The organism is Asticcacaulis sp. P2_B1 (assembly GCF_056404915.1).
The window spans coordinates 112,703-170,373 of sequence record NZ_JBFUDD010000004.1; the positions used below are offsets into that span (position 1 = coordinate 112,703).

Genomic DNA, 57,671 nt, shown 5'->3' on the forward strand with positions numbered 1-57,671 from the left:
ATAATTCCCCCAAATCTCAGACAAGGCTACAGCCGGAGGGCGGGCGAGGCAAGGAGTTCAGTCCTGAAGACATCATGAACACTTGCAGGCTAGTCACCTTGATTCACATGGCGCGCAACGTGACTGGCTTTGTCGATGCCAGGATCAGGGGATTCAGTAAGGCGTCCCTTACTCTCCCGCTTCTTTACGCATATTGGCTGGCAGCATGGCGCGAAATTTTCGCCGTGCGATATCGGCCGGCTCAAATGCCAGGACTCGGCCGGACGGCAGGGCGACGGTAGCGACATAGAACGCGGCCTCGTCTTCACAATATTGCCCCGGCAGGGATTGGACCAAGACGTAGAGCTTGGTCACGCCCTTCGACCAGCCAATGCCCCAGGTGGTCGGAATCTTGCTCTCAACCTTGCAATGAAGCTTGGTCGCGAAGATGCGATAGAGATCGCGGCGGATAGTGAGGTTGTCGATAATGCCGCCCCCCGTCAGGTCGTAGAGATTGAGCGCACTGTCGAGGCCGGAGCCTTGGCCGTCGTTGATGTAGAAATATTGGCCGTTGGGCGCCCATGCGATCTGCGACGGCGCACCGAACGGGGCCAAGGTTATTTCGATTCCATGGTCGTACAGGGCAAATCTGCCCTCCTGGTCGAATTCGACCACGCGGCCGGGTATGGGGGCCGGAAACTGGTAGCGACAATCGTAGGCAACACTGAAATTGTTCGGCCAGTCATCGGACTTTTCCGCTTTGCATAATGGCGGTTGCTCTGCACGAGCCATCGCCGGAAGCAGCATGGTGGCCGCCACAAGCGCTAAAAGCTTGATACTCATGAATGGCCCTCCCCGCTCAGCCTTTGTCGCGCAACGCGGATTGCGCGTCAACGACGCCTTGCCGATATACAATTGTCTCAAAGTTTATTGTGCAGATGGTTAGGCGTTAGCGAATCGCGGCCGGGTATTTACCGGCCAAGCGTTGATGGAGATGCCAGCCTTAGGATCGGGGATTCAGTAAGGCGTCCCCGAAATCGGTCCCCGAAATCGCGGCGGCGCCCCTGACGAAGGCGGAGGACAGCTGGGCGAAATTTGCTTCCGATTCCTGCGATTACACGGCCGCCACGTCTTATGACGAGATACCCGAAGCGGCGCGGGTCAATTGCTACGCCACCTTTGTCGATGCCAGGATCAGGGTGCTCCCAGCCTATCGCCGCAAGATGTCAGGCGGTTGAACGGGGTTGACTGTTAGGTCGGTCGTCGCGCGCTCACGAAAAGCCGGTCATGTCTTTGTGAAAGTGGGGATTCAGTAAGGCGTCCCCGAAATCCCAAAAAATGACTCTGACACCTTTTTCTCACTGCTGACACCTTTTTCTCACCGACACCTTTTTCTCAAAATTCCTATTTATCTACGGGCTCAAAAGGCTGTTAGAAGAGCCTAAGAGGTACTGGCCAATTAAACCATACCCCTGAACATGGCATCTGGCCTAAGCCAAGGCGCAATGTCGCGCTGAAAAGGGAGTTTCCGTTGGACGAGGATGATTACCGCGACCTTATTCGCCGGACGGAGGCCCAACTTATCAGCGTGGGCGCACGCGAAGTGGCTGACGAGCGCCATTATGTTCAGGACGATGGCGAAGGTGGCGTTCGCCTCTTGCCGCCGGAAAAACATCTGATCTTCATGCTCATCGCTTTTGAACGTTTTCTTGCCGTCCGGGACGGTAGCGTCCTTAAGAGTGCGCTCGATCGAATCGAGGTCGTGGTTGGCAGACGTATCGAAAATGTTGTGATCGAACGCCTTACCGACGATCTGATTCGCGACGACGTCGACCTAATGATGGCACCAAACTTTTCCGTACTCCGTCGGTCTTTACGAGCACTAGTGCTGAATCTCCAACTACGTGGAGGGACGCCCGTTGGATAAGCAGGCTGCGATAACAGAGATCGAGGCAATATTTGATCAATACCGGACATCAACTCCCGCCGACCAAGGGCTATTGAATGGCTTGTCCGATGGTAAATTGTATGAAGTTTTCGTTTTGGCGAATGTAATTGAACAAATGCAAGCCGCAGGGTTTCACCTAAATTTTCAAGGAAACAGCTTGAAATTTAAAGGCGCCCCAGGAATGATCAAAACGACAGATCCCCACTTTGAAGTGCGCGCTTTCCCAAGCGACGATCCGTTGTATTGGATATTTGTCGATATTGAATTCGACACGCTAGGTCACTACCAAACCGCCGCCTGCGATAACAGCCAGCGGCACGAGATAGATATTGTCGTGGTAACGACCGACAACGGTTATCCCGGCTATTACGAAATTGCGTTAGGCGTTGAGTGCAAGACGGCCGCCAATTTTGAAAAATACCTCCTGAAGGAGGCGCTCGGCGTACGTCGAGAAATGGGCGTTCTAACCTCCCAATCTTTTACCACTCTATTAAAAGGGCTAGGTGGAGTCGGATTTGAATCCGTACATTTTAATCCCCCATCTGAATTCTGGGTGGCTTTCACCGACCCCAAAGGCACAAGTTACGGCGCAAGTCCCGCGGCTTACGGTATTACTTTTTGGCATTTAGAACCGTAGCAGTTCCAAGTAAGATCTTGGCCGTTTGAAAGATGTAAAGCTATACATTTAATATAGTTCCGCCAAGCACACATATTAGACAAAAAAAATATTAGTAATTGAAGCCTCAGAACATTGCCCACCGTATAAAAACTATGGTTTTTCGTGAAAGTTAACTATTTTACAACCCTAAAATAGCATCTAGGGATTTTTCACGTTTATTGTTTTTGTCTATTTCTCTAGCGCACCATTTTCTGAGTTTTTCCATTTCATCACTCATTCTTTTTTCTATTATGGCTAAATCCTCCTGCTTTCTCTGCAGAGCCAGTATCATGCTTTCCTCCACTGCGTGTTCATCTAATTTGTCGTCTTCATCTTCTTTGGCTCCCGTTACATCGACTAATACTTCGTCTGGATCAAATTTTAAAACGCAGCGAAAACCACAATTACTTTTAACCGTTTTCACTACTTCATCAAAAAGAGAAAATATGTCATTGTGAAACATCACCGTACCAGAGTAGCTCAATCGATCGTTTTTATACCCCATTAACCTGCTAACATTATTCAAGAACTCTTCCACAGGTTCGTTGATTGAAAAACCCATAGAGCCTAATGATTGATACGATCCGGCCAAGCGGCTACTGGTTCGCAAATTATATTTAACATCCATGTGATTTAGTAAATAAAATTTGTCGCCGGAAGATAATTTGAAAATATTGTCATCTGTTAATTGCTGATATAATGGCCTCACATAACTTTCTATAACAATGCTTTTATTCATTTCGAAGCACATAATCAAAACGTTGTCATTATACCTCTTTCTAATAGCAGAAAATATTTCGGCAAATTTCGATGGATTTATTCTTATCATCGCATATGAACAAAAATACTCTTGGAATGACCTATGTATAAAAACGTACTTTAGACCATCCTGTCTCAATAGATTTACAGTCTGTTCATAATCCACCAAAACAAGTTCCGCATCTTTATTTATACCACAAATTTTGTTACTCTTGGTTATGAAATCGATTACCTCAGATTTGGTAAATTCGAACTTCTCTTGATGATAACTTAAGAGGCAGAACATGCCAAAAGAGCGCTGAAACTCGTCAATATCCAACGTCTTCTCTCTATTGAAAGCTTTTGTGGCATCATGCCACTGAAATAACGTAGTGAAAGCTTGATCATAAAAAATATTCATCCGCCGAGGAATGTCCATATTTTCCTTGAACGTCATTAGCATCATTATTGCCAATAAAGGATTAGATAAAAAACTTTTATTTTGTTCATAAAAATCTTTATCTAGTTGCTTTTGAAATAATCTTTTTGCAGATTGGTCAAATGGAACTAATTCTATCAGTTTTTTAACCTTGACTAGGGTAAATGGCTGAGATTCGTACAAGTCAAAATTCTGCCAGCCTGCAAATCTGCTCTCATAGCGACTAGAAACAACGAAGCGGCAATTTCTATAGTCGCTGCTTAACTGCAGAATTTGACGCTGAACAAAGTCTCTTTGAGACTGAACAATTTCGTCAAACCCGTCCAATATAAAACAAAATCTTCCTGATTCACAAAAATAAGAAAACAAACTATCGTCAAGCTCCTTTTTCCTAGATATAGACAGCCTAATAAAAGACTTCAAATCAGTACTTGTAAGATCATTTAATTTCCTCAGTTCTATAAATATAGGTGTAAATTCCTCACCTTCCTTGAATAAACTTAACCACAAATGCCTCATAAAGAAAGTTTTTCCGGCACCGCCGTTTCCATTTATAACTAAATTTCTACCTTCTCTAATACTATAAATTAATTCATCATCGTTAAATGACTTATTTTCACACATAAATGAAGAATTCACGTAAACAGAATATAGTTCAACATCTCTGTCTTTTTGTGATAGCAGTCTCACAAACGCATTCTTTTGGTACGCATCTTTCATAAATGGCGAAAAGTCTTCAAATATTTTTGACCATGAATTTTTGGCAGCTGTGGTGGCTTTGAGGCTGACACTATTGAATGCCCTGCTTATGAGGTTCGAGAGCGCTGTTGCGGCCACTTCATTTGGATCAAGTAATTCGTTCACATCGCGCTCCAACAGCAGTGTTAGGTTGTCTCAAAATGCAACTTGGCTTAAATCGCCCAGCAAATCAACAGCTGTAAGTTGCTGCCCCTCCTTAATGCAAGCGATAGACCAAAAGATGGACGTCTAATAAGCGCGTTGAAAACCGAGCATAAATGCGGGATCGAGGGCACTGAGATCAAAGTCGCTTATTAATTTGCGTAAGAACTCCGTGTGCAAATAAATTGATCCCGTCCCAACTTTTTCTCGATGGGCGCTCGATCCAAAGCCCAACCTGCACCATTGCCTAAGTCCCTTCAGCTTACCGAAATCAGGTATAATTTCTAAGAGCGAGTTTGTGGCAAACTGATACTGTCTAGATGGCGTCGTCGCTGCCCACATAGGCAATCAAGAGATACTATCAGCATTGTCGCAGGAGGCGAACATCAAGGTGCTAGCACCCGAGCGAGTCGCCGCCATGGCGGCATCGTAGGCCGACTGCATTTTGCCGAGGACCGGTTCTTCGGGTTGGGGGGCGCCGAGGTGGAGATGGCGGAGCTCGGCCATGAAGTCGGACCAGAGCTCAGGGCCGCCGTCTTCGAGGATTTGGGCTCGGATGGAGAGCTCGGTTGATGGGAGGGTGTGACGCACGCCCCAACTGCCCATGACGACCATCAGGGGGACAAGGTCGATCGCCTTGTCTAATATGTCAGAGCGCATTGCCTTTGAATTTGAAATTCACCATGCGATTCCTTAACCGGCCGTTTTCTACCTTGATGCGATTGTGCGTGGCGGGTGGGAGCGGAAGATGCACAACGACAAATCCTGGAAAGGCATTAAGCTACCATCGAGGCGGTTGTTGTTGTTTGCCGGTACCGCCGGCCTCGCCGTATGCCTGCTTTGGTCGTTCCGCAGTGACATCACGTCCTATCTGGTCCTGGCCACACGGCCTGCCCCGCCTCTCGCGGGCGAGCCCGTCCTGACAACCGGCGACATCTACATGACCACGAAGGCCGTCGACTATGTCGCCGACATGGAGGTGAATCAGAACGGCGGGGGGCCGGTCCAGCACGTTACCGTCTATCGTTCCGGCAACAGGCAGCGGCAAGAAAGCGACGGTCAGAGCCCGACCTCGTCCCTGGCCGATCTCGATGCCGGTTATTGGTGGAAGGTCACCCGCGACGCCTCGGGAAAGCCGGTCGGCCTCAATATGGAAGCGATCACGGTTGTTTACGGCCGGCAGCGGGTCGACAGCGGCCGCTTCGACCGCTGGCACGGCGAATGGTGCGCCATCAAGGTGTTTACCAATGAGATGCCGGTCCTCAAAGGTTTCCGCGAAGCCGAATGCATCACGGGCGACGGCATATTGTTATGGCATGGCGCATTGACGGCCGATGGCAAGCCTCAGCGCACGACGCGCGTGACGCGGCTTGTGCGCCGGCGCGTCACGCCGTCCGAGGTCAGCCTGGGGGGCGGCGCGCTCGATCTGGCATCCTATGGCGATTGGTCGGGCCGCGGCACCGGCGCCAACTATGCCGTTATGCTGAAAGACGATAACCCGGGGGCCTATAATGCCTTTATCGAAAACCGGCGTTTCGGCGATCTGAGCCTGGAGCATAGCCCCTACGGGCGACGCTATAGCAATGGCAGCCATGTCAATGGCAGCCATGTCATAGTGGTGGGCGTCGCTGCCAATGGCCGCGTCGCCGGTCTGAGGGTGACGGAAATGACGCCGGAAGGATCCCCTCCCCCAGGCAAATTGGTCGGCATTGCGACCATTGCCGGCGAAAAGTGCCGGATATACGGACACCCGCGCAGCGACCCCAGCAATGTGGAGTCCTTCCCGTGGAGCGAATGCGTGACCCGCGACGGCATCGTCCTTCGCAAATCGGGACTGGTGCTGACCACCTTCGCGACGTTTTCGGCCGTGGATTTCCATCGCGGCATGATGACGGCTGCCGATGTGGCGCCGCCGCCAGAGCTTCTAACGGGCAGGTGGCAAGATATGCAGGCGCGTACGGGATCTTCACGGCCGAGCTACATATCGGCAAGGTGGGCGCTCATGCCATCCGTTGAAGACGCGGCTCGGCTTTATCCACGGCGGGCCATCGATGACGAGGTTGAAGGATCGGTGACTGTCGAATGCGTCGCGACGAAGTCGGGCATCCCGAACAGATGCACGACTATACAAGAGGTGCCACGCGGATATGGCTTTGGCGACGCGACCGTCAAATTATTCCAGACCGGAGCACGGCTGGAGACGGGTACATATCGGCCTGGCGACAAGGTCCGCGTCACTTGGAAATGGACGCTTCCTTAAAGCGCGATGGCGGCTTCATAGGCTGCCTGCATTTTGGCGAGAACCGGCTGGGCGCGCCCGCCGATGGCCTGGCTCGGCATAGCACATGGCGCTTGGTATTATTCCCATCTGTAGCGCTTGCGCGATTCCAGCATGTGGTCGACCCACTGCGAACTTTCCTCGTAGAGGCGGTCGAGTTCGGCGATCTCATCGGGTCTGACATAACTGGCGAGGTCCGATCCCTTCAGGTCCAGGATCAACGTCATGGTGTCGCGATAATTGCTGACGGCCGCATCGATAAGTCGCACGACCTCCTTGCGTTCGCTGTCCGGGTTGCTGGTGCCGCGCTCCAACTGCTGTTCCACATAACGGACATGATCGTTCTTGGCCCAGTCGGCGCCGGTATAGCTTTCCTGTATCGCCTGCAATTTGACGATCGCCGCCTTGCGGCCGGCCTCCGCGGCATTTTTGCCTCGCAAGGTCGCAGCTTCGGCCAGCATTACGGGGGTGGCGCGCTTGGCCAGGTAGGCATTGCCTTGCGCCCCGGGCTCATCGTCGACCAGGAAGTCACGGTGCCGGGCATTGGCCTCGGACGTATTGCCTTCCAAGTCCAGCATCCGGATGATGTCAGCGCGCACGCCGTCGTTGTCTGGCGCGAGCGCATAGATATTTTCAAGTTCGCCGCGCGCCGCCGCCCAATTCTTTTGCTGGTAATAGAGCTTGGCGCGCATGGTCAGCGCGGCCGTGTTCTTCGGTTGGAAACGCACGACGAAATCGAAATCCGCGATGGCCTTGTCCGGTGCTCCGAGGGCCACCAGAACGATACCGCGCATGAGATAAAAGCGCATGTCGGCGGGCGAAATCGCGATCGCGGCATTCAATTCGGCCAGGGCCTCTACATTCAGCCCGGCCCGGTGATACAGGACGCCGCGGGCATTGTGGATCGTGGCGCGGTCAATACTGAGCGGGCCCGAGGTGACGTCCGCCTTCGTCAGGGCGGCCCACGCCATCGCATTGAGCCGGTCGTCGCCAAGATTGACCAGGGCGCGCGCCATGTAGAGATTAGCCTCCCAGTTGTCGGGCTCAAGCCGCAGGGCCTGGCTCGCCAGATAGGCGACCCAGGCGACATTGCGGTTCGATACCGTCATGTCCAACTTGCTTGCCTCTGTAATCAGCTGAGTGGCCGTGCGCGGTTTCAAGTCCGCGGTGTCGCGGGCATTGGTCTGACCGCCGTCGCGGATATTGTCGAGCAACTTGCGGTGAGCGTGGGCGTGAGCGCTTAGATTGGGGTCGGCCTCCTCGATCTTCAGGCGCAAGTCCAGGGCGGGGATATAGCCGGGGTCGCAGACCAGGGCGGCGTGGACGTCGCGATAAGCTTCATAGGCCTTGCCGCCGGCGAAGAATTTGGTGGCTGAGGCGGTCTTTGTGGCGGCCGAGCCCTTACAGCCGCCGAACACCTTGTCTTCGACCATGCGCGCGCCAAAGGTCCCGGCGATCGATGCGTCGCGGCTGATGGCCGCCTTGAAATTGCTGATGGCCTGCTCGTTGTTGCCAGCGAACGCGTTACATTCGCCGAGCTTGGCATACTCATCGGCGCCGAACGCGTAAGGGTGGTCGATCCGGCGGCTGCGGTCGAAATAAAAGATGCACGCTGCCCAATCGCCGGCGAAGTAGGCGTTCAGGCCGGCCTTGTTCTGCGTCGAATAGGCGGTCGGATAGGCGTCCGAAGCGATGCGGTGATAAGGCAGGGCCAGGGTATGGAAGCCTGCGTTGGTGAGCTTTTCCGCCATGGCCCAGGCCGCCATGCCATTCTTTGGATCGATGGACAGTATGCCGACCAGGAAGCTGTAGTCGCTGGCCGGGCCGGCATATGCCGACAGCGCGGTGACATAGCTGGGATTATCCGGATTAAGGGCGGTGACGATCATCAGGGTCGCCTCCGGGTCACTGACCTTTTTGGCGTTGAAAGCCGCGACCTTGTCTTCGATATAGGCGTTGCGGCCGGGGATGATCTTGTCGGCGCCGTAGAGATCGGGAGCGGTGACGGCCATGACGGTGACAGGCACCATGACAGCCGCGAGCGCCAACAGGCACGCTGCGAAAAGATTGCGCATCAATGGTGTCCCCTGGAAAACAGCGTTCAATGTATGCGCCTGGCCTTAGGTCAGCAAGCGCGGTTCCGTTACAAATGCTGTAGGGATGGACGTCATGGCGCTTCTTCGCTTTGTCGAGGATTACGATCCTGCCAAGCGGGCATTACAATACAGGCAAGACGACATCGGGTGAGCGGGTTTTGGCTGCAAGGGCGGATTCGTAGGCTGCTTGCATTTTGGCGAGGACCGGCGCGTCGGGTTGGGGCGCGCCCAGGTGGAGATGGCGGAGCTCGGCCATGAATTCGGACCATAGTTGCGGGCCGCCGTCTTCGAGGATTTGGGCGCGGATCGAGAGCTCGGTCGATGGCAGGGTGTGGCGCAGGCCCCAGCTGCCCATGACGGCCATCAGGGGGACAAGGTCGATCGCCTTTATGGTGAGGCTGTAGACGGCTTTTTGTTTGTGGTCGGGGTCGCCGCTGCGGGAGAGAAGGCCGTGGGCGGTCAGGCGTTTCAGTCGGTCGGCCAGGATGTTGGAGGCGATGCCTTCGATGCTGTGGGTGAGGAGCGCGCGGAAGGTACGGTTGGGGCTGAACATGATGTCGCGCAGGACGATCAGGCTCCAGCGGTCGCCGAAGGTTTCCAGGGTGAGGTTGACCGGGCATCCTGAGCGGCGGCGGTTCATTGGGGGGCGTCCGTGACGGGTTAGAGGGGAATGACTTAGTGGTTAGAAACGTCGGTCAGAAGGCGTCTATCAGATTCACACAGCTCATTAGTTGTGGAGTCTGGATAGCAAGAAACCCCACCACCAACGCGCAAGAGCGCGTCGGTCCCCCTCCCCGGCAAGCGGGGAGGATCAAGAAAAACGCTCCTCGTTGCGATATGTGCATCTGTAGCTCCGGATGGCTGCGCGTAAGGTAGCATTGCCCATTGGGTTCGTTCGGCAGACCGGTTGCAAAATCGTGGTGGTTTTGGGCTGAGGCTGCTGATAGCACAGGGCGGGGCGGAGGGGAACAAAGAGGAAAGCGCATGGCCAGGTTGGTGTTCGGAATGATGCAGTCGCTGGATGGTTATATCGCCGGCCATGGCTCCGGGGATGAGGGCGTACCCGGGATGCCGGTGCCGAGCGAGGTGCTGCATCGTCATTTCAACGACCACGTGCGCGGCTTGGCCGGCTGCCTTTACGGGCGGCGGATCTATGAAATGATGCGTTATTGGGACGAGGATCGGCCGGGACAGGACGAGGTCGGGCGCGATTTCGCGGATGCCTGGCGGGGGCAGCCCAAATGGGTTGTGTCGCGGACTTTGAAGTCCGTTGGGCCGAATGCGACTTTGGTGGATGGGGATGTTGAGGGGTTTGTTCGCCGGTTGAAGGCTGAGCGGGAGGGCGAGATCGATGTGGCTGGGGCGGAATTGGCCGGGAGTTTGACCGAGATGGGGCTGATCGATGAGTATCGGTTGTATTTTCTGCCGGTGGTGTTGGGTGGGGGGAAGGCTTTCTTTCATGGGGCTCGGCCGGGGTTAAGGTTGGTGGGCAGTGAGCCGGTCGGGGAAGCGATGATGTTGCGGTATGTGCCGGCGTGAGGAGCGGCTTCAAGAAAGGACCCCTCACCCGGCCTTCGGCCACCCTCTCCCCTTGAAAGGGGCGAGGGGAAATTAGCATTGCTGGATTTGGAGAGGAGGTCGGAATGATCACGGTTTTTGGCGAAGGCAGGGGCTTTCGGGTGGTGTGGCTGCTGGAAGAGATGGGGCTGCCGTACAGGCTGAGGAGCGTCGATCTGCTGGCGGGCGTCGAGAACGATCCGGAGTTTCTGGCCATCAATCCGGCGGGCTTTATTCCGGCCTTGCAGGACGGCGACGTGATCATGGTCGAGTCGATCGCCATCATGCAATATCTGATGGCGCGTTACGGGCCGACGGCTTTGGCGCCTGGGGCGGGTGATGCGGCGTTTCCGTTATATCAGCAGTTCCTGCATTTGGGGGAAGCCGGGCTGGCTGGGTCGATGTATTTCGTGTCAGGGGCGCGGAATATCGCGCCTGAAAGCGAGCGGGATAATTGGAGCGCCCGTCAGGCTTTGGATGTGTTCGAGACGCGGTTGAGCCTGGTGCGCCGGCAATTGGCGCGGACGCCTTATCTGGCCGGGGAGGATTTCACCGCGGCCGATATTTCGGTGGGCTATGCGTTGCAGATGGCCAAGCGGAATGTCGGCTATGTGTTGGGGGATGTGGAAGAGAGCTATCTGGCTCGGATCAAGGATCGCGATGGTTACAGGCGGGCGTTGGAGACTTGTCAGGCCACCAAGGGATGGTGGGAATCTGGGCCGGCGGGTGGGTAAGACATCACGGTATGTCAGAGCGACATAAGGAAGCAGGAAGTAAGACACCCCACCACCAACGCGCAAGGGCGCGTCGGTCCCCCTCCCCGCGCAAACGCAGGGAGGCATAAGAAAAACGGCACTCCGTCACGATTTCGGCCATTGAACAGGAAGTTATCCGTGTGCCGCGCAGCGGCATCCGTGCCTTATCCGTGGCCAAAACCTTCCTTGAGCCCGATCCACAAACAAATTATGGCCCAATCATGCCGAATAGCTATACAATCGGTTTAGATTAAATACCATTGACCTAGTGGTGTATAAAACATATTAAATCGGTGTAGTTTACAGACACCGCTTCGGGAAAGGCAACACATGCTATCCATGAAAGCCAAATATGCGTTGAAGGCGCTTATACATATGGCTCAGAGCGAGTCACCCACGCTACCCAGCAAGGCGATCGCAGAGGCCCAGGAAATTCCGCAGAAGTTCTTGGATAACATCCTGCAGGAGCTCCGCCAGAACGGAATCGTCGATTCCAAGCGCGGCATTTTCGGCGGTTACTTTCTTGCCAAGCCGGCCAGCGAGATCCGTCTGGGCGATATCATCCGCATTATCGACGGGCCTTTGGCGCCGATCCGCTGCGCGTCGCTGACTGCCTATCAAAAGTGCGACGATTGCCGCGACGAAGCGGCGTGTCAGTTGCGCAAGCTGATGCTGGAGGTGCGTAACGCCCTCTCCGCCGTGCTCGACGGCCGATGTTTGCAGGATCTCGTTCTGCAACCTGCCGAGCTGAGATCCTTAACAGCGTAACCGACCACCAAAATTCAACTCCAAATCAAGACGAGGTTCACATGAGTGTATCGTCCGACGCATCCCTGCGCCCAAATTCCACCCCCGTTTTTACCCATCACGACACGTTGAGCGAGGTCGAACGCCATGTTCTGGCGGCCTTGCGCAATATCCGCTTCGGCACGCTGGAAATCGTCGTTCACGACTCCCGCATCGTCCAGATCGAGCGCGCTGAAAAGACGCGCTTCGATGTGAGGGGCAAGCCCCTCAGTGAGAGTATTTCCTAAAACCAAAAAAGGGCGGCCGGCAAACCGGCTGCCGTGCACCAACACATCTCAGACACAAAGGAACATATCCGTGCGAACCTCCAAAACCATCATCAGCCTGGCTGCCTTGGCCGCCGCGCTCACCTTCGCGCCCGCCGCCTTCGCCCAAGATCCGGGCGCGGCGCCGGCGCCGTTCACCCATGCCGACGGCACGCCTTTCACCACCGATGAAAAGATCGAATTCCTGCAACAGGAACTCGATACGCTGAAGCGCCAGCACGATCTCGATACCGAGCTGGCCACCAATGCCGCGGCCAAGACGCCCGTCGCCACCCTCGACAAGAAGGGCCTCACCTTCACCTCGGCCGACGGCAAGTACCAGTTCGGCATCAATGCCCAGGTCAATGTCGACGCCCACAGCTTCGGCAATGACGGCGGCGCCTTGCGCGATGAAGTCGTCGACCGCCTGATCCGCCCGACCTTCTCGGGCCGTGCCGGCAATGCTTCGTTCAAGGTGACGCCGGAACTGGGTGGGTCGTCGTCGGCGTCGAACTCGATCGTCGACGCCTATGTCGAATACAAGTTCAGCGACGCCATTCAGTTGCGCGCCGGTAAGTTCAAGTCGCCGCTGGGCCTGGAACGCCTGCAGGCCGATGCCGACGTCATCTGGACCGAGCGCGGGTTGTCGACCAACCTGGTCCCCAACCGCGACGTCGGTTACCAGGTGTTCGGGACCCTGGTTCCCAACGTGTTGGAGTACCAGGTCGGGCTGTTCAACGGTTCGCAAGACGGCGTCAATCTGAACAACGATTTGGATAACCACAAGGATATTGCCTATCGCATCTTCGCCACGCCGTTCGCCAATTCGGACATCGTCTGGCTGCAGGGCTTCGGCATCGGTTATGCCGGTTCCGACGGCAAGCATGTCGGCAGCCTGACCGCCACGCAATTGCCGAGCTACAAGTCGATCGGCCAGCAGACCTTCTTTAGCTATGCCACCGGCGCGTTTTCGAGCGGCAAGGAAACCCGTTCCAACCCGCAGGCCTGGTTCTATCTCAACAATTTCGGTCTGTTGGCCGACTATGTCGAGGTCAAGCAGGACGTCAAGCTGGGCACCACTACGGCGCGTCTGACCAATACCGGGTTGGATGTTTCGGGTTCGTGGATCATCACAGGCGAGAACGCCTCGTTCAAGGGCGGGGTCAAGCCGACGCACGATTTCAGCCTGAAGGACGGGGGTTGGGGTGCGTTCGAGTTGACGGCGCGTTACGGTTATAACGACATCGACAACGCGGCCTTTACCGGTGGTTTCGCTTCGGCGGCGACGGCGGCCAGCAAGGCGACTTCGACCGGCGTCGGCGTGGCCTGGTATCTTAGCGAAAACCTCAAGCTGATCGCCGATTGGGATCAGACGAAGTATCAGGGCGGCGCCGTTACCGGCAACCGCAAGACCGAGGACTTCGCCTCCGGCCGCGTGCAGTTCCGCTACTGATTCAGCTCAATCGCCGCATGGCTCCTCGCATCAGCTCGGGCGGCCGGTCGGCCTTGCCAGGCTGCCTACGGGCAGCCTGGAATGTTCCAGCCCTTATAGCATTTTTATCTGAAACGACGCATGATGGCCCGCAGTGCCCGGCGTCTCCTCGACAAGGAACCACGACATGAACCTCAACCGCAGACACTTTTTGGGCTCGTCCCTGTTGGCCGGCGCCGCCGTAGCCGGCACGGGCCTGGCCTTCGCCGGTGGCGCGTCCGCCAAGACGCGCACCCTGCTCAACGTCTCCTACGATCCGACACGCGAGCTCTACGCCGCCTATAATGTCGCCTTCGCCAAACATTGGAAGGCGACGACCGGCGAAGACATCACCATCAACCAATCGCACGGCGGCTCCGGCGCCCAGGCGCGCTCGGTCATCGACGGCGTCAATGCCGATGTCGTCACGCTGGCCCTGGCTGCCGACATCGACAATATCTCGGCCAAGTCGGGCCTGCTGCCGCCGACCTGGCAAGGCCGCTTCCCCAACTATTCGACGCCCTATACCTCGACCATCGTCTTCCTGGTCCGCAAGGGCAATCCGAAGAAGATCAAGGATTGGGACGATCTGATCCGCCTCGATGTCTCGGTCATTACGCCCAATCCGAAGACCTCGGGCGGGGCGCGCTGGAACTATCTGGCGGCCTATGCCTACGCCAAGAAGCGTTGGGGCACCGACGCCCTGGCCAAGGAATTCTTGAAGAACCTGTTCAACCGTGTGCCGGTGCTGGATACCGGCGCCCGCGGTTCGACGGTGACCTTCGTCGAACGCGGCGTCGGCGACGTGCTGATCGCCTGGGAAAACGAAGCCTATCTGGCCGTCAATGCCCTGGGCAAGGGCCAGTTCGATATCGTCGTGCCGCCGACCTCGATCCTGGCCGAACCGCCGGTCGCCGTGGTCGACAAGGTGGCTCTGAAAGATGGCAACCTGGCGGCCGCCAAGGAATATCTCAACTATCTCTATAGCGACGAAGGCCAGACGATTATCGGGCAGAATTACTACCGCCCGACCAATCCGGCGATCGCCGCCAAGTTCGCCGACAAGTTCCCGAAGATCAGCCTGGTCACTATTCGTGATTTCGGCGGTTGGAAGAAGGTTCAAGCGGAACAGTTCGACAATGGCGGTGTCTTCGATCAGATCACGAAGAAATAAGGCCGGTGCGCCGCCATTGTTTTTAAGTTGGGCTAACGCTTCGCTTTTTCAGCCCGTGGCGGCGTCTTCGATCAGATCACGAAGAAGTAGCAGGGGCACAGCCCCTGCACCCGAAACTTAAGTAAGCGTATTTTCCTCCCCAAAAGCCAACTCAGGCGGGCCCGTCAAACGGCCCGCTTTTTTTTGTTTTGGCGAGCCCGCTTTACGAAACGGCGGCCTTGCGACAGTATGAAGAAAAGCGGGAGGCGTGAATGATGGGACGACGGCAGGTTCTGGCGGGCATGATAGCTACCGCCGCCACGGCAGGCGCGGCGAAGGCACAAACCATCGTGCCGCAGCGCGTCGCTGCCGCTGGTCGAAAATTCTCAAGCCCGGCCATCGAAGCGGTTATCGCCAAGACCACCGAGGCGTTGAAGGACAAGGATCTGGCTGTCCTGTTCGCCAACTGCTTTCCCAATACGCTCGACACCACGGTCACGGTCGATACGGTCGACGGCAAGCCCGACGCCTTCGTCATTACCGGCGACATTGACGCCATGTGGCTCAGGGACTCCTCGGCCCAGGTGTGGCCCTACCTGCCCTTTGCCAAGGGTGACGCGGCGCTCACCAACCTGTTCCGCGGGCTGATCGGGCGCCAGGCGCGCTGCATCCTGATCGACCCGTATGCCAATGCCTTTATGCGCGACCCGGCGGCCAAGACCAATCTGGAATGGGCATTGGCCGATCTGACCGACATGGCGCCGGGCGTCGCCGAGCGCAAATGGGAGATCGACAGCCTGTGCTACACGGTGCGCCTGGCCCACGGTTATTGGCAGGCGACCGGCGATGTCACGCCGTTCGACGCCACCTGGCAGCAGGCCGCGCGGACGATCGTCAAGACCTTCCGCGAGCAGCAGCGCAAGAGCGGCGACGGGCCGTATCATTTCCAGCGCGAGGCCAGCAATCCGGTCGACACCCTGGCGCTCAACGGTTTCGGCGCGCCGACCAAGAAGGTCGGCCTGATCCATGCCGGCTTCCGGCCGTCGGACGATAGTTGCATGTTCCCGCTGCAGATCCCGGGCAACCATTTCGCCGTGGTCACCTTGCGCAAACTGGCCGCCATGGGCCAGGCCCTGGGCATGGGTTCGGGCTTCAGCATCGATTGTAACGGCTTTGCCGATGAACTCAGCAAGGCGCTGGCGATCTGGGGCAAGACGCGCCTGCCCAATGGCGATATCGTCTGGGCCTATGAGGTCGACGGCTATGGCAATACCTTGTTCATGGACGACGCCAATACGCCGGGCCTGCTCAGCCTGCCCTATCTCCATGCCTGCGAGCGCGAGGACAAGCTTTATCGCACGACGCGCGCGGCGGTGTTATCGGACGCCAATCCCTATTTCTTCAAGGGCAAGGCGGCCGAGGGCGTCGGCGGGCCGCATATCGGCAAGGACATGGTGTGGCCGATGTCGTTGATGATGCGCGCCCTGACGTCGGACAGCGATGCCGAGATTATGATGTGTTTGACGACGTTGAAAAATACGACCGCCGGCACGGGTTTCATGCACGAGGCCTTCCACAAGGACGATCCGGCGAACTTCACGCGGCCGTGGTTCGCCTGGGCCAATACCCTGTTCGGGGAACTGATTTTGGATGTGGTGCAGCGCAAGCCGCACCTCGTTATTTAGCTTTTATACGGGGGCGTATATGTTATCGAGACGTAGTCTTTTGGCGTCGGCAGCGGCGACCGGTATTGCCATGATCTTACCCCTTGGCGCGAAAGCCGACCCCGAGGGCCGCGCGGCGCCCACGRCCTTTATCGACCCGATGATTGGCACCGGCGGCCACGGCCACGTCTATCCCGGCGCCAGCGTGCCGTTCGGCATGGTGCAGTTGAGCCCCGACACCGACAATGCCCGCTGGGACGCCTGTTCCGGCTATTATTATGACGACGCCACGCTGTTGGGTTTTTCGCATACCCATTTGTCAGGCACGGGCGCCAGCGATATGATGGACCTGTTGGTCGTGCCGTCGGTGACAGTGTCGCCGCTATCGCCCGGGACTTTGGCGGCGCCGCAAAACAGCTACCGCACGCGCATGTCGCATGAGCATGAAACCGCCATGCCCGGCTATTATTCGATCCACCTGCCCGACAGCGGCATCCATGCCGAGCTGACGGCTTCGACGCGCGCCGGCATGCATCGCTATACCTTCCCGGCGGGGGCGGAGGCGCATCTGTTGCTCGATTGGTCGCACGGCATTCGCGATACCGATGTGACGCCGACGCGGGTGATCCATGCGCATCTCGAGCTGATCGGCAATGACACGATTGTCGGGTCGCGCCAGGTGCAGGAATGGGCCAATGGGCGGGTGATCCACTTTGCGCTGAAACTGTCGCAACCCTTTGTCTCGGCGACGATCTACGACAACGATCAACCGGTCCAGGGCCCCAAGGCCGACGGCGCGCAAATGAAGGTGGCGCTTGGCTTTGGTGCGTTGACGGGGCCGTTGCTGGTCAAGGTCGGGCTGTCGGCGGTCGATATTGCCGGCGCCATGAACAACCTGATGACCGACATGCCGGGTTTTGACTTTGACGGCATTCGCGCCCAGGCCCGCGCCGCCTGGGACCAGCAATTGTCGGGCATCCGCATCGAGACGGCCAATGAGGCCGACCGGCGGATCTTCTATGCCGCGCTGTATCATGCCCATCTGGCGCCAACGATTTTCAGCGATGCGGACGGCCGGTATCGCGGGATGGATACCGCCATCCATACCCTGCCGTCCGGGCGTTTGAACTACAGCACCTACAGCCTGTGGGACACCTATCGCGCCCTGCATCCGCTGATGACCCTTATCGCGCCGGACCGCGCGGCCGGCTTTGCGCAGAACCTGATCGACCAGGCGGCGGAAAGCCCGTCGGGTCCGTGCATCTGGCCGTTGCAGGGGATCGAGACCCATTGCATGATCGGCTGGCATTCGGCCGCGGTCATCGCCGAAGCCGTCAACAAGGGCCTGCCGGGGATCGATGTGCAAAAGGCGTGGGGCATCTATCGCCAGCTGGCTTTCGACCGGCCGCTGCCGGGTCTGCAAAGCTATCGCGCCATGGGCTATATCCCGTGCGACCAGGAGGACCAGTCGGTCAGCAAGACGCTGGAATATGCTTATGACGATTGGGCGATGGCGCATTTGGCACAGGCCGCCGGAGCCCAAAACGACGCGGTGGCGCTGCGGCTGCGGTCGGGCAATTACCGCAATGTCTTCGACGCCAAGAGCCAGTTCGCCCGGCCGCGGCTGCATGACGGCACCTGGGCCGAGCCGTTCGATCCGCGCAGCATGGGCCACGATTCCAAGCGCTGGTGGGACTATACCGAAAGCAATTCGTGGCAGGCGACCTTCCTCAATCAGCACGACCTCTATGGCTTTATCGCGCTGTTCGGCGGCGACGCGGCGTTCGAGGCCAAGCTGGATGCGCTGTTCACCGCCGACTCCGCCCTGCCCGACGATGCGCCGCCCGACATGGACGGCATGATCGGGCAATATGTCCACGGCAATGAGCCCAGCCACCATATCGCCTATCTTTATGCCTATGCGGGTGCGGCGTGGAAGACGCAGGCGCGGGTGCGTTCGGTGCTGAAAAACCAGTATCGCGACGGGCCGGACGGCATGTCCGGCAATGAGGACTGCGGCCAGATGAGCGCCTGGTATATCTTAAGCTCGCTTGGGCTATATCCCGTCGATCCGGTCAGCGGCGTCTATGTCTTCGGCTCGCCGATCTTCCCCAAGGCCGAGCTGGCCCTGCCCGGCGGCATGACCTTTACCGTGGTGGCGGAGAACACCGGCGACGACCGGCCCTATATCGAGCGGGTCACCTGGCGCGGCAAGCCGTACAGCAAGTCGTTTATCCGTCATGGCGATGTGATGGCCGGCGGTGAATTGCGGTTTGTGATGTCGGATCAGCCGAACAAGAGCTTCGGTGCGGCGAAGGGTGACCGGCCACCTTCGTTTCAGGGGTTGTAGGCGTCGCCTTATGCAGTAGTCATGGCGCTGCATAAGACCAGCCTGACCTTTGATTCTATTGCGTTTTCCAGGATTAATGCGGAGGCGGTAAAAAGGTAATAGGACACCTTGGATTTGGGAGCATAGGCGGAGGTCAATAATGACTCCGACCTCCTAATTTCCGGACCCGCATTCATATTTTTATTTGGGCTTGCGCTGCCAGCCGTTCAGGTGATCGTAGCTGATGACGCGGGTCAGGCGCCAGGTGTCACCCGTCTTCTGCCACAGCATGAAGAACTTGCCGATACCGTTCGTTTCGTCCTTGCATACCGGCGTCTCGACCTTGTTGCAGAAGGTGTGTTGTCCGAGCTCGATCGCGCCATAGGTTTCCAGCGGATAGACTTCGAGGGTGCTCTCAACGAGCTGGCGCTCGACCTTGTGGCAGATATTGTTTTGAATGGCCTCCATGAAGGCGGTTTTGCCGGTCATCAGGCCGGTTTTGTCGTGATAAAATTCGAGATTGTCGTCGACCAGGGCGCCGAGCGTTTTCAGGTCACAGGTATTGTAGGCAAGGAAAAACTGTTGATCGAGCGCCTTAACCTGGGTGTACAGGTCGCTGTCGTTCGGGGCTGCGTCGGCGCGGGCGGTCTGGGCCATGCCGGCAAGCGAAAGCGTCAGGCAGAGGGTAATGAGCGGCTTGAAGGACATGGGCGTCTCCTGTTTTACACCGTGATAACCGGGGACGACAGGTTTACGTAGTTACAAATCGGTCATTCAGAGATTATTACGCTTTGCAATGCCGCCCACCGCTTCTTCAGATGGCCAGCACTAACGAAACGCGCAGGTCTCAATTACGCCAGTCCTCGAAATCTACGCCCGAAATCTACGCCCGCGTCGCCACCTATTCCGGGCCGAAAGCTTGGATAATTAATGCAAATCATAACCTGTCACCGTAATTCCATTTCTTTATTCCCTTTTGCGCTATCGAGGTTTGTATTCAGGTGCGACACAGCCTATATTCAGCATAGCGAGAATCGCGTGCAACGCGGCCGCAAGGATGATGTCGTATCGCAAGCAGATGCCTATAGGACAGTACATCGAGGAAGGGGAAAGGTTTCGCTCTGACAATGTAGTGATTGACCGTGGCCTATGGTTCTACAAAATTGACGGCAAAGTTAGCAATATTCGCTCTGCCCCGCCTTCTCGCATTGGAAGAAAACAATGACTGATGACGAAGACCGTCCGCAATTTGTAACGACGAAAGGCTGTGTGATGCGACTTTAACCTGCAATAAAGTCGGGGAAGACCGAACGGGGTGGGACTTCCACGTCGAATGGCCTTCGTCGAATGTAGCCAATGTCCCCTACGATCTTCAGCCAGTGCCGTTGTCTTGCAATGTTCAGGTGAAGGCGCGTTGGGTCGACTCAGAATATATCACCGTGACGGTATCGTCTATCGGCCGCCTGGCACACGACCCGAAGCCTGCATTCGTATACGTGATGTCTTTTAATCCCCAAAAACAAGCTGTCGGTGGACGAATTATTCCGATACGGGGCCAATTTCTAGCCGATATACTCAGGCATGAGCGGCTTGCCTACATCGAGAAAAAGAAGCTAAACAAAAAGATCTTTAGATTCAAGCCGGATAATTGGGGTTATCCAGTTGGATTAGAAATTGAAAATTTTAAAGATTTTGTTGAGACCTTTATAGGCGCCGACGTAACGCAATTTATGGCGGACAAGAAATCCGAATATGATAATTTGGGTTATGAAAAAGGGCGGCTGGTTGTCCGCGGAAAATTCAAGCCCATTAGCCGAAACAGTCTCCGCTCTGCTTTCCTCAACAAGTCCGAGGTTCAGGTGGAAATAATCTCTGTCCTCGACAATCGGTTTCCGGCGATGGCGTCAGGGCCACCCCGACGAACCAGTTGCGGTGCATGCGCTGCCTGGCGAAGTGGGCGTGGCGTAGTTTTACGGCGCCGCGAAGGTTTCACGGCGCCGTAAAAGGTTCGACAGATGGGCGATCCAGGTTAGTGGGTTGCGTCGCTGACCTTGTCGGCGGCGTGATCGGCGGCCTGACCGACAGCGGCCGGAGCCTCGGCCACCTTGGCCGTGACGTTCGACGATGAGTTGTTGCTCATATACAGAAAGGCTGCGACGGCAAGCGCGGCGATGATGATGAAGGCGATGATGATGACGCCTGTATTGTTACCGGACGAACCGGTGGTGTCGACATTCGTGGTAGCCATGATGTGTCTCCTTGGACATCGGTTTTCTTTACAAACCGCGACCTGTGCGCGATCGAGGCGGAGTATGGCCGAAGCCGGATTCGATTGTGATTATGCACTGACCGCATTCTGTAAAATCTTGGTCATCGTCGCTTTTTACCGTTTATTGTCATCTTGCCGCCGTTGTCATTGTCGCATTGCTGCATAGACGTGTCTTGACGGCATGGCCCCATTCGCGAAGCGCATGTGAAGGAGGAGCCCGTACTATTGATTATTATGCCTCCCTGCGCTTGCGCGGTCAGGGGGACCGCACGACGAAAGCATAGTTTTCTAGATGCGGGGCTGGGGTGCCTTACTTGCCGTTAGACCGGTAACGGCCTTGGGATACCTAAGAAGGAAGGAAGACACCCCACCACCACGCCCTTCGGGCGCGGTCCGTCTCTGCGAACGCTGTACGTTCGCGACGCTCCGCCCCGCAAAGCGGTGAGGCATAAGAAAAACTCTACTCAGCCACGATGTGTGAATAAGATAGCGGCTTCGCAGGGCGGGTAGAGGACGCTATTTGATGGACTTGAGGTCAAAGCGTGGGCCCGTATAGGTCCGGACCGGGTTGCCGCGTTCCAGGCTTTGATGGGCTGACCAGTGCTCATGGCGGACATTGTCACCCGCCGAAGTGCGGCGCTCTTCGAGCATGATGGCGAGTTTCAAGGTCGCCAGTTTGCGATTGGCATGCTGGGAGCGCTGCTCCTGGGCCGTCGCGACCAGGCCGGTCGGGCGGTGGGTGGCCCGCACGGCGCTGTCCGTCTTGTTGACATGTTGGCCGCCCGGGCCGCTGGCGCGCATGGTCTGGAAGTCGATGTCTTCGTCGCGCAAATCGGGCACGCTTTCCGGCGACGGCGCCTCAGCCACACCGACGAACCAGTTGCGGCGCTTGTACTTCGGGCGAAACGGGCTTTCGCCGGTCCACAGGATGGTGCCGGTCCTCGCTTGAGCAAAGGCCGGCGCCATATCGCCTGCGACGCGCAGCAGAAGAGACGCCGGAAGCGCCTCGTCTGCGTCCAGGACTTCGCAGGTCACGCCAAGGGGTGCGCCCTCCTTCGCGAAGGCCTTGACCAGTTGCGCCACCACCCAGCGGCATTCTTCGGGACCCTTGCCCGAGGTCAGGTGCAGGATGATCTCAGTCATGGGCCCTCGTCTTGTAGCTGAGCAGGGGGCGAAGGCGCGCGATGACGCGGACGAGGCCCGCGGCTTCGAGGTCGGCGATGACGCCGGCGATGTCCTTATAGGCTTCCGGCGCTTCTTCGAAGATCAGGCGGCGGTCTTCGCAGATGACATGGCTGGACAGCTTTGTGCGCTGCATGTCAGCCACCTTATAGCGCCGGGACAGGCGGGCGTGGGCGTCGTTGCGGCTCCATTTGCGCCCGGCGCCGTGGGCCAGGGAGCTGAGCGCCGTTTCTGCTTGTTCCGGCACGGGTTCGACGAGATAGCTGAAATCGCCGCGCGATCCGGGGATGACGACAAGGCCGCGATCCGCTGGCGCAGCACCCTTGCGGTGCAGCCAGCCGGCGCGATGGCCGCAGGCGCAGTTGTGCACGATATCGAGGCAGCAACGGCCGGTCAGGCCTGTGGCGTTGAGGAACCGTTCGGCGATGATCTGGCGGTTGACGACGGCCCAAGCCACGGCCTGATCGTGGCGGAGCAGGTAGGCGCGGGCTTCCGGGCTGTCGGCGAGGAGGCCCGATTTGCCGGTTTGAGCTGTTTGGTCGGCCAGGATCGCCTGGCCCAGGCCGCGCGAGCCTGAGTGGACCATCATCCAGACGCGATCTTCGGCGAGGTTGAGGGCGGCGAAGCGATTTTCGTCGACGATCTCCTCGATGCGCTGAAACTCGATGAAGTGGTTGCCGCCGCCGATGGTTCCGAGGCCTGGGCTGGCGAGTTCGGGCGGCAGGCCGGCCGCGGCCAGGGCCGCATCGACGTCGCCGTCCCACGGGTCGTCGAGGCCGTGGAGCTTGCGTTCGACAGCGCCGACGCGGAATTTGCGCACCGGAAGGCTGGTTTCCCACAGGGCCATGCCGCAGCCGATATCGCTGCCGACCAGGTGGGGCCAGATGCGGTCGGGCGACCAGAAGGCTGCGCCGACGGCAATGCCGTTGCCGGCGTGGAGGTCGGGCAGGCCGACGACCTTGCCCATGCCTTCGAGGCGCGCCGTGGCGTTGAGTTGATCGAGCGCGACCGGATCGAAGCGCGACGGGTCGCGGCCGATCAGGGTGAGTTCACAAGGCGTGGTCATGCGCGGCCTCCTTTGGTGAGGAAGCCGGTGGCAGGTTGAGGGTAGGATTTAACAGAGCGCCGTGCGCTGCTGATGAAGATCAGGCGTGCTTGTGCGCCCGATAGGAAATTGCCCATGCAATTGGTTCCTGAGTATTTTGGATAGGGGAAACGGTTGAGATACGAAGGAATGTGGCTCGCATGGTGTTCTCCTTTCCTGAATTCAGGGACATGCCGGGACTGGCTGGAGCGGCCTCATAGGCGGTTGAGGCGAATAAAGCAACAGGTTTTGTGGTGGTGGCGGCAGCCTTAAGAAAGAACCCCTCACCCGGCAGGCTGAAGCCTGCCACCGGCACCGGCCGCCCCCCTCTCCCCTCAGGTGGGGAGAGGGGAAGGAAAAAGCGATCGTAGCTAACGTCATCGGGCTTTAGCCCGGCTCCAGGGCCTTCAAACGGTCCCTGGCGTTGTCGTTGTTGGGATTGCGTTCCAGGGACAGGCGGTAATTGACGATGGCGGCGGTCTTGTCGCCGGCGACCTCGCAGGCCCAGGCCAGGGCATCATAGACATTGCCGGACTGCGGATAGACCTCGACATTGCGGCGATAGAGGCGGATCGCGTCGTCGGTGCGGCCGGTCGCCAGCACGATCTGGCCGGCCAGGTTCAGGTCGTTTTCATCGGCCGATGCCTGAACGGCGTCGAAATGGCTGAGCGCCGTGTCGACGCCGCGGGTCAGGGCCACCAGCCACACGGCGCGGGGCGGACCGCCGAAGTCGTAGCGCCAGCCGGCAAGGGTCGCCACGCGACGGACGAGCAGTTCGATCAGCCCCCACCCGCCGTCGGCATTGGTCATCACCGCTATGCCGTCGCCGGTTATGCCGTTCATGATCAGCAAAGAGCGGAAGCCGGCATTGCCGCCATTGTGCGTAAAGACGTCCGGATTGCGCGGATCGGCGAAAAATCCGAGCCATTCGCCGTTGGCGACCTTGCGGAACATCTCGTCCATCATCGGCTTGGGTAGGACGGGATTGCGCTGGCCCAGGCGCGATTTGGCCGTGGCGATGGCAAAGCGCATGAGGTCCCTGGGGGTCGTCCACAGGCCGGCCGCGGCCAGTTCGGGATAGACGTGCCAGCGGCCGGGGATCATCTTTCCGTCAAAACCCGTGCCCGCCACCGCCCGGCCTGCCCTTTGGGCCGTCAGGGGCTGATCGAAGGTGGAGTCCGTCATGTTCATCGGCCCAAGCACCGTGTCCTGCAGCAACTGGGCGAAGGGTTTTCCCGTGACATCGGTCAGCATTAGTTGCTCGATGGTGATGCCGCCACCGGAATATTGCTGCTGGCTGCCGGGTTCGTAGACGACGCGGATCGGCGCCGTATTGGCCGGCGGCAAGCCGTCGAGGATCTGCGGGACGGTCGGGAGCGGCGCGTCGGCGGCGTAGCCCGGAAAGCCATGGACGTTCAGCCCGGCCGTGTGCGACAGGATGCGGCGCAAGGTGACCTTCTGGGTGGCGGTAAAGGCGTTGTCGGGCACGCGCCAGCTTTTCAGGCAGGTGTTGACATCATCGTCGAGGCTGAGTTGGCCGCGGGCGACCAGGGCCAGGGCGCAGGTCGCCGCCACGGGCTTGGACACTGACGCCGCCTGGAACAGGCTGTGGGTGGAAACGGCGGCCGTTTCGCCGGCGCCGGTGACGCCATAGGCCTCGGTCTGGACGATGTCGAAGCGCGATGCGGCGGCGAAGCTGACGGCGGGAATGCCGGCCGCGGCCATGACCTCGGCTAGGTTGTAGCGCAGGAGGGTGCCGTCCTTGAGCGCAAGTTCCGCCAGTTGCATGTCCATGCCGAGGACAGCGCGGGCGTTGGCAAACATGGGCAAAGCGGCGGTTGCAAGGCTTGAGCTTATGAGGCTGCGCCGGGTCAGGGGTGTCATGTTGGCCTCCGTTGTTACGAAAGGCTTCGTATTTGGAGGGGTGGTCTGTCAACTTAACGATTTGTCATGGAAGGGAACGGAGTAAGCAAGAAACCCCACCACCACGAGCCTGAAGAAGGCTCGCGGTCCCCCTCCCCGGCAAGCGGGGAGGATCAGAAAAACGCTATCCAGCTAACATGTGTGAATATGATAGCCGTAAACGGGGAGGTAAGAATAGCTAGGATTCCAACGCGGTGCGGAAACGGCGGCTGCCGGCGACTTCGCGGCCGTCGCTGAGGGTGATCTTTAGATCGCCGGCCTGGGTGCCGGAGAAGGTGCGGATATGGCTGCGGTTGACCAGGCGCGAACGATGGACGCGGACGACGTCGTGGGCTTTCAGGCGTTCTTCGTAGTCGCCGAGGGTGGCGCGCAGGAGCAAGGGTTTGGCGGATGTGGTCAGGTAGAGTTCGACATAGTTGCCGGCGGCCTCGGCGGAGATGATGTCGGCGGGTTCGATATAGTGGGTGCGGCCGTCGCTCTTGATTTCGAGGCGTTCGGGGGCTTTGGGTTGGGCCTGCTGGCGCAGGCGTTCATTGGCCCAGATGATGCCGCTGATCAGTATAAAGGTCAGGGCGTCCTTGCGGCCTTCATAGATCAGTTCGATCGCCAAATTTCGCCGGGCGAAGTGGTAATGTTCATGGGCCAGGGCGTAACCGGCGTCGCGTATGGCCACCATCAGAGCAATATGGATGGCCGAAAAGACCAGGAAGCACAGGGTTTGGACCAGCAGAAATTTCGCCAGGCCCAGCCTGCGCCAGTGAAAGCGGTGGTAGCCGTAATAGATGGCCGGCACGAGGGCCAGGATGGCGAAATAGCTGGAGAACTCCCACAGGGCCGGTTCCCACAGGTCCATGTTCGGGTTTTCGATCAGGTGGGACGACACATTGACCAGGATGACCGCGAGCAGGAATCCGGCGATGATGCCGAACAAAGGCCAGGACGGGAATCGGTTCATCCCTGATCTCCCGCCGTTTATCCCTTTATCGCCGCCGCTCATCACCGTTTGTCCCATGGGTGCCGCCGTTGGTGGCACGGCTCTGGGCGGAAGTCCAGCCCCGTGGCACCAGGTCTCCATCGCTTCACGGAGATACGAGATGACACAAAGCTTAAGTCAAACAAGACGTTACGACCTCGACTGGTTAAGGATCATAGCCTTCGGACTGTTAATTTTCTATCACGTGGGGATGTTCTATGTGACGTGGGATTGGCATATCAAAAGCGATCATGCCTCGCATGCCATCGAGCCCCTCATGCTGCTGGTCAATCCGTGGCGGCTGGAGCTGTTGTTCTTTATTTCGGGTGTCGCCATGCGGTTCATGGCCGACAAGATGCCGCCACTGCGACTGGCCGGGTCGCGTTTCAATCGGCTGTTCTGGCCGCTGTTGTTCGGCATGGTGTTCATCGTGCCGCCGCAGAGCTTTTACCAGGTGGTCGAGCATTACGGCTTTACCGGCAACTATCTCGATTTCTGGCTCAAATATCTCAGCCACTATACCGGTTGGTGCAACGATGCCGACGGCTGCCTGATCGTGCCGACATGGAACCACCTGTGGTATGTCGCCTATCTCCTGCCCTATTGCCTGGCCTTCGCCCTCGCCTATCCGATCCTGAAACGCCTGCCGCTGGCGTGGTTGGAGCGGGTTCCGGCCTGGCTCTATTTCGTCGTGCCGTGGGTATTGTTCTTCGTCGCCAAGATCACCTTGATGACGAGGTTCGGCGAAAGCCACGCCTTCGTCGGCGATTGGTATGTGCACGCCAGCTCGCTCGGGTTTTTCCTGTTCGGCGCCATGGCGGCGAAGTCGGAACGTTTCTTTGAGATCGCCCGCAAGGCACGGTGGTTGAGCTTGGGCGTCGGCCTCTTCGCCTATGCCGTGCTGATGGCCGCCTTTTTCGGTCTGGTCGGCGGCGGGCTGGACAAGACCACGGGCATGGTTCTCGGCCTGATCCTCAAGAGCCAGCAGGCGATCTTTATGATCATGGCCTTGCTTGGTTTTGCCCGTCAGCATCTGTCCAACGCCGACGGCCCGATCCGGCGCACCCTGACGGACGCGATTTTTCCGTTCTATATCGTGCATCAGACGATCATTGTCGTGGCCGCCTATAATCTCAATCGGCTGCATATGCCGGTGGCAACCGAGGCAGTTATTCTGATCGCCCTGACGGCAGGTGGTTGCTGGCTGACCTATGTCGTCGTCAAGCGGATTGCGTTGCTGCGTCCGTTGTTCGGACTGAAGCTAAAAGCTTGAAAGGGCTTGTAAAAAAACCTAGTGTCGCGGTCTGTTTTCGAAAGGCCGCGACGTGCCCCCTTCCCCGCATCCGCTCGTTATCAAGGGGCGCCAGGCCTTTCAGGCCGGCAATTTGCCCGGCGCTTTGTCTCTAAGCGAAATGCGTTTGCAGGAGGCGGCGAACGACCTCGACGCGATCGAGCTCAAGGCCGTCATCCTGCAAAGGCGCGGCGATTTGCGCGGCGCCGAGGCCGTGTTGCGCCAGGCGGTGGCGATCGATCCGGCCTGCGAGTGGGCGGCCAACGACTTGACGCTTTTGCTGCATCGTCTGGGCGATCGGTTTGGCGCCGAAACCGCGGCGCGCGAGGCGCTGGTTGCACGACCCGACGACGCCCAGGCGCATCTGCAGCTGGGTGTTATTCTGGCCGAAAAGGACGATCTGCCGGCGGCCGAATTCCACAATCGCCGGGCGCTGGAGCTGGCCGGGCCGCACCCGCAGATCCTGCTCAATCTCGGCCTGTGCCTGTATAATCAGGGGCAGATCGACGCGGCCGAACCGGTGATGTTGCAAGCGCAGGAGATGGCGCCGGATTTCGCCCAGGTGGCGGCGCATCTGTCGCGGCTGTATGAGGCCAAGCGCGACATGAAGAGCGCCTTTGCCTGGCTGGAACGCGCCGAGGCCATCGGGCGCAAGACCGGCGAGGACTTTACCCTGCTGCGCGCCCGTTATCTGGCCGGCGACCAGCCGCAGGCCGCGCTCGATCTGATCGACAAGAGCGGCGACGCACTGGGCGGCCCGGCCATGTTGGAGCGCGGGCGGCTGCTCGATCGGTTGGGACGGCCGGACGAGGCCTGGCCGGCTTTGGTGGCCGCCAAGGCGCGTTTGGCTGGCGACAGCGGCGCCGTCTATGACGGCGAACGGGTGACCACGCAATATACGGCTCTGAAGGCCTTTTTCACGCGCGATACCCTGGCGCGGTTGCCGAAAGCGGGGAAGCGGAGCGATACGCCGCAGCCGATATTTATCCTCGGTTTGCCGCGATCGGGCACGACCATGCTGGAGCAGATGCTGAGCAGCCACCCGGAGGTGAGCGCCGGCGGCGAATTGCCGTTTGTCTATGAATGGCAGGCCCTGATCCGCAATGTCCTGCCCGGCGACCGGTCGTTCCCGGAGAAGCTGGCCTTCGCCGCGGCGGCCGATTACCACCATGTGATCGCCCTGCTGCGCGACTATTATCTCGGGCGTATCGAAGCCTATGGGGTGGCCAGTACGCGGCCTTTGTTCACCGACAAGATGCCGCTGAACGATGTTTACCTGCCCTTGATCCGGTTGGCCTTCCCCGAGGCGGCGGTGATCCGCATGGTCCGCCATCCGCTCGATGTCGCCGTGTCGGTGCTGTCGCACGACCTGACCCACGGGCAGAATTTCGGTTATGGCGTGGAGTCGATTATCGCCCATATGGTGGCGACCCATGACCTCAACAGCCATTACGACGCCGTGCTCGACCGGTCGGCCACGGTAATGCGTTATGAGGATTTTGTCGCCAACCAAGAAGCCGAAACACGGCGGATTCTAGCGGTCTGCGGGGTGGAGTTCGACCCGGCCTGCCTGCGTTTTCACGAAAATCCCCGCCATGCGCCGACCCCGTCCTATGCCCAGGTGACCAAACCGCTGAACGACCGTTCGGTCGGGCGGTGGAAGTCCTATGCCGGCCATTTCGCGCCCTATAGGGAGCAGATCGCGCCGGTTATCGCGGCCTTGGGCTATAGCGTTTAGGGCACAGTCCGCCACCATCATATCCTTGTCATGGCGCTGTCATAACCGGCATGTTAGGCTATATGCGGCCTACGGGGGACTTATGGCGGAGACGACGACAAATCCTGAGGTGGCCGCGCTGGAGAAGGCGTGGTGGGCGGCGTGGTGGCAGGCCGACTATTCGTGGGATGGTCTGGCGCAAAAACGGGACCTGGGCGAAGAGAAGTCCTTGCAGGATTATTGGTCGTCCGAGCGGGATTTTTTGATTACCGAACCCGGGAGCGGTCGACGCTGGACGCGCCTGCATTGCCCGTTCATTTTCGCCGATGGGACGCCGTCACCAAAGTCGTCATGGGGCCAAACCGAATGGTCGGCCGTCACGCAACTTGTCCGCTCGCAGATCGATCGGTTGTCGGGTGCGGTGCTTCATCGCTTCGACCTGGCTCCCGGCACCGACCGTGTCCGTGCCGATCATGCTTACGTCGAGACCTTGATGCTTTTTGGTGACGGCGATTTGACCGCTGATCTTCGCGGCGCCTGGCTCCCCTATGTGTCGTTCGCCCAGGCCGTGCTGCACAAAAGCGATTTTAGCGATACCGTCTTCAGCACCAACGCCAGTTTCATAGGCGCGGTTTTTGAGCAAGGCGTCCGCTTTTCACGCGCCCGTTTTCTAGGCACGGCCAGCTTCGATGAGGCACAGTTCCATGGTGTCGTCACCCAGGAAGAGCACGCCTTTTTCGATGGCGCCTATTTTGCCGGCCCTGTCGAATTCCCAGAAACCGAATTCGAGGCCGAGGCCGTTTTCAACGGCGCCCACCTGGCTGGACGCGCCAATTTCTTCGGCGCGCGGTTCGAAGACCGGGCCCTGTTCGACGACATCGAGTGCCTCGAAAATATTCACTTCTACAAGGCCGCCTTTGTCCGCCGCCTGACCATCAATGACGCCAAATTCTACGGCAAGGCCAATTTCGAAGGCGTCACCGACGGCGATCCGATCGCCTTGTCGGCCCAGCCCCTGAGCCTGACGGTCAAGAACGGCAGCCTGACCGGAGAGTTGTCGCCGGGCACCGGGCCGACGCCGCGCAGCTATCTCGCCCTGCCGAAACTGCTGGCCAAGGGCGCCGTCTTTTACAACGACGCCAATTTTTCCAACCGCGATCTGCTGTCGCCGTCAACCTTCGAAGGGGCGCAGTTTCACCATCTGGCGCGCTTCCACGGCAGCGATATCCACGCCAATGTCAGCTTTCACAATAGCTTGTTCCGCAAGGCGTTGAGCCACCAACCGCAGAACCTGCCGCCGTTTCCGGAAAGCCTGCTGAAACTGCGTTTCGCCGCCACGGAGGCGACGGATTATCGCGCCTGGAAGAAGGACTATCTCAAGGGGCGGGCCGCGGCGTTGAAGGAGTCGTTCGGGCGTAACAGCTATTTCGACGCCCTGGAGGCCAGCTACCGCACGCTCAAGCAGTTGATGGAGGATCGCCGCGACCACATCCGCGAGGGCGACTTCTTCACGCTGGAGCTGCTGGCGCGGCGGCGGCGCAGCGACGTGCCGTGGTGGGAACGCGGTTTTTCGTGGCTTTATTCGACCGTGGCCAATTACGGCAATTCGATCTTCGGACCATTGTTCTGGCTGCTGGCCCTGCTGGCCGCCTCCGCTGCCGGTTATTATTCGGCGGCCGAAAGCGTGGTTTATCATAGCGCGAGATTGCACCAGGACCATTTGCTGGCGGCCTTCAGCTTCGCCTGGCACAATGCGTTTGCGCCGTTCAGCGCGCTCGACGCCAGCAAGGCCGGCGGCGGCGATGCCTGGCTGAACGATGTCCTGTTCGGCACGCATGCGGGCTTTGCCATGGTGTTGAAAGTAGCGGCGACGGTGCAGTCCCTGCTGACCCTGCTGCTGGCCTTCCTGTTCGCCCTGGCCGCACGGCGGCGTTTCCAGATCAACTGATGGCCTGTGATCCGACCTCATCGACCGCGGCACGTGAAGCCGAATGGTGGCAGGGCTGGCGGGGCCTGGATTTCTCGTGGCAGGGCCTGGCGGCGCGCCCGGGCAATGACAGCGCCACATTGCAGGATTATTGGCGCAATGAGGCCGGCCGCCTGATCGCGGAACCCGGCACGGCCCGGCAATGGACGCGGTTTCACTGCCCCTTAACCTTTGCCGACGGATCGCCTTCGCCCAAGGCCTTATGGACGGCGGATGACTGGCGCGACCTGCATCAGTCCTTGCGCACCCGTCTGGCCATGAGCACGTCGGCACGGCCGGGCCTGCTGGATGGGGTGGTGCTCGATGCCCTGCTGGAAGGCGAAACGGAATTGCCGGACGAGGCCGATTATCTTTGGGTGCAGGCGGCCAATGTCTATATCCGCGGCGATGTCGATCTGAGCCATAATGGCTGGGGGCTGGCCGATTTTGCCGGGGCATGGTTCGGCGGCAAGGTCGATCTGACCGGGGCTCGGTTATTGGACAGCGATTTCACGCCGGCGCGTTTTGTGCTTCAGGCCGTTGCGCAAGATCAAGTCCGCGAGGTCGCCGCTCCGGTCGTGGTGGAAACGGTCGCGGAGGTACAGCCTTCACCCAAGCGCCGGTTGGGCAAATGGGCGGTTATCGGCCTTGTCGCCGCGGTGGCGGTTGCCGGTATTATATGGCTGATAAGGTCGGCATAGCCGCGCAATTTTATCGTCGGCAAGGACGATGATTGTCATGGCTATGTCGGCCCTTGCCCGCGCCGGGGCGCACAGCTTCATCGTAAAGGCTAAAGCGCGTCTTTCAATCGCGCCACCGCCGCGTCGGACACGCCCTTGATGGCACCGCTGACGTCGGCCTGCCATAGCGCCGGGTCGACATTGACCTGCAAAATCTTGCTCTTGCTCATGCCGACCCCGCCCAGGATGCTGATGGCGTTGCCGATGACTTCGCCGGTCTTTTGTCCGGACGTCTTGGCATCCACCGTTTCGAGAATGGCGTCGCTGTCGATCATCAAGGGCGACTGCAGCTCAAGGCGCATGCGGCTTTGCGGGTCCATCATCGTCGCCTTGGCATTGGGCGTGATAAGGAACATTTGCGTGGAGACGGGCTTAATCGACAGGCCCGCCTGACCGGTCGTCTTGGCATTGCGCGCCAGGGCGCGGAAGCCGCGGCGGTTACTGGCCGTCAAGGTGGCGAAATCGACGACGACGCGGAAGCCAAGGACGGCGGCGCCGGATTGCGTCATGAGGTCGGCTTCGTGGCGGACGATGGGGGCATTGCCCACCGCGGTCATGGAGCCGCCGCCGGCGAGATCCGGCAACATGGTCGGCAGGAAGTAGTAGTTCATACCGGTCGGGGCGAAGAAGTCCGACGTCACCTGGTTCATGCCCTTGACCGTCTCACCCGATGGCTTGGCGCTGCTCATGATGTCGTTATAGGCGCTGTAGGTCCTGGCCTCTTCCGGCGAAACGACTTCGATGCCGGCGGCCTTCAGGTCGGCCACCAGATTGGCATAGGCTTCATCCGTCATGGCCTGCATCTGGGTAGCGGTCGGACCGCTCAGGTGCATGGTTGTCGCCGCGTGAGCGCCGCCGGCGCCGCTGGCGCTCGCCCTGGCGTCGGTGACGAACTGGATCTGGAAGAAGGGTATGATAACCTTTTTGACACCGCGGGCGCCTTCGGCCTGATTGACCCAGAACAGGTTTTGGCCATCGCCGGTGTGGTCGGCATGCGGATCGAAGGCGATCGCGTCCTTGGCCTTGGCGTTGCTTTCGCCGCCGGCAAAAGAAGGGTGAGCGCAGGCCAGGGCCAAAGCGCAGGTCAAGGTCGCGGCAAGGGTCGATTTTTTCATGATGGGCATGTGTATCTCCGGAAACATGCTGCGACAGCTAGGGCGTCCGGACGGCACAGGCAATGAACAAATCCTGTAACTAATTACCTAACAGCATTTGTAACCGTGGCTAAAAACGGGCCACCAGATGGAAGTGGGCGCCGTCGAAGGTCTGTTGGACAAAGGTCACCACCTGGCCGTCATGCCAGGTTTCGCGGTCAACGCGCAGGCAGGCGGCGCCGGGATCGAGATCTAGAAGGTCCGCGGTTTTGGCGTCGGCGGCGACGGCATGGATACGGTTTTCCGCCTGGCTCCACGGGACCTGCTGCAGCAGCCATGAGCCCGGCGATACGGCGGAGAAATCGACATCCGCCGCCGACGGCACGGTCGACAACAGGATGGTGCGGTATTCGAAACAGAGCGGCCGGCCGCCGCCGATATGGACACCGGTGAGTTCGAGCTTGTTGGCCGTGATGTGCCGCGACAGCAGGCGGAAAGCATAGGTTTCGCCGCGCGCCCGGGCCTGGGCTTCGATATCGGGGATTTCGAGCACGGTCGCCGAGATCTGCGGCGCGGCGACAAAGGAACCGGCCTTCTTGCGGCGTTCGACCAGGCCGGCCTGAACCAGGGCGGTCAGGGCCTTATGCACCGTCATGCGCGAACAGCCATAGGTGACCTGCATCTCGTGCTCGACCGGCAGGCGGGCGCCTGGGGCCAGGGCGCCGGACTTGATGCGGGCTTCGATATCGTCGCGGATGGTTTGGTGGAGGGGCGTTTTCATGCGTCTGCCATCTTTTGCAGGGTGCGGCGGTAGGTCGCCAGGATGGCATTGCAGGCGATGTGGCGGCCGTCTTTGACGACCTTTTTGCCGTAGCGCCAGACGCAGTCGATGGCGCCGCCACCGGTGGCGAAGACATAGGCATCGAGCAGGTCGTCGCCGCTCTTTTCCATAAATCCGGGATGATCCTTATCGAGAGTGACGAGGTCAGCCGGATTGCCGACAGCTAGGCCCGAGACGCTGCCCAACGCCCGGGCGCCGCCGTTCAGGGCCTTGTTATATATATGGTTTATTATAGTTCTCTTTTTATGGAATAGTCTTTGCGAATATTCCAGCAGGCGCAATTCCTCGGCGGCATTGATCAGGACATTGGAGTCGGAACCGATACCGAAGGCCCCACCGTCGGCGAGGAAAGCGTCGCCCGGAAAGACGCCGTCGCCGAGATTGGCTTCGGTGATCGGGCACAGGCCGGCGACCGCGCCGGAGCGCGCCAGGCGCCGGGTTTCGTCTTCGGTCATGTGGGTGGCGTGGACCAGGCACCATTGTCTGTTGACAGGCGCTTGATCGAGCAACCAGTCGACCGGGCGCCGGCCGGTATGGGCCAGGCAGTCCTCGACCTCGCGCAGCTGTTCGGCGATATGGATATGGATCGGCGCGCCCGCGGCCATGGGAATCAGGGCCGTCAGTTCGTCGGGGGTGACGGCGCGCAGGCTGTGCGGCGCGATGCCGACCACGGCGTCATCGAGCCGGGCGATGTGGCTGCGGCTGGCGTCGAGCAAGGCTTGAAAGCCGTCGAGATCGTGGATGAAGCGCACCTGCCCCGCTGTCGGCGCCAGACCGCCAAAACCGGCATGGGCATAGAAGACCGGCAGCAGGGTCAGGCCGATGCCGGTCTGTTCGGCGGCGGCGGCAATACGGGCGGCCATTTCGGCGGGGTCGCCATAGGGGCCGTCCGGTCCATGGTGCAGGTAGTGGAATTCTCCGACGCGGGTAAAGCCGCCTTCGAGCATGTCCATATAGGCAAGCGCGGCGATGGCCTGCAATTCGTCGGGGCCGATATGCGCTAGGTGGCGGTACATCTGGTCGCGCCAGCCCCAGAAGCTGTCTTCGTGGCCGGTGCGGCGTTCGGTCAGGCCGGCGATGACGCGTTGGAAGGCATGGCTGTGCAGGTTGGGCATGCCGGGAATAGCGATAGCGTGGCGTTCGCTGGCGCCGGCCGCGACGCCGGCTTCGACCGCCGCGATGCGACCGTCGGTGATGGTCACGCGAACGTCGCGTGCCCAACCGTCGGGCAACAGGGCCTGTTCGAACCATAAGTTATCGTTTGACATGTCGCCGTCCTTGCTCAATATAATGTATATACATTATTTTCAGCCTTGCAATCGGATTGGCAATCAGGTGGTTCATGCGATGTGATCATGTCTGGCAAAACGCCCGCCTGATGACCATGGTGCCAAACGATTCTGGCCCACTCGGGCTTATCGACAATGGTGTCGTGGCGGCGAAGAACGGCCGCATCGTCTATGCCGGTCCGGCGGATGAAGCGCCAACCTTGGATGGCCCGACGTCCGATTGCGACGGCCGCTGGATCAGCCCAGGTCTGATCGACCCGCATACCCATCTTGTCTTCGCCGGCAATCGCGCTCATGAGTTCAAACTGCGTCTCGACGGCGCCAGTTACGAAGACATTGCGCGCGCGGGCGGTGGCATTTTGTCGACCGTGCGCGAGACGCGCCTGGCCAACGAAAACGAGCTGATCGCGCAAACCCTGCCGCGTCTCGACGCCCTGTTGCGCGACGGCGTCACCACGGTCGAGATCAAATCGGGGTACGGCCTGACCCTGGCCGACGAGCTCAAAATGCTTCTCGCCGCCCGGGGAGTGATGCGTCATCGCCCGGTGCGCGTCGCGGCGACATTGCTGGCCGCCCACGCCGTGCCCCCAGAATTTGCCGGCCGCGCCGACGCCTATATCGACGAGGTGTGCGAGCGCATCATCCCGGCCATAGCACGAGAAGGCCTGGCCTCCGCTGTCGACTGTTTCTGCGAAGGCATCGGCTTTAGCCCGGCCCAGACGGTGCGGGTGTTCGATGCCGCCAAGGCGCACGGATTGGCCGTCAAGCTGCACGCCGAACAGTTGTCGAACCTGAACGGCGCCGGGTTGGCGGCGCGTTACGGCGCCCTGTCGGCCGATCATTTGGAGCATCTCGACGATTCCTGCATTGCGGAAATGAAGGGCGCCGGCACGGTCGCCACCCTGCTGCCTGGCGCCTTTTACTTTATGCGCGAAACGAAGGTGCCGCCGATTGCCGCCTTGCGCGCTGCCGGCGTGCACATGGCTTTGGCGACCGACTGCAATCCCGGCACCTCGCCCGTGACTTCGTTGCTGAGCGTCATGAACATGGCCGCCACCCTCTTCCGCATGACGGTCGAGGAGTGCATGCGGGGCGTCACAGTCAACGCTGCTCATGCACTCGGTCTCGGCGGCGAGATCGGCACGCTGGAGGCCGGCAAGAGCTGCGACCTCGCCATCTGGTCGGTCTCCGAGCCGGCCGAACTCGTCTATTATCTGGGCCTGAGCCCGCTTCACGCCCGCATTTTTCAAGGCCAGACAACATGATCCTCACCCCCGGCGACGTCACCTTGAGCCAATGGCGCGATATCTATCGCGGCGCCAAGCCGACCCTCGATCCCGTCTGTTTGCCACGCGTCGCCGAGAGCGCCGCCGCCGTCGAACGCATTTTGGGCCGCGGCCAGCCGGTCTATGGCATCAATACCGGCTTCGGCAAGCTGGCTTCGACGCGCATCGATTCCGAGGATCTGGAAACCTTACAGCGCAATATCGTGCTCAGCCACGCCGGCGGTGTCGGTGATCCATCCCCCACCGCCATTGTCCGCCTGATGCTGGCCCTGAAACTGACCTCCCTGTCGCAGGGCGCCTCGGGCGTCAAGGTGGCGACCCTCCAGCGCCTGGAAGACCTGCTGACTCGTGACCTCATCCCCGTCATTCCGTGCCAGGGTAGCGTCGGCGCCTCGGGCGACCTGGCGCCGCTGGCCCATATGGCCGCCGTCATGATCGGGGTCGGCGAGATCGAGCAGGATGGCGTGCGCCGCCCCGCCGCCGAAGCCCTGGCCGAGGCCGGACTGGCGCCGCTGGTTTTAGGTCCGAAAGAGGGTTTGGCCCTGCTTAACGGCACGCAGTTTTCAACCGCCAATGCCCTGGCCGGACTGTTCGAAGCCGAGGTCCTGTTCCAGTCGGCCCTGGTCACCGGCGCATTGTCGACCGAGGCCGCCAAGGGTTCCGACGCGCCATTCGACCACCGTATCCACACCCTGCGCCGCCATAAGGGCCAGATCGATGTCGCCGATGCCCTGCGCGATTTGATGAGCCGATCGGCTATCCGTGCCTCCCACCTCATCGGTGACGAGCGTGTGCAGGACCCCTACTGCCTGCGTTGCCAGCCCCAGGTCATGGGTGCGGCGCTCGACGTCCTGCGCCAGGCGGCAACAACCTTGTTGACCGAATCCAACGGCGTTTCCGACAATCCTCTGATTTTTCCGGAAACGGACGAAGCCCTGTCCGGCGGCAATTTCCACGCCGAGCCGGTCGCCTTTGCCGCCGACATGATCGCGCTCGCTGTGTGCGAAATCGGCTCGATCGCCGAACGCCGCATCGCCATGCTGGTCGATCCCGCGCTTTCGGGACTGCCGGCCTTTTTGACGCCGAAACCCGGGCTTAATTCCGGCTTCATGATCCCCCAGGTGACGGCCGCTGCCCTGGTCTCCGAAAACAAGCAGCGCGCCTACCCCGCCAGCGTCGATTCCATCCCGACCTCGGCCAACCAGGAAGACCATGTGTCGATGGCGGCCCACGGTGCCCGCCGCCTGCTCGGCATGGTCGAGAATGCCACGGCGGTCATCGGCATCGAACTGCTGGCGGCGGCGCAAGGCTGCGATTTCCACGCGCCTTTGACGTCGTCGGCGGAGTTGGAAAGCGTCCGCGCGTTAACGCGGGCGTCGGTGCCGCATCTCGACGACGACCGCCATTTCCACCCCGACATGGCCAAGGCGATCGCCCTCGTCCGCGACGGTTCGGTGATCCGCGCCGCCAACTATCCCCTTCCCTCGATTTCCGGATAAGCTCATGACTCGTCTCGACAATTCCCGCGTCATCAAACCCGCCACCGGCACGACGCTCAGCGCCAAGTCGTGGATGACCGAGGCGCCGCTGCGCATGTTGATGAACAACTTGCACCCCGATGTCGCCGAACGGCCCGAGGAACTGGTCGTCTATGGCGGCATCGGCCGCGCCGCCCGCGATTGGGAAAGCTATGACAAGATCGTCGAAACCCTGCGCCGGCTGGAGAATAACCAGACGCTGTTGATCCAGTCGGGCAAGCCGGTCGGCGTTTTTGAGACCCACGAAAACGCACCGCGCGTCCTGATCGCCAATTCCAATCTCGTGCCGAAATGGGCGACCTGGGAGCATTTCCACGAGCTCGACCGCAAGGGTTTGGCCATGTACGGCCAGATGACGGCCGGGTCGTGGATCTATATCGGCACCCAGGGCATCGTCCAGGGCACCTATGAAACCTTCGTCGAGATGGGCCGCCAGCATTACAACGGTGACTTGAGCGGCAAATGGCTGCTGACCGCCGGTTTGGGCGGCATGGGCGGGGCGCAACCGCTCGCCGCCGTCATGGCCGGCGCCTCGTGTTTGGCCATCGAATGCCAGCCGTCGCGGATCGAGATGCGGCTGCGCACCGGCTATCTTGATTATCAGGCCAAGGATATCGACGACGCCCTGGCCATGATTGCCAATACCACCAAGCCGATTTCGGTCGGGCTGCTGGGGAATGCCGCCGATGTCCTGCCCGAACTGTTCCGCCGCGGCGTCCGTCCCGACCTCTTGACCGACCAGACCTCGGCCCACGATCCGATCAACGGTTACCTGCCGTCCGGCTGGACGGTCGAGCACTGGATGGACATGCGCGAACGCGACCCGCAGGCCGTGGCCACAGCGGCCAAGGCTTCGATGGCCCAGCACGTCCGCGCCATGCTCGATTTCCATGCCGCCGGCGTACCGACCGTCGATTACGGCAACAATATCCGCCAGGTCGCCAAGGACGAAGGTGTCGAGAACGCTTTCGATTTTCCCGGTTTCGTGCCGGCCTATATTCGGCCGCTGTTCTGCCGCGGCATCGGTCCCTTCCGCTGGGTGGCGCTGTCGGGCGATCCCGAGGACATTTACAAGACCGACGCCAAGGTCAAGGAACTGCTGCCCGACAATAAACACCTGCACAACTGGCTCGACATGGCGAAGGAGCGCATCAAGTTCCAGGGTCTGCCGGCGCGCATCTGCTGGGTCGGTTTGGGCGATCGTCACCGTCTGGGGTTGGCGTTCAACGAGATGGTGCGGTCGGGGGAGTTGAAGGCGCCGGTCGTTATCGGCCGCGATCATTTGGATTCCGGGAGCGTCGCTTCGCCCAACCGCGAGACCGAAGCCATGCGCGACGGTTCGGACGCTGTCTCGGATTGGCCATTGCTCAACGCCCTGTTGAACACGGCGTCGGGCGCCACCTGGGTGTCGCTGCACCACGGCGGCGGAGTCGGCATGGGCTATTCGCAGCATTCCGGCATGGTCATTGTCTGCGACGGCAGCGACGATGCCGCCAAACGTATCGGCCGCGTCCTGTGGAACGATCCGGCGACGGGGGTGATGCGCCACGCCGATGCGGGTTACGAGATCGCTTTGGATTGCGCCCGCGACAAGGGTCTGGATTTGCCGGGCATCCTGAAGTGATTACGCCGTTACCCGCCGCCGATCGCGTGGCTGTGCCGTGGAAGAACGGCGGCGGGGTGACGCGGGAGGTCTGCGTCTTTCCCGCCGGCGCCGGCATGGACGATTTCCTGTGGCGGATCAGCATGGCCGAGGTGGCCGAAGCGGGGCCGTTTTCAGTGTTTGAGGGTATCGACCGGCACCTGACCTTATTGCGCGGGCGATTGCAACTGACGTTCGATGATCGTGAGGTTGTCCTTGGTCCCGGCGACAGTCTCGTCTTCGACGGCGCGGCGCGTTGCCATGGGACGCCGCTCGATGGGCCGGTCAGCGACCTCAACGTCATGACCCGGCGCGGTCAGGTGACAGCGATGGTGCGGCAGGTCGAAGGGCATACCGTCGCGATGCCAAGAGCTGCCGTATTGATTGATTTGGCGAGCCTGGATGCCGTGATGTTCGACCCGGCGCCAGGTCATGTTCAGGCGCCGGGTATGTCCATCCTGGTCGAGTTCGCTTAAGCCACCGCTTCCGCGGCGCGTTTGGCGGTCAGGCTGCTGCCGGCCGAGGCGACGATCACCAGGCCGATGGCCAGCCACTGCCACAGGCTGAGATGTTCGCTCAGGATCACCAGCCCCAAAAGCGCGCCGACGGCGGGTTCGAGGCTCATCATCAGGCCGAAGGTCTTGGCCGGAATGTGCTTCAACGCCATCATCTCGAACGAATAGGGAATGGCCGACGACAGGACGGCGATGCCGAGGCCCCACGGCAGGACCGACCACGACCACAGCCCGACGCCGGCATGAACCATGCCGATCGGCAGGGTGAAGACGGTCGAGAACAGCATGCCGAGCGCCACTGCCTTGCCGCCATGGACGCGGTCGGAGACCTTCTGGCCGACGATGATATAGACGCCCCAGCACAGGGCCGCGACCAGGGCCCAGGCGACGCCGATGGGATCGAGTGCGGTCATGCCGGCACGCAAGGGCAGAAGCAGGGCCAGACCGGCGACGGCGCAGGCGACCCAGACAAAATCGCTCCACCGTCGCGACGCCAGGATGGCGACGGCCAGCGGACCGATAAATTCCAAGGCGACGCCTATACCCAAGGGGATACGCGCGATCGCCATATAGAAGGTCAGGTTCATGACGCCCAAAATGGCGCCATAAAGGACGACGATGCCCCAGTGCTTGCGCTCGGGTCCGCCGGTCCACGGCCGGAACCAGGCCAACAGGACGACCGTGGCGAACAACTGGCGCAGGGCGGTTGTGCCTTCGGCGCCGATAATGGGGAACAGGTGCTTGCTGAAGGACGCACCCGCCTGGACCGAGACGATCGAGATCAGGATGGCGATAATGGCAAGCAATTTGACGTTTATTTTAGACATGGTTCGACTCCGGTGTGGCGTCGTCTTGTCGTGACCGGGTACGGCGCACCTCGTCCGGAGAACATCTGCCGCCTAAATAGCGAATTGCGGCAGTAGTCTCAACTCATCAGCAAAATAAAATTGGTCTCATTGATTCCGGATGGCTGCGCTGGCACAGTCGCAAAAAAGAGGAAACACGATGATCCGCACCGCCGCACTTGCTCTCACGCTGGCCGCCTTTGCCGTGCCAGTTACGGCCAAGCCGGTGATTATCGGTTATCTGCCGACCTTCAAGGACTACAATGCGGCACTCGATGCCACGGACCTCTCCAAGGTCACCCATATCAATGTCGCCTTTGTCAATCCGGACCCCGACGGCCTGATCGTCAAGGGTGACGCCATGGCCTGTTCCGACGGCTTCAAGGGCGGCAATGTGCCGCTGGCCGACATGCGCACCATCATCGCCCGCGCCCACAAGGCCCACGTCAAGGTCATTCCTTCCCTGGGTGGCGGCGAAATCCCGAAATGTTCGGGTGATTGGGTGACGCTGTTGTCGCCGGCCATGCGTTCGACGACGGTGGCCAACCTGCTGAAATTCGTCGACGATGAGAAGCTGGACGGCATCGATGTCGACCTCGAATGGGACGTCCTGACGGCGATTGACCAGGCCGGGGACTACGTGCCGTTTATCCAGGAGCTGTCGGCCGGCCTGAAAAAACGCCACAAGCTCTTGACCTGCGCCACGGCGTCGGGCGAAGGCGGCATGGTGCCGCTGGGGTCGGTGCCCTATTTCGATTATATCAACATCATGTCCTATGACGGTGTCGGCATCAATCGCGACGGCAAGATCTGGGGCAGGCCCGGCGGTGAAATCGCCAGCATGGACATGGCGCGCGAGGACATCGCCGTGTGGCAGGCGCGCGGCGCCACCCCGGCCCAGATCGTCCTGGGTGTGCCGTTTTACGGCCATGCCTTCGGCACCTATCGCGGCAATGCGCACGATTACAACGACCTGCTGGCGGCCTATGGCGAACAGGTGGCGGAAAACGATATTATAGGTGAAGCCTGCGCCGGCTGTAATTACGTCACCTATAATGGCCGGCCGACGATCCGCGCCAAGGCGGAGTTGGCCAAGCAATATGGCGCCGGGATCATGATCTGGGAATTGTCGGGGGACGTTCAGGGCCCGGACAGCTTGCTCGACGCGGTCTATGACTCGCTGAACAACTAAAAAAAACGCATCGTCCTCGTCGATGCCGACTAAACTCGAATTTTCGTGCTTTTCGTGCTTTTCGTGGTCAAGCCTTTTTGCGCTGTGGCAAGGCAAGCAAGAAGGTTTCGAACACGAAAAGCACGAAAAAAGAGAAAAGCACCAAAATTCGGGATTTGCGGTTAGGGCCTCGCTTGAACCTATTACGACGGTCGCTGCGCGACGAAACGCCCGCACAATAACCGCAGCATAATTGCCCAAATTGACTCTCATTTTTAGGAAAATATTGCAAACTGACGGCAAATTTGGAAATTTGACAAAAATGTCAATTTTCCAAATTGACCCTGCGGCGGTTTTTTTGTACCTTGAAAATCAAGAACAAGAGTAACGCCGTAATGCCGATCGTACGATCTACGATGTCCAAGGGGGAGAAAATGCTGCAGGCTACATGCGCAGCATTTGTGTGCCCCGATACCGCGGCGGCCTTGTTCCGCAACCCCAAAACCTCCATAAAATAAAAACAGGCACAGCCATGCGTGATCCTTTGTACGACTATACCCTTCGCCTCGGCGACGATTGCCTCGTCCTCGGTCAAAAGCTCAGCGCATGGTGCGGCCATGCCCCCAGTCTGGAAGTCGATCTCGGCTTGTCCAACCTGGCGCTCGACCTGGTCGGTCAGGCGACATCCTGGCTGGAACTGGCGGCCAAGGAAGAGGGCAAGGGCCGCAATTCCGATGCCCTCGCCTTCCACCGCAAGCCCGGCGAATTCCGTAACTGCGACCTGGTCGCCCAGGACAATGGCGATTTCGCCCAGACCCTGGCGCGGCAATTCTTCTACTCGAATTTCCAGCTGCTCTATCTCGAGGCCCTCAGCGGCTCGTCCCACAAGGGCATTGCCGAGATCGCCGCCAAGAGCGCCCGCGATGTCGCCTATCATGTCGATTTCACCACCGACTGGATGATCCGCCTCGGCGACAGCGCCTGCCTCAGCCACAAACGCCTGGTCAAGAGCCTGGAGCACATGTGGGCCTTCGTCGACGATCTGTTTGTGATGACCGAGGCCGATCACGCGCTCTATATCCGCGGTATCGCCGTCGACAGGGCTGCCCTGCGCGCAGAATACGACGCCCGTATCACGGCCGTGCTGCACGAGGCCGGACTGACCCTGCCGCGGGTCGAAAAGGCCGCCAATGACAGCAAGCGCGCCGCCGAACGCGTGCCGGAAATGCACTTCAATACGCGCGAAAATGACGTGCGCTGGGGCTTTTAATAGCCTATTAGGTATATGATTTCTATTGCAACGACTTCGCCGGGGGTGTAGGGCAAAGCCCTGTTCAGCAACGGAGATGAGCGTATGCGCGCTGCCTTTTATGACCGGGTTGACGACACCCTTGCCGATATCGAAGCGCGCGGACTGAAGAAGCCCGAGCACGTCATCGCCTCGCCGCAAAGCCCGGCCCTGCGCCTGGAAGACGGCCGGGAGGTCGTCAATTTCTGCGCCAACAACTATCTCGGCCTGGCCGACCACCCCGAGGTCATCGAAGCCGGCCGCGCCGCCATGCTGACCTACGGCTCCGGCATGGCCAGCGTGCGCTTTATCTGCGGCACCCAGACCCTGCACAAGACGCTGGAAGCGAAAATCGCGGCCTATGTCGGCAAGGAAGACGCCATCCTGTTCGCCGCCTGTTTCGACGCCAATGGCGGGGTGTTCGAACCGCTGCTGACCGAGGAGGACGCCATCGTTTCCGACAGCCTGAACCACGCCTCGATCATCGACGGCGTGCGGCTGTGCAAGGCGAAGAAGTACCGCTTCCAGAACGCCGATCTGAACGACCTCGAAACCCAGCTCAAGGCCGCCCGCGACAACGGCGCCCGCACGGTTTTGATCGCCACTGACGGCGTCTTCTCCATGGACGGCTACTACGCCCCGCTTGAAGGCATCTGCGCCCTGGCCGATCAGTATGACGCCCTGGTCATGGTCGACGACTGCCACGCCACCGGCTTCACCGGCCCGAAAGGCGCCGGCACCCACGCCCGCGCCGGCGTCGCCGACCGCGTCGACATCCTGACCGGCACCTTCGGCAAGGCCCTGGGCGGCGCCATGGGCGGCTATGTCGCGGCGAAAAAGGGCGTCATCGACCTGCTGCGGCAACGCGCCCGTCCCTATCTCTTTTCCAACGCCCTGGCGCCGGCGATCACGGCTTCCAGCCTCAAGGCCATCGAACTGGCCGAAGCCGGCGGCGACCTGCGCGACAAGCTCACCGCCAATGCGGAACGCTTCCGCGCCGGCCTGGGCGCCGCCGGTTTCGACCTGCTGCCGGGTTCGCACCCGATCATCCCGGTCATGCTGTACGACGCCAAGCTGGCCCAGGCCATGGCGGCCAAGCTGCTCGATGAAGGCATCTATGTCATCGGCTTTTCCTTCCCGGTCGTGCCCGACGGCAAGGCGCGCATCCGCACGCAGATCTCGGCCGCCCACACCTTCGATCAGATCGACAAGGCCATCGCCGCCTTCACCAAGGTCGGCCGTGAATTGGGAGTGGTAAAATGAGTGACGACGCCCGCCCCATGACAACGACCGCCACCTTGCCGAAGACCATGAAGGCTTTGGGGAAAACCAAGGCCGAACCCGGCATCTGGGAAATGACCGCACCGGTGCCCGACTGCGGCCCGGACGATGTCTTGCTGAAGATCACCCACACCGCCATCTGCGGCACCGACATCCATATCTATAATTGGGACGCCTGGGCGCAAAAGGCCATTCCGGTGCCGATGATCACCGGTCACGAATTCGCCGGCGAGATCGTCGCCATCGGCGCCCGCGTCACCCGCCCACTCAAGATCGGCCAGCGCGTTTCCGGCGAAGGCCACGTCGTCCATATGGACAGCCAGGCGGCGCGCATGGGCCGCTTCCATCTCGACCCGGACACCCAGGGCATCGGCGTCAACCGCCCGGGCGCTTTTGCGCAATATATGGTCCTGCCGGCCTTCAATGTCGTGCCCTTGCCCGAGCGCGTGTCGAACGAGCTGGGCGCCGTGCTCGACCCCTTCGGCAATGCCGTCCACACCGTGCAGCAAACCGATATGGTCGGTCAGGACGTGTTGGTCACCGGCGCGGGACCGATCGGTATCATGGCGGCGGCCGTCGCCCGGTTTGTCGGCGCCCGCAGCGTCACCATTACCGATATCAATCCCTATCGTCTCGACCTCGCCTCAAAGGTCGCCGACCTGCGCACGGTCGACGTCTCCAAGGAAGACCTCAACGATGTCCGCCATGAGCTGGGCATTGCCAACGGCTACGACGTCGCCATGGAGATGAGCGGCGCCAAACCGGCCATCCCCCAGGCCATCCAGCATCTGCGCATGGGCGGCGCCTTGACCTTGCTGGGCATCCCCGCCGGCGAAACCACGGTCAACTGGAACGACATCATCATGAAGGCGATCACCATTCGCGGCGTCTACGGCCGCGAGATGTTCGAAACCTGGCGCACGATGCTGGGCCTGATCGAGGCCGGCTTCCCGCTGGAACGGATTATTACCCATCGGTTGCCAGCGAGTGAGTTCCAGCAAGGCTTTGAAACCATGCGCGCCGGTCAGTCGGGCAAGATCGTCCTCGACTGGAGCGGGATGTAAGGTTCGGTAAGGTTTGTCCGCAGATTACGCAGATTACRCAGATTTTTCAGAGTCCACTCGGCTGGCTTTTGAGTGTGCTGAATCTTTTGAAGCTTTTTGCCACGGATAAGCACGGATTCGCCGCTTTGCGGCGACACGGATAAGTAAGGTTTTGATCCACAGATCAGCCAGATAAGCACAGATTTCAGGATGACATCTTGGCGCGGCGGTCTTTTTCAGGCGCGAAATCCCATCTGGCTTATCTGACCGTAACGGGCCTTATCTGTGGATTTCCATCTTTCCTAACTTTGCAAGGAACCGCAGTCTTTTCAATGTGTTAATCCTGCCTCGATAGCGAAAATGACCTTCTCAGCTTTCAGTGTTGAAAAGCTGATGCCTTTCAACGCAAAAAAGTCCGCAGCTAGACGGACCGCTTCGCGTAAAGACTCGACGACAAAGTCCGCTATATCTTTACCTTCAGCAACAGACTGAGGGACCACAATCTGCACAACGAGCCCCTTGTCTTTGTTAGAATAGTGTCCCAACTTAAAGCCATTAAAATCAGGCTTTGACACCGAACCTGGTACAAGGAAAATCGGATTAATCCACGCTTCCGATCCATGGTCGTAGCGAGCACCTCTTTCGTTGGCAGCGATATTCATTGCAGTATTAAGAATTTGATGTATTGGCGCCCCCCTCTGCTCAGGCCCTCCAAAATGATTTCCAATTGCAATCATTGTCCACGTCCTTGCACTCTCACTCGCTTGGCTAGCACCAAGTTATCTGCTGTATTGATCATACCAGGTCTCCAGTATCAACCGCACCAAAGGCCAGGTGTCGGAGGAGGTCAAGAATAAGCAAGTGCCCCCTCCGTCAGCGACTTCGCCGCAAGAGCGGCGAGCGCGCCGACACCTCCCCATTTCTGCGAAATAGGGAGGAGAAGGTTATCCCATCGCCAAACTCGCAGTCGCCAGGTCTTGCGCAGCGTCGCCGACGCTCTTGAACACGGTCACCGCGTCCTCGCGACCGTCGACAGCGCCGACCGCGCACAGGTCGGCCAGGGTGCCGCGGATATTTTCGGGCAGAAGCAAGCCGCTGGCGATCGGCACCGTCAAATCGCCGGCTTCGTTCAACGCCGCGCGGGTATCGATCCACACCTGAGCCGTGCTCATCAGGGCGTCGTCGCCTTCGCGCATGCCCGGCGTATAGCCGCCGATCAGCGCCACATGCTGCCCGGCATGCAGCCACTCACCCAGGATCAATGGGTGTTCCGACAAGGTGGCGCAGGCGATGATATCGGCCCCGGCCGCCGACGCGGCCAGATCATCGCTGACCGTGGCAGCGAAGCCGTTGGCGCGGAGATGGTGGACCAGTTTCTCCGCATTGGCGCGGGTGGGTGAATAGACTTCGACATCGCGAATATCGCGGACGCTGCGATAGGCGTAGGCCAGTTCGCTGGCGATGCGGCCGGAGCCGACCAGCAGGAGTTTGTGGGCATGGGCAACAGATAGGCGGTCGGCCGCGATTGCGGCCACTGCCGCCGTGCGCCGCGCCGTAAGTTCGCCGCCATCGAGCAGGGCCTTGTGTTCGCCGGTGATAGCGTCAAACAACAGGTAGCTGGCGGTCACCGCCGGCAGGCCGCGCTTCATATTGCCGGGGGTCACGTGGACGATCTTGACGCCGCCCATGACCGCGTTCCACGCCGGCATCATCAGCAAGGTGGCGTCGGGTTCGCCGGCCTGGGTGACCGTATGGACATGGCGTTGTGGCGATACCGTTTCTTGCCGCAGCAATTTCGGCAATTCAGCCGTCAGGCGGTGATACGGCAGGCGTTCGATCAGGTCGCGGGCAGTCAGATTATGCATGTGCGTCTCGCTCTTGTTGTGCGGTTACATCCAAAACGGTTTCCGCCAAAATCCATTCGCGGAAGGCCATCAGCGGCGGATGGTCGGCGCGGTCTTCCGGCCACGCCAGGTAATAGGCTTCGGCATTCTTCATCGGCAGGTCCAACGCGCGGACCAGTTGCCCGGTCTTCAACTCTTCCTCGATCAGGAAGGTCGGCAGCAGGGCGACGCCCAGCCCGGCGCGCGCCACTTGGGCCACCGTGGCGAATTGGTCGAACAACATGCCCTGGACGTTATCGGCCGGTGCGTCATTGAGCACCAGCCAGCGTTCCCAGGCGTCCGGCCGCGTCGTCAGGTGCAGCAGCGGCGCCTTGCGGATATCGCTGGGTCTCGCGAACTGAAAGCGTTGCAGCAATTCCGGACTGCACGCCGGCACGACATATTCTTCGCGCAGCAATTGGGTGTGTGCCCCCTGCCAATCGCCCTTGCCGTGGTGGATGGCCGCGTCCATGGCCTCCAGACGAAAATCGAACATGGTCAGGCGCGTCATCAGGTTGAGCGTAATGCCCGGATGTTGCGCCAAAAAAGACGGCAGACGCGGCGCCAGCCAGCGCGTGCCGAAGGTCGGCAGGATGGCCAGGTTCAATGTGCCGCCGAACGGATTGGCGCGCAGGTTGAGCGAGGCCATGCTGATCTTCTTCAAGGCATCGCGGATATCGCGGGCATAGGCCTCTCCGCCCGTCGTCAAGCGGATGGTCTGGCGTTCGCGGTGGAACAGCTCGACCTCCAACTGGTCTTCCAGCGCCTTGATCTGGCGGCTGACGGCGCTTTGGGTCAGGTTGAGTTCGCGCGCCGCCGTGGTAATGCTGCCGGTGCGCGCCGCGGCCTCGAAGGCCTGCAGATGGGCGGTGGGCGGCAAAAAACGGCGCGGCGTCAACATCGAAGTTCATTCCGTTTGAGAATGAGTTAATGCCGAAATGGCACTTTATATCGCCTATATTAGCGCGTATAAGCCACAAGTCCATACGTATCCGGAATGAACATGCTGAACGATGCCCGCACACACGGCCTGTGGGAAACCACGGCGCCCGAGGCTCCGCCGACAACGGCGTTGAGCGGAGATGTGCGCGCCGAGGTCTGCATCGTCGGTGGCGGTTATACCGGTAATTCAGCGGCCCTGCACCTGGCGAAAAGGGGCATAACGGCCGTCGTCCTCGAAGCGAAAGAGATCGGTTTCGGCGGCGCCGGGCGTAATGTCGGCCTGGTCAATGCCGGCATGTGGGTCATGCCTGACGAATTGCCCAATGTCCTGGGCGAGGTCCACGGCGATCGCTTGCTGAAACTGTTGGGCGACGCCCCGGCCGCGGTGTTCGACATCGTCAAGACCTACGGTATCGATTGCCAACTGGAAACCAACGGCACCCTGCATTGCGGCGTCGGTCAGGCTGGCCTCGACGAATTGAAGCAACGCGAGGCGCAATGGCAGGCGCGCGGCGCTCCGGTGCGCCTGTTGTCGCCCGAGGAAACCGCGCAAAAGATCGGCAGCCATGCCTATAGCGGCGCCCTGCTCGACCTGCGCGCCGGCACCATCCAGCCGTTGGCCTATGTTCGCGGCCTGGCGACGGTGGCGCTGAAGGAAGGCGCCACCATCCATACCGGTTCGCCCGCCCTCGATGTCACGGCCGACGGCTCGCAATGGCGGGTGCGCACGCCCGAGGGCTCCGTCACCGCCGATTGGGTCATCATGGCGACCGACGCCTATACACAAGGGCCGTGGGAGATCATCCGCCGCGAGCAGGTCCACCTGCCCTATTTCAACTTCGCCACCGAGCCGCTGTCCGCCAATGTCCGCATGTCGATCCTGCCCGGCAAGGAAGGCGTATGGGACACCAAGGAAGTCCTGTCGTCCTTCCGCATGGACAAGCTGGGCCGGCTTATCTTCGGCAGCGTCGGCGCGCTCAAGGGCGTCGGCGAAACCATCCACCGCGGCTGGGCCCTGCGCGCCCTGCACAAGATCTTCCCGCAACTCGGCGACGTCAAATTCGAAGCCGAATGGTACGGCCAGATCGGCATGACCGACGACAACCTGCCGCGTTTCCACAAATTTGCCGACCACGTCATCGGAATCAGCGGCTATAATGGCCGCGGCATCGCCCCCGGCACCGTCATGGGCCGGACCCTGGCCGAGCTGATCGCCGGCGACAAGACCGAGGCCGATCTGCCCCTGCCCGTCACCACGCCCGCCGAGGCGAAAATGCGGGTGATGAAGGAAGTTTTTTACGAGGTCGGCGCCCAGGCCGTCCACCTTACTGACTCAAGATTTTAGGAGCCCGCCATGATCACCGAAACCACACGCACTGCTGAAGATGTCTCAAACCTGCTGAAGGCCCTCGGCGTCGACGCCAAGACCTATACCGGCGGTTCGCTGACCGTCCATTCGCCGATCACCGGCGACGTCATCGCCAATGTCGTCGAAACCTCGGCCGCCGACGCCACGAAAGCCATCGACGCCGCGCATAAGGCCTTCCTCGATTGGCGCGTCATCCCGGCGCCGAAGCGCGGCGAACTGGTCCGCCTGTTCGGCGAAGAGCTGCGCGATCGCAAGGCCGAACTGGGCAAGCTGGTCTCGCTCGAAGTCGGCAAGGTAACCTCCGAAGGCCTGGGCGAAGTCCAGGAAATGATCGACATCTGCGATTTCGCCGTCGGCCTGTCGCGTCAGCTTTACGGCCTGACCATCGCCACCGAACGCAGCCACCACCGCATGATGGAAACCTGGCAACCGCTCGGCGTCGTCGGCATCATCTCGGCCTTCAACTTCCCCGTCGCCGTCTGGGCATGGAACGCGGCGCTTGCCCTCGTCTGCGGCGACTCGATCGTGTGGAAGCCGTCGGAAAAGTCGCCCCTCACCGGCCTGGCTACCCACGCCCTGTTCGAACGCGCGTTGAAGGCCTATGTCAATGCCGGCTTCGACGCCCCCGAAGGCCTGTCGGCCCTGATCATCGGCGCCCGCGAAGTCGGCGAAGTCCTGGTCGACCACGACAAGGTGGCGTTGATTTCCGCCACCGGTTCGACCGCCATGGGCCGCGCCGTCGGTCCGAAACTGGCGGCGCGCTTCGCCCGCTCGATCCTCGAACTGGGTGGCAACAATGCCGCCATCGTCTCGCCGACCGCCGACCTCGACCTGACCCTGCGCGGCGTCGCCTTCGCCGCCATGGGCACGGCCGGCCAGCGCTGTACGACGCTGCGCCGCCTGTTCGTCCACGACAGCGTCTATGACACCTTCGTGCCGCGTCTGAAGAAGGCCTACGGCTCGGTCAAGATCGGCAATCCAATGGAAGATGGCACCCTGGTCGGGCCGCTGATCGACAAGCTGGCCTTCGACGGTTTCGAAAAGGCCCTGGCCGAAGCCAAGGCCGCCGGCGGCAAGGTCGAGGGCGGCGAAAGAGTCATGGTCTCCGGCGAGAATGCTTATTATGTCCGCCCGGCGATCGTTGAAATGGCCGAACATACCGGCCCGATGCTGCGCGAAACCTTTGCGCCCATCCTCTATGTCATGCGCTATTCCGACATCCGTGAAGCCATCGGTTACCAGAACGATGTCGGCGCCGGCCTGTCGTCGTCGATCTTCACCAACGACATGCGCGAAGCCGAGCTCTTCATGTCGCCGGCGGGTTCCGACTGCGGCATCGCCAATGTCAATATCGGCACGTCCGGCGCTGAAATCGGTGGCGCCTTCGGTGGCGAAAAGGAAACCGGCGGTGGCCGCGAAAGCGGTTCGGACGCCTGGCGCGCCTATATGCGCCGCGCCACCAACACCATCAATTACGGCACCACCCTGCCGTTGGCCCAGGGTGTGCAGTTCGATGTCTGATACCGCAGCCAGCCAAACCTTCAACTGGGCCGATCCGTTCCTGCTGACCGAGCAGCTCAGCGACGACGAGCGCATGATCATGGACGCGGCGCGCGACTACGCCCAGGACCACCTGGCGCCGCGCGTGCTCAAGGCCTATGCCGAGGAATATACCGACCGCAACATCTTCAACGAGATGGGCGCGCTGGGTCTCTTGGGCGCCACCCTGCCCGAACAATATGGCGGGGCCGGCGCATCTTACGTCGCCTATGGTCTGGTGGCGCGCGAAGTCGAGCGCGTCGACAGCGGCTATCGTTCGATGATGAGCGTGCAGTCGTCGCTCGTCATGCACCCGATCTATGCCTATGGCAGCGAAGAGCAGCGCATGAAATACCTGCCGAAACTGGCTTCGGGCGAATGGGTCGGCTGTTTCGGCTTGACCGAACCCGATGCCGGTTCCGATCCCGGCTCGATGCGCACCAAGGCCGAGAAGATCGACGGCGGTTACCGCCTCACCGGGACCAAGATGTGGATCTCGAATTCGCCGATCGCCGATGTCTTCGTCGTGTGGGCCAAGTCCGACGCGCATGACGGCCAGATCAAGGGCTTCGTGCTCGACAAGGGCATGAAGGGCCTGTCGGCGCCCAAGATCCACGGCAAGCTGTCCTTGCGCGCCTCGATCACCGGTGAAATCGTCATGGACGGCGTCGAGGTCTCCGAAGACCACCTGCTGCCCAATGCCCGCGGTCTGGGTGGGCCCTTCGGCTGCCTCAACCGCGCACGCTACGGCATCGCATGGGGCGTTATGGGCGCCGCCGAGGATTGCTGGCACCGCGCGCGCCAATATGGCCTGGACCGCATACAGTTCAACCGCCCCCTGGCGCAAACTCAGCTCTTCCAGAAGAAGCTGGCCGACATGCAGACCGAGATTACGCTTGGCTTGCAGGCGGCTCTCCGCGTCGGGCAATTGTTCGACGCCGGTAAGATCCAGCCGGAAATGATCAGCCTGATCAAGCGCAACAATTGCGGCAAGGCCCTGGACATCGCCCGCCACGCCCGCGATATGCACGGCGGCAACGGCATCCATGAAGAATACCATGTCATGCGCCACGCCCAGAACCTGGAAACCGTCAACACCTACGAAGGCACGCATGACGTCCATGCGCTGATCCTCGGCCGGGCGCAGACGGGTTTGCAGGCGTTTTTCTAGGCATGAAACCCCTTTCCGGCCTGAAGGTTCTCGAACTGGCGCGCATCCTGGCAGGGCCATGGTGCGGCCAGGTCCTGGCCGATCTCGGCGCCGAAATCATCAAGATCGAGCGCCCCGAAGCCGGCGACGACACCCGCGCCTGGGGCCCGCCCTTCGTCACCGATGCCACCGGCCAAGCCTGGGGCGCCGCCTATTTTCACGCCACCAATCGCGGCAAATCCTCCGTCGCCGTCGCCTTTGAAACCCCCGAAGGCCAGGCCATCATCCGCGCCCTCGCCGCCGAAGCCGACATCGTCATCGAGAACTTCAAGGTCGGCGGCCTGGCCAAGTACGGCCTCGACTATGCCGCCCTCAAAGCCGTCAATCCCCGGCTGATCTATGCCTCGATCACCGGCTTCGGCCAGGACGGCCCGTACGCCCAGCGCGCCGGCTACGACTACATCATCCAGGGCATGTCGGGCCTGATGGACATTACCGGTGAGCCCGAGCGCGAACCGCAAAAGGTCGGCGTCGCCATCGTTGACATCTTCACCGGCATCTATACGGCGACGGCGATTTTGGCTGCGGTGCGCGGGCGCGGTGTGTCGGGCGAAGGCTGCCATATCGACATGTCGCTGTTCGACGTGGCCACCGGCGTATTGGCCAATCAAGCGATGAACTACCTCGTCTCCGGCAAGTCGCCGTCCCGCCTCGGCAATGCCCATCCCAATATCGCGCCTTACCAGGTGTTCAAGGTCGCCGACGGCCATGTCATCGTCGCCGTCGGCAATGACGGCCAGTTCCACAAGTTCTGTGCCGCCGTCGGCGCCAGCGATATTGCGCAGCATGACGGCTATCGCAGCAACGCCCAGCGCGTCGCCGTGCGCGCCGAACTGTCCGACGCCTTGCAGCCCTTTCTGTTGCCGCATACGCGTGCGGCGCTATTAGACCTGCTCGAAACCCACGGCGTACCGGCCGGACCAATCAACCGTATCGAGGACGTTTTCAACGACCCGCAAATCGTGCATCGCGGCCTCAGACTTGAACTGACCGCGGCCGATGGCTCCAAAGTGGCGGGCGTCGCCTCGCCGATCGTGATCAATGGCGAACGCATGGTCGCCGACACCCCCTCGCCTATGCTCGGCACAGGCAAAGCTGAATGGACGACACAATGAGAACCGGTGGCCAAATCCTTGTCGATCAATTGGTGAAACAAGGCGTCGAGCGCATCACCTGCGTGCCGGGCGAAAGCTATCTGGCGGCGCTCGATGCCATGTACGACGCCGATATCGACGTGATGATCTGCCGGCACGAAGGCGGCGCCGCCATCATGGCCGAGGCCTATGGCAAGCTGACCAACCGCCCGGGCGTGTGCTTCGTAACCCGCGGTCCCGGCGCCACCAATGCCGCCCACGGCGTCCATATCGCCCAGCACGATTCGACGCCGATGATCCTGTTTATCGGCCAGGTCGAACGCGCCATGCTGGGCCGCGGCGCCTTCCAGGAAATGGATTACACCGAAGTCTTCGGCAGCGTCGCCAAATGGGTGGTCGAGATCCGCGACCCGGCGCGCATTCCGGAACTGGTGGCGCGCGCCTTCCGCGTCGCCCTGCAGGGCCGGCCGGGCCCGGTGGTCATCTCCCTGCCCGAAGATATCCTGACCGAGATGGCCGATGTCGCCGACGCGCCCAAGGTCATCCGCACGGTGCCGGAAATGTCGATCACCCATTTCCAGGCGTTCGAACACCACCTGCTGGCGGCGAAAAAGCCCCTGATCATCCTCGGCGGCTCCCTATGGAGCGACGAAGGTTGCGACGCCATCGCCGAGTTCGCCGAGCGCTTTTCCATCCCCGTCGCCACCGAATTCCGCCGCGGCGCCCTTTTCCCCGCGACCCACCCCAGCTATGCCGGCGACCTCGGTTTCGGCCCTAACCCGAAACTGGCCCAGCGCGTGCGCGACGCCGATCTGCTGATCCTGATCGGCGCCCGCATGGCCGAGGTGCCGTCGCAGTCCTACACCCTGATCAAGGACCAGAAGGTCATCCACGTCTTCCCCGACGCCGCCGAAATCGGCAAGGTTTATCAACCCGTTCAAGGCATTGTGTGCGCTCCGGACGCCTTTGCCGGTTCCCTGACCTGGCTGAAACCGCCGGCGCGTGTCGTGTGGGCGGAAGAGACGCAAAACGCCCATATGGACTTCCTGATGTGGACGACCACCGCGGCCAAAATCCCCGGTGATTTCCAATATGGCGAGGTCATGGTGTGGCTACGCGATACCCTCCCCGCCGACACCATTATCTGCAACGGCGCCGGCAATTACGCCATCTGGGTCCACCGCTACTGGCGCCACACCCTGCCGCGCACCCAGATCGCCCCGACCTCGGGCAGTGTCGGTTACAGCGTCCCCGCCGGGGTCATGGCCAAGCGCCAGTGCCCGGACAAGACCGTCGTGGTCTTCGCCGGCGACGGCTGTTTCCTGATGCACGGCAACGAATTCGCCACGGCGGTGCAGTACGACATCCCGGTCATCGTCATCGTCGTCGACAACGGCATGTACGGCACCATTCGCATGCACCAGGAGCGCGACTACCCCCACCGCGTCGTCGGCACCGACCTGAAAAACCCCGACTTCGCCGCCTATGCCACGGCCTTCGGCGGCCATGGCGAGACGGTGCGTACGACGGCCGACTTCGCCCCCGCCTTCGAGCGCGCCCGCGCTTCGGGCAAGCCGGCCATCCTGCACTGCTTTATCGATCCGCAGGCCATTACCCCGGCCAAAACCCTGGACCAGGTCGCCAGCGGCGGTTAAGGTCGGCGGGCAGCGCCCTGAGGAAACCCTATGACAAAACAATATGATGCGGTGATCATCGGCGGTGGCCACAACGGTCTGGTCTGCGCCTTTTACCTGGCCCGCGCCGGCCTGTCGGTCCGCATCGTTGAGCGCCGCCACGTCATCGGCGGCGCCGCGGTAACCGAGGAATTCCACCCCGGTTTCCGCAATTCCGTCGCCAGCTATACGGTCAGCCTGCTCAATCCCAAGGTCATCACCGACATGAAGCTGGCCGACCACGGCTATCGCGTCATCGAACGTCCGGTGTCCAACTTCCTGCCCCAGGAAGACGGCGGCTATCTCAAACTGGGCGGCGGCCTCGAGAAGACCCAAGCCGAATTCCGTAAATTCTCGCAACGCGACGCCGATACCCTGCCTTACTATTACGACGCCCTGGAAAGGGTCGCCGATGTGTTGCGGGACCTGGCTTTGCAGAGCCCGCCCAATGTCGGGGACGGCTTGAAAACCCTGCTCGACGCCGCCAAACAGGGCCGGCGGTTGGCGGGCCTGAGCATCGAAGCGCAGCGCGATGTCATGGACCTGTTCACCAAAAGCGCCCGCACCTTCCTCGACGGCTGGTTCGAGAGCGAGGCCGTCAAGGCGGCCTTCGGCTTCGATGCCGTCGTCGGCAACTATGCCAGCCCCGACACGCCGGGCTCGGCCTATGTCCTGCTCCACCACGTCTTCGGCGAGGTCAACGGCAAGAAGGGCGCCTGGGGCCATTCGGTCGGCGGCATGGGCGCCATCACCCAGGCCATGGCCAAGATCGTTCAGGATATGGGGGTTGAGATCAGTTTGGCGGCGCCGGTCGCCAGGGTTTTGGTCGACGGCGGTCGCGCGATCGGGGTGCGGCTGGAGAGCGGCGAAGAGGTTATGGGCTCGGCCATTATCGGCAATGTCGGGCCGCGCCTGCTCTACGAACAATTGATGGCGCCCGAAGATGTTCCCGCCGATTTCCTCAAACGCATCAAGTCGTTCAAGACCGGCTCCGGCACTTTCCGCATGAATGTCGCCTTGTCGCAACTGCCCAGCTTCACCTGCCTGCCGGGCGATGGCGAACACCTGCAATCGGGCATCATCATCGCGCCCACCCTCGACTATATGGACCGCGCCTTTATGGACGCCAAGATGTATGGCATGTCGAAGGCGCCGATCGTCGAGATGCTGATCCCGTCGATCGTCGATGATAGTTTGGCGCCCAAGGGCCAGCATGTCGCCAGCCTGTTTTGTCAACAATTCGCCCCGGTCCTGCCCGACGGCCGCCATTGGGACAACGAACGCGAGGTAGCCGCCGACCTGATCATCGATACGGTCGAAACCTATGCACCGGGCTTCAAGGCCTCGGTCATTGCGCGCCAGATCCATTCGCCGCTCGATCTCGAACGCAAGTTCGGCCTCATCAACGGCGACATCATGCACGGCAACATGTCGCTGGATCAGCTGTGGTCGGCGCGGCCCGTCCTCGGCAACGGCGCCTATCGCGGCCCGCTCAAGGGGCTCTATATGTGCGGCGCCGGGACCCATCCCGGCGGCGGGGTAACGGGGGCGCCCGGGCATAATGCTGCGCGGGAAGTGCTGGCTGACCGGTCGTTCATCGGCAAGATGATGGGCAGAAGTTAGAGTCATCCTTATGCAGTAGTCACGGCGCTGCATAAGGCGTCATTTTTGTTGATTTTATTCAGGTTTTAGAAATTAATGCAGAGCCTTGAAAACGGTAATAGGTCACCTATTTCCGCGGCTCGATGATGCGAAATTCACCGCTGAGGTGCATCAGGCTCATCAGGTAGACCATGCCGTCGAAATAGCGCTGCTCGCCGGCGGGCACGGGCGCGTCCCACAGCTTTTGCAGGAAGGCGTCCGACGCCGGGTTTTGTCCGGCGGCGAGGCCGGCGACGGCTGTGGCGGCCAGCATGCCGGTCGAGTGGCGGTCGGACAGGGGCTTGCCGTCCAGGGTGTAGCGATC

General features: G+C 60.5%; 50 protein-coding genes and 1 riboswitch (2 of these 51 running past the window's edge). Of the genes, 30 read left to right on the forward strand and 20 right to left on the reverse strand.

What is annotated here, in order from left to right; translation table 11 throughout:
- Both AC1DX3_RS12460 and AC1DX3_RS12465 read right to left on the reverse strand, forming a co-directional pair.
- A protein-coding gene (locus AC1DX3_RS12460) for a hypothetical protein (RefSeq protein ID WP_476989621.1) crosses the window boundary here: on the reverse strand, positions 1-2 show a 2-nt sliver of it. 460 nt of this gene lie to the left of the window's left edge; a 2-nt sliver of its 462-nt coding sequence is all that appears in the window; the start codon is cut by the window's left edge — 2 of its three bases fall inside, at positions 1-2; its stop codon lies off the left edge, out of view.
- Positions 3-168: 166 nt separating this feature from the next.
- Positions 169-822: a hypothetical protein gene (locus AC1DX3_RS12465; protein ID WP_476989622.1), complete on the reverse strand. Its 654-nt coding sequence runs from the start codon at positions 820-822 to the stop codon at positions 169-171.
- Between the two features lie 688 nt (positions 823-1,510).
- Here AC1DX3_RS12465 and AC1DX3_RS12470 point away from each other — a divergent pair.
- Complete coding sequence (locus tag AC1DX3_RS12470) at positions 1,511-1,906, forward strand: hypothetical protein (protein WP_476989623.1); 396 nt, start codon at positions 1,511-1,513, stop codon at positions 1,904-1,906.
- The gene (locus tag AC1DX3_RS12475) at positions 1,899-2,564 is read left to right on the forward strand and encodes a hypothetical protein (RefSeq protein WP_476989624.1); all 666 of its coding nucleotides are present in this window, start codon (positions 1,899-1,901) and stop codon (positions 2,562-2,564) included. Before AC1DX3_RS12470 ends, AC1DX3_RS12475 begins: the two co-directional genes overlap by 8 nt.
- Positions 2,565-2,724: 160 nt before the next feature.
- Here the strand turns inward: AC1DX3_RS12475 and AC1DX3_RS12480 are convergent, their stop codons facing one another.
- The gene (locus AC1DX3_RS12480; protein ID WP_476989625.1) at positions 2,725-4,626 is read right to left on the reverse strand and encodes an NACHT domain-containing protein; all 1,902 of its coding nucleotides are present in this window, start codon (positions 4,624-4,626) and stop codon (positions 2,725-2,727) included.
- Positions 4,627-5,010: 384 nt separating this feature from the next.
- Positions 5,011-5,322: a hypothetical protein gene (locus AC1DX3_RS12485; protein ID WP_476989626.1), complete on the reverse strand. Its 312-nt coding sequence runs from the start codon at positions 5,320-5,322 to the stop codon at positions 5,011-5,013.
- Positions 5,323-5,410: 88 nt separating this feature from the next.
- Here AC1DX3_RS12485 and AC1DX3_RS12490 point away from each other — a divergent pair, with 88 nt between their 5' ends.
- Complete coding sequence (locus AC1DX3_RS12490) at positions 5,411-6,922, forward strand: hypothetical protein (protein ID WP_476989627.1); 1,512 nt, start codon at positions 5,411-5,413, stop codon at positions 6,920-6,922.
- 98 nt (positions 6,923-7,020) lie between these two features.
- On the opposite strand, the gene AC1DX3_RS12495 is transcribed toward AC1DX3_RS12490, so the two are convergent.
- Positions 7,021-9,015 (reverse strand): tetratricopeptide repeat protein, encoded by a 1,995-nt coding sequence (locus AC1DX3_RS12495; RefSeq protein WP_476989628.1) that lies wholly within the window; start codon positions 9,013-9,015, stop codon positions 7,021-7,023.
- A 142-nt stretch (positions 9,016-9,157) separates the two neighbouring features.
- Complete coding sequence (locus AC1DX3_RS12500; protein ID WP_476989629.1) at positions 9,158-9,676, reverse strand: winged helix-turn-helix transcriptional regulator; 519 nt, start codon at positions 9,674-9,676, stop codon at positions 9,158-9,160.
- A 344-nt stretch (positions 9,677-10,020) separates the two neighbouring features.
- On the opposite strand from AC1DX3_RS12500, the gene AC1DX3_RS12505 reads away from it, so the two are divergent.
- From AC1DX3_RS12505 to AC1DX3_RS12540, 8 genes are all read left to right on the forward strand, one after another.
- Entirely contained in the window at positions 10,021-10,575 is a 555-nt protein-coding gene (locus AC1DX3_RS12505; RefSeq protein ID WP_476989630.1) for a dihydrofolate reductase family protein, read from the forward strand.
- Positions 10,576-10,679: 104 nt separating this feature from the next.
- Positions 10,680-11,327, forward strand: a complete 648-nt coding sequence (locus AC1DX3_RS12510) for a glutathione S-transferase family protein (RefSeq protein WP_476989631.1) — start codon at positions 10,680-10,682, stop codon at positions 11,325-11,327.
- Positions 11,328-11,687: 360 nt separating this feature from the next.
- Positions 11,688-12,116: an RrF2 family transcriptional regulator gene (locus AC1DX3_RS12515; RefSeq protein ID WP_476989632.1), complete on the forward strand. Its 429-nt coding sequence runs from the start codon at positions 11,688-11,690 to the stop codon at positions 12,114-12,116.
- 41 nt (positions 12,117-12,157) lie between these two features.
- The gene (locus AC1DX3_RS12520; RefSeq protein WP_476989633.1) at positions 12,158-12,382 is read left to right on the forward strand and encodes a YezD family protein; all 225 of its coding nucleotides are present in this window, start codon (positions 12,158-12,160) and stop codon (positions 12,380-12,382) included.
- A 70-nt stretch (positions 12,383-12,452) separates the two neighbouring features.
- Entirely contained in the window at positions 12,453-13,853 is a 1,401-nt protein-coding gene (locus tag AC1DX3_RS12525; protein ID WP_476989634.1) for an OprO/OprP family phosphate-selective porin, read from the forward strand.
- A gap of 166 nt (positions 13,854-14,019) precedes the next feature.
- Positions 14,020-15,045, forward strand: coding sequence for a sulfate ABC transporter substrate-binding protein (locus tag AC1DX3_RS12530; protein WP_476989635.1), 1,026 nt, complete (start codon positions 14,020-14,022; stop codon positions 15,043-15,045).
- A gap of 251 nt (positions 15,046-15,296) precedes the next feature.
- The gene (locus AC1DX3_RS12535) at positions 15,297-16,709 is read left to right on the forward strand and encodes a glycoside hydrolase family 125 protein (RefSeq protein WP_476989636.1); all 1,413 of its coding nucleotides are present in this window, start codon (positions 15,297-15,299) and stop codon (positions 16,707-16,709) included.
- Positions 16,710-16,728: 19 nt separating this feature from the next.
- A complete protein-coding gene (locus AC1DX3_RS12540; protein ID WP_476989637.1) occupies positions 16,729-19,038 on the forward strand; it encodes a GH92 family glycosyl hydrolase in 2,310 nt (769 codons plus the stop codon).
- 180 nt (positions 19,039-19,218) lie between these two features.
- Here the strand turns inward: AC1DX3_RS12540 and AC1DX3_RS12545 are convergent, their stop codons facing one another.
- Entirely contained in the window at positions 19,219-19,725 is a 507-nt protein-coding gene (locus AC1DX3_RS12545) for a nuclear transport factor 2 family protein (RefSeq protein ID WP_476989638.1), read from the reverse strand.
- 731 nt (positions 19,726-20,456) lie between these two features.
- Between AC1DX3_RS12545 and AC1DX3_RS12550 the strand changes: the two genes are divergently transcribed.
- Positions 20,457-21,020 carry a hypothetical protein gene (locus AC1DX3_RS12550; RefSeq protein ID WP_476989639.1) on the forward strand — a complete coding sequence of 188 codons (564 nt, stop codon included), beginning with the start codon at positions 20,457-20,459 and terminating at the stop codon, positions 21,018-21,020.
- Between the two features lie 26 nt (positions 21,021-21,046).
- On the opposite strand, the gene AC1DX3_RS12555 is transcribed toward AC1DX3_RS12550, so the two are convergent.
- The 5 genes from AC1DX3_RS12555 to AC1DX3_RS12575 form a co-directional block, all read right to left on the reverse strand.
- Positions 21,047-21,265, reverse strand: a complete 219-nt coding sequence (locus AC1DX3_RS12555; RefSeq protein ID WP_476989640.1) for a hypothetical protein — start codon at positions 21,263-21,265, stop codon at positions 21,047-21,049.
- A 537-nt stretch (positions 21,266-21,802) separates the two neighbouring features.
- Positions 21,803-22,429: a peptide chain release factor H gene (gene prfH / locus AC1DX3_RS12560; protein ID WP_476989641.1), complete on the reverse strand. Its 627-nt coding sequence runs from the start codon at positions 22,427-22,429 to the stop codon at positions 21,803-21,805.
- Entirely contained in the window at positions 22,422-23,534 is a 1,113-nt protein-coding gene (locus tag AC1DX3_RS12565; RefSeq protein ID WP_476989642.1) for an RNA ligase RtcB family protein, read from the reverse strand. Before AC1DX3_RS12565 ends, prfH begins: the two co-directional genes overlap by 8 nt.
- A gap of 405 nt (positions 23,535-23,939) precedes the next feature.
- Positions 23,940-25,436: a serine hydrolase gene (locus AC1DX3_RS12570; protein WP_476989643.1), complete on the reverse strand. Its 1,497-nt coding sequence runs from the start codon at positions 25,434-25,436 to the stop codon at positions 23,940-23,942.
- A gap of 217 nt (positions 25,437-25,653) precedes the next feature.
- Positions 25,654-26,430, reverse strand: a complete 777-nt coding sequence (locus tag AC1DX3_RS12575) for a LytR/AlgR family response regulator transcription factor (protein ID WP_476989644.1) — start codon at positions 26,428-26,430, stop codon at positions 25,654-25,656.
- Positions 26,431-26,569: 139 nt separating this feature from the next.
- Between AC1DX3_RS12575 and AC1DX3_RS12580 the strand changes: the two genes are divergently transcribed.
- From AC1DX3_RS12580 to AC1DX3_RS12595, 4 genes are all read left to right on the forward strand, one after another.
- The gene (locus AC1DX3_RS12580) at positions 26,570-27,721 is read left to right on the forward strand and encodes an acyltransferase family protein (RefSeq protein ID WP_476989645.1); all 1,152 of its coding nucleotides are present in this window, start codon (positions 26,570-26,572) and stop codon (positions 27,719-27,721) included.
- 52 nt (positions 27,722-27,773) lie between these two features.
- The gene (locus tag AC1DX3_RS12585) at positions 27,774-29,477 is read left to right on the forward strand and encodes a tetratricopeptide repeat-containing sulfotransferase family protein (protein ID WP_476989646.1); all 1,704 of its coding nucleotides are present in this window, start codon (positions 27,774-27,776) and stop codon (positions 29,475-29,477) included.
- Positions 29,478-29,559: 82 nt separating this feature from the next.
- Complete coding sequence (locus AC1DX3_RS12590; RefSeq protein ID WP_476989647.1) at positions 29,560-31,404, forward strand: pentapeptide repeat-containing protein; 1,845 nt, start codon at positions 29,560-29,562, stop codon at positions 31,402-31,404.
- The gene (locus AC1DX3_RS12595; protein ID WP_476989648.1) at positions 31,404-32,123 is read left to right on the forward strand and encodes a hypothetical protein; all 720 of its coding nucleotides are present in this window, start codon (positions 31,404-31,406) and stop codon (positions 32,121-32,123) included. The genes AC1DX3_RS12590 and AC1DX3_RS12595 overlap by 1 nt, the downstream gene beginning before the upstream one ends.
- A gap of 89 nt (positions 32,124-32,212) precedes the next feature.
- Here AC1DX3_RS12595 and AC1DX3_RS12600 read toward each other — a convergent pair whose 3' ends face one another.
- The 3 genes from AC1DX3_RS12600 to AC1DX3_RS12610 form a co-directional block, all read right to left on the reverse strand.
- The gene (locus tag AC1DX3_RS12600) at positions 32,213-33,286 is read right to left on the reverse strand and encodes a hypothetical protein (protein ID WP_476989649.1); all 1,074 of its coding nucleotides are present in this window, start codon (positions 33,284-33,286) and stop codon (positions 32,213-32,215) included.
- A gap of 100 nt (positions 33,287-33,386) precedes the next feature.
- Positions 33,387-34,037, reverse strand: coding sequence for a UTRA domain-containing protein (locus tag AC1DX3_RS12605; RefSeq protein ID WP_476989650.1), 651 nt, complete (start codon positions 34,035-34,037; stop codon positions 33,387-33,389).
- Entirely contained in the window at positions 34,034-35,365 is a 1,332-nt protein-coding gene (locus AC1DX3_RS12610; RefSeq protein ID WP_476989651.1) for a formimidoylglutamate deiminase, read from the reverse strand. Before AC1DX3_RS12610 ends, AC1DX3_RS12605 begins: the two co-directional genes overlap by 4 nt.
- A gap of 74 nt (positions 35,366-35,439) precedes the next feature.
- Here AC1DX3_RS12610 and hutI point away from each other — a divergent pair, with 74 nt between their 5' ends.
- The 4 genes from hutI to AC1DX3_RS12630 are packed head-to-tail and all read left to right on the forward strand — an operon-like array spanning position 35,440 to position 40,328.
- Complete coding sequence (gene hutI, locus AC1DX3_RS12615) at positions 35,440-36,651, forward strand: imidazolonepropionase (protein ID WP_476989652.1); 1,212 nt, start codon at positions 35,440-35,442, stop codon at positions 36,649-36,651.
- Entirely contained in the window at positions 36,648-38,171 is a 1,524-nt protein-coding gene (hutH, locus tag AC1DX3_RS12620) for a histidine ammonia-lyase (protein WP_476989653.1), read from the forward strand. Before hutI ends, hutH begins: the two co-directional genes overlap by 4 nt.
- A 4-nt stretch (positions 38,172-38,175) precedes the next feature.
- Complete coding sequence (gene hutU, locus AC1DX3_RS12625) at positions 38,176-39,834, forward strand: urocanate hydratase (RefSeq protein WP_476989654.1); 1,659 nt, start codon at positions 38,176-38,178, stop codon at positions 39,832-39,834.
- Complete coding sequence (locus tag AC1DX3_RS12630; protein WP_476989655.1) at positions 39,831-40,328, forward strand: HutD/Ves family protein; 498 nt, start codon at positions 39,831-39,833, stop codon at positions 40,326-40,328. Before hutU ends, AC1DX3_RS12630 begins: the two co-directional genes overlap by 4 nt.
- Here AC1DX3_RS12630 and AC1DX3_RS12635 read toward each other — a convergent pair.
- Positions 40,325-41,194: an EamA family transporter gene (locus AC1DX3_RS12635; protein ID WP_476989656.1), complete on the reverse strand. Its 870-nt coding sequence runs from the start codon at positions 41,192-41,194 to the stop codon at positions 40,325-40,327. The two genes, AC1DX3_RS12630 and AC1DX3_RS12635, sit on opposite strands and share 4 nt — an antisense overlap.
- A 14-nt stretch (positions 41,195-41,208) precedes the next feature.
- A riboswitch (guanidine-III (ykkC-III) riboswitch) is annotated at positions 41,209-41,272 on the reverse strand.
- A 100-nt stretch (positions 41,273-41,372) separates the two neighbouring features.
- On the opposite strand from AC1DX3_RS12635, the gene AC1DX3_RS12640 reads away from it, so the two are divergent.
- The 4 genes from AC1DX3_RS12640 to tdh all read left to right on the forward strand — a co-directional run bounded on the left by AC1DX3_RS12640 (position 41,373) and on the right by tdh (position 46,016).
- Positions 41,373-42,404 carry a glycosyl hydrolase family 18 protein gene (locus AC1DX3_RS12640; protein WP_476989657.1) on the forward strand — a complete coding sequence of 344 codons (1,032 nt, stop codon included), beginning with the start codon at positions 41,373-41,375 and terminating at the stop codon, positions 42,402-42,404.
- A 511-nt stretch (positions 42,405-42,915) separates the two neighbouring features.
- Positions 42,916-43,653, forward strand: a complete 738-nt coding sequence (gene paaC / locus AC1DX3_RS12645) for a 1,2-phenylacetyl-CoA epoxidase subunit PaaC (protein ID WP_476989658.1) — start codon at positions 42,916-42,918, stop codon at positions 43,651-43,653.
- Between the two features lie 84 nt (positions 43,654-43,737).
- Positions 43,738-44,934 carry a glycine C-acetyltransferase gene (kbl, locus tag AC1DX3_RS12650; RefSeq protein ID WP_476989659.1) on the forward strand — a complete coding sequence of 399 codons (1,197 nt, stop codon included), beginning with the start codon at positions 43,738-43,740 and terminating at the stop codon, positions 44,932-44,934.
- Positions 44,931-46,016 (forward strand): L-threonine 3-dehydrogenase, encoded by a 1,086-nt coding sequence (gene tdh / locus AC1DX3_RS12655; RefSeq protein ID WP_476989660.1) that lies wholly within the window; start codon positions 44,931-44,933, stop codon positions 46,014-46,016. Before kbl ends, tdh begins: the two co-directional genes overlap by 4 nt.
- Positions 46,017-46,324: 308 nt before the next feature.
- On the opposite strand, the gene AC1DX3_RS12660 is transcribed toward tdh, so the two are convergent.
- From AC1DX3_RS12660 to AC1DX3_RS12670, 3 genes are all read right to left on the reverse strand, one after another.
- On the reverse strand, positions 46,325-46,732 hold the full coding sequence (locus tag AC1DX3_RS12660) for a hypothetical protein (protein WP_476989661.1): 408 nt from the start codon (positions 46,730-46,732) through the stop codon (positions 46,325-46,327).
- Between the two features lie 207 nt (positions 46,733-46,939).
- On the reverse strand, positions 46,940-47,860 hold the full coding sequence (gene lhpI, locus AC1DX3_RS12665) for a bifunctional Delta(1)-pyrroline-2-carboxylate/Delta(1)-piperideine-2-carboxylate reductase (protein ID WP_476989662.1): 921 nt from the start codon (positions 47,858-47,860) through the stop codon (positions 46,940-46,942).
- Positions 47,853-48,779, reverse strand: a complete 927-nt coding sequence (locus tag AC1DX3_RS12670) for a LysR family transcriptional regulator (RefSeq protein ID WP_476989663.1) — start codon at positions 48,777-48,779, stop codon at positions 47,853-47,855. The genes lhpI and AC1DX3_RS12670 overlap by 8 nt, the downstream gene beginning before the upstream one ends.
- Positions 48,780-48,881: 102 nt before the next feature.
- Here AC1DX3_RS12670 and AC1DX3_RS12675 point away from each other — a divergent pair, with 102 nt between their 5' ends.
- From AC1DX3_RS12675 to AC1DX3_RS12700, 6 genes are read left to right on the forward strand one after another with little or no spacing between them, the layout of a single operon-like run.
- Positions 48,882-50,165 carry an NAD(P)/FAD-dependent oxidoreductase gene (locus AC1DX3_RS12675; RefSeq protein WP_476989664.1) on the forward strand — a complete coding sequence of 428 codons (1,284 nt, stop codon included), beginning with the start codon at positions 48,882-48,884 and terminating at the stop codon, positions 50,163-50,165.
- 9 nt (positions 50,166-50,174) lie between these two features.
- Positions 50,175-51,710, forward strand: a complete 1,536-nt coding sequence (gene amaB / locus AC1DX3_RS12680; RefSeq protein WP_476989665.1) for an L-piperidine-6-carboxylate dehydrogenase — start codon at positions 50,175-50,177, stop codon at positions 51,708-51,710.
- Positions 51,703-52,899, forward strand: coding sequence for an acyl-CoA dehydrogenase (locus AC1DX3_RS12685; protein WP_476989666.1), 1,197 nt, complete (start codon positions 51,703-51,705; stop codon positions 52,897-52,899). The genes amaB and AC1DX3_RS12685 overlap by 8 nt, the downstream gene beginning before the upstream one ends.
- Positions 52,900-52,901: 2 nt before the next feature.
- Positions 52,902-54,053 carry a CaiB/BaiF CoA transferase family protein gene (locus AC1DX3_RS12690; protein WP_476989667.1) on the forward strand — a complete coding sequence of 384 codons (1,152 nt, stop codon included), beginning with the start codon at positions 52,902-52,904 and terminating at the stop codon, positions 54,051-54,053.
- Positions 54,038-55,687, forward strand: coding sequence for a thiamine pyrophosphate-binding protein (locus AC1DX3_RS12695; RefSeq protein WP_476989668.1), 1,650 nt, complete (start codon positions 54,038-54,040; stop codon positions 55,685-55,687). Before AC1DX3_RS12690 ends, AC1DX3_RS12695 begins: the two co-directional genes overlap by 16 nt.
- A gap of 30 nt (positions 55,688-55,717) precedes the next feature.
- Positions 55,718-57,328 carry a phytoene desaturase family protein gene (locus tag AC1DX3_RS12700; protein WP_476989669.1) on the forward strand — a complete coding sequence of 537 codons (1,611 nt, stop codon included), beginning with the start codon at positions 55,718-55,720 and terminating at the stop codon, positions 57,326-57,328.
- Positions 57,329-57,434: 106 nt separating this feature from the next.
- Here AC1DX3_RS12700 and AC1DX3_RS12705 read toward each other — a convergent pair whose 3' ends face one another.
- Positions 57,435-57,671, reverse strand: partial view of a family 8 glycosyl hydrolase gene (locus AC1DX3_RS12705; RefSeq protein WP_476989670.1) — the 3' end only. 1,197 nt of this gene lie beyond the right edge of the window; 237 of the gene's 1,434 nt are visible here — the last part of the coding sequence; the start codon falls outside the window, past its right edge; the stop codon is at positions 57,435-57,437.

Excerpts from the sequence above, each read along its gene's own strand:
- AC1DX3_RS12685 (WP_476989666.1), top strand. The coding sequence starts at position 51,703 with ATGTCTGATACCGCAGCCAGCCAAACCTTCAACTGGGCCGATCCGTTC.
- AC1DX3_RS12535 (WP_476989636.1), top strand. The coding sequence starts at position 15,297 with ATGATGGGACGACGGCAGGTTCTGGCGGGCATGATAGCTACCGCCGCC.
- AC1DX3_RS12580 (WP_476989645.1), top strand. The coding sequence starts at position 26,570 with ATGACACAAAGCTTAAGTCAAACAAGACGTTACGACCTCGACTGGTTA.
- AC1DX3_RS12510 (WP_476989631.1), top strand. The coding sequence starts at position 10,680 with ATGATCACGGTTTTTGGCGAAGGCAGGGGCTTTCGGGTGGTGTGGCTG.
- AC1DX3_RS12690 (WP_476989667.1), top strand. The coding sequence starts at position 52,902 with ATGAAACCCCTTTCCGGCCTGAAGGTTCTCGAACTGGCGCGCATCCTG.
- AC1DX3_RS12485 (WP_476989626.1), bottom strand. The coding sequence starts at position 5,322 with ATGCGCTCTGACATATTAGACAAGGCGATCGACCTTGTCCCCCTGATG.
- AC1DX3_RS12500 (WP_476989629.1), bottom strand. The coding sequence starts at position 9,676 with ATGAACCGCCGCCGCTCAGGATGCCCGGTCAACCTCACCCTGGAAACC.
- AC1DX3_RS12635 (WP_476989656.1), bottom strand. The coding sequence starts at position 41,194 with ATGTCTAAAATAAACGTCAAATTGCTTGCCATTATCGCCATCCTGATC.
- AC1DX3_RS12600 (WP_476989649.1), bottom strand. The coding sequence starts at position 33,286 with ATGCCCATCATGAAAAAATCGACCCTTGCCGCGACCTTGACCTGCGCT.
- hutH (WP_476989653.1), top strand. The coding sequence starts at position 36,648 with ATGATCCTCACCCCCGGCGACGTCACCTTGAGCCAATGGCGCGATATC.
- AC1DX3_RS12570 (WP_476989643.1), bottom strand. The coding sequence starts at position 25,436 with ATGACACCCCTGACCCGGCGCAGCCTCATAAGCTCAAGCCTTGCAACC.
- AC1DX3_RS12590 (WP_476989647.1), top strand. The coding sequence starts at position 29,560 with ATGGCGGAGACGACGACAAATCCTGAGGTGGCCGCGCTGGAGAAGGCG.
- AC1DX3_RS12695 (WP_476989668.1), top strand. The coding sequence starts at position 54,038 with ATGGACGACACAATGAGAACCGGTGGCCAAATCCTTGTCGATCAATTG.
- AC1DX3_RS12565 (WP_476989642.1), bottom strand. The coding sequence starts at position 23,534 with ATGACCACGCCTTGTGAACTCACCCTGATCGGCCGCGACCCGTCGCGC.
- lhpI (WP_476989662.1), bottom strand. The coding sequence starts at position 47,860 with ATGCATAATCTGACTGCCCGCGACCTGATCGAACGCCTGCCGTATCAC.
- AC1DX3_RS12575 (WP_476989644.1), bottom strand. The coding sequence starts at position 26,430 with ATGAACCGATTCCCGTCCTGGCCTTTGTTCGGCATCATCGCCGGATTC.
- AC1DX3_RS12700 (WP_476989669.1), top strand. The coding sequence starts at position 55,718 with ATGACAAAACAATATGATGCGGTGATCATCGGCGGTGGCCACAACGGT.
- hutU (WP_476989654.1), top strand. The coding sequence starts at position 38,176 with ATGACTCGTCTCGACAATTCCCGCGTCATCAAACCCGCCACCGGCACG.
- AC1DX3_RS12670 (WP_476989663.1), bottom strand. The coding sequence starts at position 48,779 with ATGTTGACGCCGCGCCGTTTTTTGCCGCCCACCGCCCATCTGCAGGCC.
- AC1DX3_RS12515 (WP_476989632.1), top strand. The coding sequence starts at position 11,688 with ATGAAAGCCAAATATGCGTTGAAGGCGCTTATACATATGGCTCAGAGC.
- AC1DX3_RS12490 (WP_476989627.1), top strand. The coding sequence starts at position 5,411 with ATGCACAACGACAAATCCTGGAAAGGCATTAAGCTACCATCGAGGCGG.
- amaB (WP_476989665.1), top strand. The coding sequence starts at position 50,175 with ATGATCACCGAAACCACACGCACTGCTGAAGATGTCTCAAACCTGCTG.
- AC1DX3_RS12555 (WP_476989640.1), bottom strand. The coding sequence starts at position 21,265 with ATGGCTACCACGAATGTCGACACCACCGGTTCGTCCGGTAACAATACA.
- AC1DX3_RS12660 (WP_476989661.1), bottom strand. The coding sequence starts at position 46,732 with ATGATTGCAATTGGAAATCATTTTGGAGGGCCTGAGCAGAGGGGGGCG.
- AC1DX3_RS12465 (WP_476989622.1), bottom strand. The coding sequence starts at position 822 with ATGAGTATCAAGCTTTTAGCGCTTGTGGCGGCCACCATGCTGCTTCCG.
- AC1DX3_RS12505 (WP_476989630.1), top strand. The coding sequence starts at position 10,021 with ATGGCCAGGTTGGTGTTCGGAATGATGCAGTCGCTGGATGGTTATATC.
- AC1DX3_RS12595 (WP_476989648.1), top strand. The coding sequence starts at position 31,404 with ATGGCCTGTGATCCGACCTCATCGACCGCGGCACGTGAAGCCGAATGG.
- kbl (WP_476989659.1), top strand. The coding sequence starts at position 43,738 with ATGCGCGCTGCCTTTTATGACCGGGTTGACGACACCCTTGCCGATATC.
- AC1DX3_RS12495 (WP_476989628.1), bottom strand. The coding sequence starts at position 9,015 with ATGCGCAATCTTTTCGCAGCGTGCCTGTTGGCGCTCGCGGCTGTCATG.
- prfH (WP_476989641.1), bottom strand. The coding sequence starts at position 22,429 with ATGACTGAGATCATCCTGCACCTGACCTCGGGCAAGGGTCCCGAAGAA.
- tdh (WP_476989660.1), top strand. The coding sequence starts at position 44,931 with ATGAGTGACGACGCCCGCCCCATGACAACGACCGCCACCTTGCCGAAG.
- paaC (WP_476989658.1), top strand. The coding sequence starts at position 42,916 with ATGCGTGATCCTTTGTACGACTATACCCTTCGCCTCGGCGACGATTGC.
- AC1DX3_RS12530 (WP_476989635.1), top strand. The coding sequence starts at position 14,020 with ATGAACCTCAACCGCAGACACTTTTTGGGCTCGTCCCTGTTGGCCGGC.
- hutI (WP_476989652.1), top strand. The coding sequence starts at position 35,440 with ATGCGATGTGATCATGTCTGGCAAAACGCCCGCCTGATGACCATGGTG.
- AC1DX3_RS12640 (WP_476989657.1), top strand. The coding sequence starts at position 41,373 with ATGATCCGCACCGCCGCACTTGCTCTCACGCTGGCCGCCTTTGCCGTG.
- AC1DX3_RS12605 (WP_476989650.1), bottom strand. The coding sequence starts at position 34,037 with ATGAAAACGCCCCTCCACCAAACCATCCGCGACGATATCGAAGCCCGC.
- AC1DX3_RS12545 (WP_476989638.1), bottom strand. The coding sequence starts at position 19,725 with ATGTCCTTCAAGCCGCTCATTACCCTCTGCCTGACGCTTTCGCTTGCC.
- AC1DX3_RS12520 (WP_476989633.1), top strand. The coding sequence starts at position 12,158 with ATGAGTGTATCGTCCGACGCATCCCTGCGCCCAAATTCCACCCCCGTT.
- AC1DX3_RS12675 (WP_476989664.1), top strand. The coding sequence starts at position 48,882 with ATGCTGAACGATGCCCGCACACACGGCCTGTGGGAAACCACGGCGCCC.
- AC1DX3_RS12610 (WP_476989651.1), bottom strand. The coding sequence starts at position 35,365 with ATGTCAAACGATAACTTATGGTTCGAACAGGCCCTGTTGCCCGACGGT.